At 42.7% G+C, this 45,647-nt stretch carries 44 protein-coding genes, 1 tRNA gene and 2 pseudogenes; 32 read left to right on the forward strand and 15 right to left on the reverse strand.

Annotated elements, in window-relative coordinates; translation table 11 throughout:
- Positions 1-534: 534 nt before the first annotated feature.
- A complete protein-coding gene (gene secA / locus O9324_RS22615; protein WP_288141368.1) occupies positions 535-3,351 on the reverse strand; it encodes a preprotein translocase subunit SecA in 2,817 nt (938 codons plus the stop codon).
- A gap of 222 nt (positions 3,352-3,573) precedes the next feature.
- Between secA and O9324_RS22620 the strand changes: the two genes are divergently transcribed.
- Together O9324_RS22620 and O9324_RS22625 are read left to right on the forward strand one after the other, a co-directional pair.
- Complete coding sequence (locus O9324_RS22620) at positions 3,574-4,563, forward strand: ImmA/IrrE family metallo-endopeptidase (RefSeq protein WP_288141369.1); 990 nt, start codon at positions 3,574-3,576, stop codon at positions 4,561-4,563.
- A gap of 2 nt (positions 4,564-4,565) precedes the next feature.
- On the forward strand, positions 4,566-4,802 hold the full coding sequence (locus tag O9324_RS22625) for a hypothetical protein (RefSeq protein WP_288141370.1): 237 nt from the start codon (positions 4,566-4,568) through the stop codon (positions 4,800-4,802).
- A gap of 235 nt (positions 4,803-5,037) precedes the next feature.
- Here the strand turns inward: O9324_RS22625 and O9324_RS22630 are convergent, their stop codons facing one another.
- Positions 5,038-8,226, reverse strand: a complete 3,189-nt coding sequence (locus O9324_RS22630) for a type ISP restriction/modification enzyme (protein ID WP_288141371.1) — start codon at positions 8,224-8,226, stop codon at positions 5,038-5,040.
- Between the two features lie 178 nt (positions 8,227-8,404).
- Here O9324_RS22630 and O9324_RS22635 point away from each other — a divergent pair, with 178 nt between their 5' ends.
- The 5 genes from O9324_RS22635 (at position 8,405) to O9324_RS22655 (ending at position 11,655) form a co-directional block, all read left to right on the forward strand.
- Complete coding sequence (locus O9324_RS22635; protein ID WP_002767472.1) at positions 8,405-9,121, forward strand: DUF433 domain-containing protein; 717 nt, start codon at positions 8,405-8,407, stop codon at positions 9,119-9,121.
- On the forward strand, positions 9,118-9,540 hold the full coding sequence (locus O9324_RS22640) for a PIN-like domain-containing protein (RefSeq protein ID WP_002767473.1): 423 nt from the start codon (positions 9,118-9,120) through the stop codon (positions 9,538-9,540). Before O9324_RS22635 ends, O9324_RS22640 begins: the two co-directional genes overlap by 4 nt.
- Before the next feature lie 253 nt (positions 9,541-9,793).
- Entirely contained in the window at positions 9,794-10,030 is a 237-nt protein-coding gene (gene rpmB / locus O9324_RS22645; protein ID WP_002767474.1) for a 50S ribosomal protein L28, read from the forward strand.
- Positions 10,031-10,174: 144 nt separating this feature from the next.
- On the forward strand, positions 10,175-10,441 hold the full coding sequence (psaK, locus tag O9324_RS22650; protein ID WP_002767475.1) for a photosystem I reaction center subunit PsaK: 267 nt from the start codon (positions 10,175-10,177) through the stop codon (positions 10,439-10,441).
- 77 nt (positions 10,442-10,518) lie between these two features.
- Entirely contained in the window at positions 10,519-11,655 is a 1,137-nt protein-coding gene (locus tag O9324_RS22655) for an amino acid ABC transporter permease (protein WP_288141372.1), read from the forward strand.
- 77 nt (positions 11,656-11,732) lie between these two features.
- On the opposite strand, the gene O9324_RS22660 is transcribed toward O9324_RS22655, so the two are convergent.
- Both O9324_RS22660 and O9324_RS22665 read right to left on the reverse strand, forming a co-directional pair.
- Positions 11,733-11,978 (reverse strand): ssr2422 family thylakoid membrane protein, encoded by a 246-nt coding sequence (locus O9324_RS22660; protein ID WP_002749050.1) that lies wholly within the window; start codon positions 11,976-11,978, stop codon positions 11,733-11,735.
- Between the two features lie 58 nt (positions 11,979-12,036).
- A complete protein-coding gene (locus O9324_RS22665) occupies positions 12,037-13,212 on the reverse strand; it encodes a DUF4336 domain-containing protein (RefSeq protein ID WP_002767479.1) in 1,176 nt (391 codons plus the stop codon).
- Between the two features lie 58 nt (positions 13,213-13,270).
- Between O9324_RS22665 and O9324_RS22670 the strand changes: the two genes are divergently transcribed.
- The 6 genes from O9324_RS22670 (at position 13,271) to O9324_RS22695 (ending at position 17,639) form a co-directional block, all read left to right on the forward strand.
- A complete protein-coding gene (locus O9324_RS22670) occupies positions 13,271-14,533 on the forward strand; it encodes a YcjF family protein (RefSeq protein WP_288141373.1) in 1,263 nt (420 codons plus the stop codon).
- Positions 14,534-14,790: 257 nt separating this feature from the next.
- Positions 14,791-16,122 carry an FRG domain-containing protein gene (locus O9324_RS22675; RefSeq protein WP_288141374.1) on the forward strand — a complete coding sequence of 444 codons (1,332 nt, stop codon included), beginning with the start codon at positions 14,791-14,793 and terminating at the stop codon, positions 16,120-16,122.
- A 275-nt stretch (positions 16,123-16,397) separates the two neighbouring features.
- Entirely contained in the window at positions 16,398-16,712 is a 315-nt protein-coding gene (locus O9324_RS22680; protein WP_052276055.1) for a DUF433 domain-containing protein, read from the forward strand.
- The gene (locus O9324_RS22685; protein WP_052276054.1) at positions 16,713-17,063 is read left to right on the forward strand and encodes a DUF5615 family PIN-like protein; all 351 of its coding nucleotides are present in this window, start codon (positions 16,713-16,715) and stop codon (positions 17,061-17,063) included.
- A gap of 59 nt (positions 17,064-17,122) precedes the next feature.
- Complete coding sequence (locus O9324_RS22690) at positions 17,123-17,395, forward strand: BrnT family toxin (protein ID WP_288141375.1); 273 nt, start codon at positions 17,123-17,125, stop codon at positions 17,393-17,395.
- Positions 17,382-17,639, forward strand: a complete 258-nt coding sequence (locus tag O9324_RS22695) for a hypothetical protein (protein ID WP_002767488.1) — start codon at positions 17,382-17,384, stop codon at positions 17,637-17,639. The genes O9324_RS22690 and O9324_RS22695 overlap by 14 nt, the downstream gene beginning before the upstream one ends.
- Before the next feature lie 75 nt (positions 17,640-17,714).
- On the opposite strand, the gene cdd is transcribed toward O9324_RS22695, so the two are convergent.
- Positions 17,715-18,116: a cytidine deaminase gene (gene cdd / locus O9324_RS22700; protein ID WP_287628146.1), complete on the reverse strand. Its 402-nt coding sequence runs from the start codon at positions 18,114-18,116 to the stop codon at positions 17,715-17,717.
- Positions 18,115-18,316, reverse strand: a pseudogene (locus O9324_RS22705) (helix-turn-helix domain-containing protein); the annotation flags it as partial. The pseudogene O9324_RS22705 and the gene cdd, both read right to left, overlap by 2 nt.
- A gap of 219 nt (positions 18,317-18,535) precedes the next feature.
- Between O9324_RS22705 and O9324_RS22710 the strand changes: the two are divergent.
- Both O9324_RS22710 and O9324_RS22715 read left to right on the forward strand, forming a co-directional pair.
- On the forward strand, positions 18,536-18,907 hold the full coding sequence (locus O9324_RS22710) for an AlbA family DNA-binding domain-containing protein (RefSeq protein ID WP_288141376.1): 372 nt from the start codon (positions 18,536-18,538) through the stop codon (positions 18,905-18,907).
- Positions 18,908-19,039: 132 nt separating this feature from the next.
- A complete protein-coding gene (locus tag O9324_RS22715; protein ID WP_288141377.1) occupies positions 19,040-20,497 on the forward strand; it encodes a DUF8451 domain-containing protein in 1,458 nt (485 codons plus the stop codon).
- 55 nt (positions 20,498-20,552) lie between these two features.
- On the opposite strand, the gene O9324_RS22720 is transcribed toward O9324_RS22715, so the two are convergent.
- From O9324_RS22720 to pheS, 3 genes are all read right to left on the reverse strand, one after another.
- On the reverse strand, positions 20,553-21,671 hold the full coding sequence (locus O9324_RS22720; protein WP_288141378.1) for an NAD(P)/FAD-dependent oxidoreductase: 1,119 nt from the start codon (positions 21,669-21,671) through the stop codon (positions 20,553-20,555).
- A gap of 364 nt (positions 21,672-22,035) precedes the next feature.
- A complete protein-coding gene (locus O9324_RS22725) occupies positions 22,036-22,380 on the reverse strand; it encodes a DUF4870 domain-containing protein (RefSeq protein ID WP_002762429.1) in 345 nt (114 codons plus the stop codon).
- A 13-nt stretch (positions 22,381-22,393) separates the two neighbouring features.
- On the reverse strand, positions 22,394-23,398 hold the full coding sequence (pheS, locus tag O9324_RS22730; protein WP_002767493.1) for a phenylalanine--tRNA ligase subunit alpha: 1,005 nt from the start codon (positions 23,396-23,398) through the stop codon (positions 22,394-22,396).
- A 241-nt stretch (positions 23,399-23,639) separates the two neighbouring features.
- On the opposite strand from pheS, the gene O9324_RS22735 reads away from it, so the two are divergent.
- Complete coding sequence (locus tag O9324_RS22735) at positions 23,640-23,933, forward strand: RNA recognition motif domain-containing protein (RefSeq protein WP_288141379.1); 294 nt, start codon at positions 23,640-23,642, stop codon at positions 23,931-23,933.
- A gap of 437 nt (positions 23,934-24,370) precedes the next feature.
- Complete coding sequence (locus O9324_RS22740; RefSeq protein WP_002733784.1) at positions 24,371-24,535, forward strand: Asl3888 family RNA-binding protein; 165 nt, start codon at positions 24,371-24,373, stop codon at positions 24,533-24,535.
- Here the strand turns inward: O9324_RS22740 and O9324_RS22745 are convergent.
- Positions 24,532-27,231 (reverse strand): CBS domain-containing protein, encoded by a 2,700-nt coding sequence (locus O9324_RS22745; RefSeq protein ID WP_288141380.1) that lies wholly within the window; start codon positions 27,229-27,231, stop codon positions 24,532-24,534. The genes O9324_RS22740 and O9324_RS22745 overlap by 4 nt on opposite strands.
- 523 nt (positions 27,232-27,754) lie before the next feature.
- Here O9324_RS22745 and psbZ point away from each other — a divergent pair.
- From psbZ to O9324_RS22775, 6 genes and pseudogenes are all read left to right on the forward strand, one after another.
- A complete protein-coding gene (psbZ, locus tag O9324_RS22750) occupies positions 27,755-27,943 on the forward strand; it encodes a photosystem II reaction center protein PsbZ (RefSeq protein WP_002732865.1) in 189 nt (62 codons plus the stop codon).
- A gap of 168 nt (positions 27,944-28,111) precedes the next feature.
- Entirely contained in the window at positions 28,112-28,657 is a 546-nt protein-coding gene (gene ribH, locus O9324_RS22755; protein WP_002767497.1) for a 6,7-dimethyl-8-ribityllumazine synthase, read from the forward strand.
- Between the two features lie 55 nt (positions 28,658-28,712).
- A pseudogene (locus O9324_RS22760) lies at positions 28,713-29,009 on the forward strand (hypothetical protein); the annotation flags it as partial.
- 74 nt (positions 29,010-29,083) lie between these two features.
- Positions 29,084-29,155, forward strand: a tRNA-Gly gene (locus O9324_RS22765).
- A 171-nt stretch (positions 29,156-29,326) separates the two neighbouring features.
- Positions 29,327-29,734: a hypothetical protein gene (locus O9324_RS22770; protein WP_002767499.1), complete on the forward strand. Its 408-nt coding sequence runs from the start codon at positions 29,327-29,329 to the stop codon at positions 29,732-29,734.
- Between the two features lie 10 nt (positions 29,735-29,744).
- A complete protein-coding gene (locus O9324_RS22775) occupies positions 29,745-30,992 on the forward strand; it encodes a glutamate-5-semialdehyde dehydrogenase (RefSeq protein ID WP_002767500.1) in 1,248 nt (415 codons plus the stop codon).
- Between the two features lie 234 nt (positions 30,993-31,226).
- Here O9324_RS22775 and O9324_RS22780 read toward each other — a convergent pair whose 3' ends face one another.
- Positions 31,227-32,033 (reverse strand): MlaE family lipid ABC transporter permease subunit, encoded by an 807-nt coding sequence (locus O9324_RS22780; protein WP_043996589.1) that lies wholly within the window; start codon positions 32,031-32,033, stop codon positions 31,227-31,229.
- A gap of 501 nt (positions 32,034-32,534) precedes the next feature.
- Positions 32,535-34,586 carry an NAD(P)H-quinone oxidoreductase subunit 5 gene (locus O9324_RS22785; RefSeq protein ID WP_288141381.1) on the reverse strand — a complete coding sequence of 684 codons (2,052 nt, stop codon included), beginning with the start codon at positions 34,584-34,586 and terminating at the stop codon, positions 32,535-32,537.
- 366 nt (positions 34,587-34,952) lie between these two features.
- Here O9324_RS22785 and O9324_RS22790 point away from each other — a divergent pair, with 366 nt between their 5' ends.
- The 3 genes from O9324_RS22790 to O9324_RS22800 all read left to right on the forward strand — a co-directional run bounded on the left by O9324_RS22790 (position 34,953) and on the right by O9324_RS22800 (position 38,977).
- A complete protein-coding gene (locus tag O9324_RS22790; protein WP_287629743.1) occupies positions 34,953-35,939 on the forward strand; it encodes an AAA family ATPase in 987 nt (328 codons plus the stop codon).
- Positions 35,940-35,983: 44 nt separating this feature from the next.
- Entirely contained in the window at positions 35,984-38,446 is a 2,463-nt protein-coding gene (locus O9324_RS22795) for a S8 family peptidase (protein WP_288141382.1), read from the forward strand.
- Between the two features lie 321 nt (positions 38,447-38,767).
- Positions 38,768-38,977, forward strand: a complete 210-nt coding sequence (locus tag O9324_RS22800) for a hypothetical protein (protein WP_002761322.1) — start codon at positions 38,768-38,770, stop codon at positions 38,975-38,977.
- A gap of 518 nt (positions 38,978-39,495) precedes the next feature.
- On the opposite strand, the gene O9324_RS22805 is transcribed toward O9324_RS22800, so the two are convergent.
- From O9324_RS22805 to gpmI, 3 genes are all read right to left on the reverse strand, one after another.
- Positions 39,496-40,212: a peptidase gene (locus O9324_RS22805; RefSeq protein ID WP_288141383.1), complete on the reverse strand. Its 717-nt coding sequence runs from the start codon at positions 40,210-40,212 to the stop codon at positions 39,496-39,498.
- On the reverse strand, positions 40,213-40,446 hold the full coding sequence (gene secG / locus O9324_RS22810) for a preprotein translocase subunit SecG (RefSeq protein WP_002736485.1): 234 nt from the start codon (positions 40,444-40,446) through the stop codon (positions 40,213-40,215).
- A gap of 505 nt (positions 40,447-40,951) precedes the next feature.
- Positions 40,952-42,550: a 2,3-bisphosphoglycerate-independent phosphoglycerate mutase gene (gene gpmI / locus O9324_RS22815; protein WP_288141384.1), complete on the reverse strand. Its 1,599-nt coding sequence runs from the start codon at positions 42,548-42,550 to the stop codon at positions 40,952-40,954.
- A gap of 265 nt (positions 42,551-42,815) precedes the next feature.
- Between gpmI and O9324_RS22820 the strand changes: the two genes are divergently transcribed.
- From O9324_RS22820 to O9324_RS27355, 6 genes are all read left to right on the forward strand, one after another.
- Positions 42,816-43,784, forward strand: a complete 969-nt coding sequence (locus O9324_RS22820) for a phosphate ABC transporter substrate-binding protein (protein WP_288141385.1) — start codon at positions 42,816-42,818, stop codon at positions 43,782-43,784.
- Positions 43,785-43,842: 58 nt separating this feature from the next.
- Entirely contained in the window at positions 43,843-44,361 is a 519-nt protein-coding gene (locus O9324_RS22825; protein WP_288141386.1) for a GUN4 domain-containing protein, read from the forward strand.
- 185 nt (positions 44,362-44,546) lie between these two features.
- Entirely contained in the window at positions 44,547-44,738 is a 192-nt protein-coding gene (locus O9324_RS22830) for a hypothetical protein (RefSeq protein WP_002745416.1), read from the forward strand.
- Between the two features lie 3 nt (positions 44,739-44,741).
- Complete coding sequence (locus O9324_RS22835) at positions 44,742-44,990, forward strand: hypothetical protein (protein ID WP_288141387.1); 249 nt, start codon at positions 44,742-44,744, stop codon at positions 44,988-44,990.
- A 172-nt stretch (positions 44,991-45,162) separates the two neighbouring features.
- On the forward strand, positions 45,163-45,375 hold the full coding sequence (locus tag O9324_RS22840) for a type II toxin-antitoxin system HicB family antitoxin (RefSeq protein WP_288141388.1): 213 nt from the start codon (positions 45,163-45,165) through the stop codon (positions 45,373-45,375).
- 228 nt (positions 45,376-45,603) lie between these two features.
- A partial coding sequence (locus tag O9324_RS27355; protein ID WP_353737494.1) for a helix-turn-helix domain-containing protein occupies positions 45,604-45,647 on the forward strand: 44 nt, incomplete at its 3' end.

Raw genomic sequence — 45,647 nt, forward strand, 5'->3', positions numbered from 1 at the left:
TTTTTACATTCACGTCTCTCTTCCTATTTACGCACCACCTATAAAGATAAAATACTGTAAAACGTCGGGTGCGTTAGACGGCAGAAATTGCTGCTTTGACTTGAAGGTAACAATCCGTCGTAACGCACCACCTATCATCAACTAAATAGCCGGTTATAATTAAAGATTTATTATAACTCGATCGCTGTTAAAATTGCGGTAGAATCGGGAGAGTGACTCGGAGTTTTTTCTTGGGGTGCCGATTCCCGCAAAGGATAGCCATTTATTCTATCAGATTGAGAAGATATTACTTATGATAACACTTGTGACTATATTTTTCACTGCCTTGCTCGCAGTTACGGATTTTACTTACCAAGTTTTGATTCATTTTCCCATACAAATCCTCAATTCTTTCGGGTCGTTGCTGTCCTATGGAGTAATCGGACTGATAATTTTAGTCCTAGTGTGGATTGTGGGTGACTGATTTCTCAGGGGAAAAAAAATGAGAGAATCAGCCTTAGCTAATTCTCCCCAATTTAAACCAACTTTTAGTTTTTACTGTTCACTAGCCACTGCTTGGGGTTGTCCTTGCGGTTGGAATTGGAACAGGGAATAAACCACGTTACGACGGATATCAATCATCATTTCTAAAAACATCTCGTAGCCTTCCTGTTTATACTCAATTAGGGGGTCTTTTTGACCGTAACCGCGTAAACCAATCGACTCGCGTAAAGCTTCCATAGCTTGCAGGTGTTCGCGCCATAACATATCGATTTGTTGCAGGATAAAATAACGTTCGGCATCGCGCATTAAACCGGCGCGAATATTATCCACTTGACGTTCTTTAATTTCGTAAGCTTTGCGAACTTCTTCGTGTAGAAACATCTTGATATCATTGACACTCATCTCCTCGATATCTTTAGCGGTAATATCTGCCAACAGATAGACGAATTCCTGGGATTTACTAATCAGTTTTTCTAAATCCCATTCTTCTGCCGGCAGTTCGGGATTAATATAAGCCATGACGATTTCATCCATGGTTTTTTCGGCGTATTGCAGCACCTGTTCTTTTAGGTCCATCCCCTCCAAAACCCGACGACGTTCGGCATAAATAGCACGCCGTTGATTATTCATCACCTCGTCGTATTCAAACACCTGTTTCCGGGCATCATAATAGAAGGTTTCCACTTTTCTTTGCGCTCCTTCCAGGGAACGAGTTAACATTCCCGATTCAATGGGCATATCTTCTTCCACCCGGAAGGCATCCATTAAACCCGCCACGCGGTCGCCCCCAAAAATCCGCAATAAATTGTCTTCTAGGCTTAAAAAGAAGCGTGTGGAACCGGGGTCGCCCTGTCTGCCCGCCCGGCCTCGCAATTGGTTGTCAATACGGCGGGATTCGTGGCGTTCCGTCCCGATAACGTGCAGTCCGCCCCTTTCTACTACCTCATCGTGTTCTTTACCTGTGTAATCTTCATAACTTTTGCGAATTAATTTATAGACTTCGCGTAACTTTTGAATAACCGGGTCATCCGTGGGGGCTTTTTCGGCCGCGATGGCGATTTTTTCTTCCACTTCTAATTCTGGTAAACTTTGAGTTCCGTGGGTATCAACGGCAAATTTAACCGCTTCTTTCAGGGCATTTTCTACCTCTTTCGGTAACTCGGTGGGAAAAATTTCCGCCGAGGCACGCCAGTTTTTTTTCTTTTTATCCGGAGCGAATCCTTGCGGGCGATTGCGTTCTCCTAAACTGGGTAAACTAAAGGCCAGATTGTCATCCTCGGGCATAACTAATTTGGGCATTAAATACTCGCGAATTTTCAATCGGGCCATATAGTCGGAGTTACCACCGAGGATGATATCGGTTCCCCGTCCTGCCATGTTTGTAGCAATAGTTACGGCTCCGGCCCGGCCTGCTTGGGCGACGATTTCCGATTCCCTTTCCACGTTTTCCGGACGAGCATTAAGTAAGTTATGGGGAATCTTTCTTCCCTGTAATAAAAGCGAAAGCACTTCCGATTTTTCCACACTGGTGGTACCGACTAAAACCGGGCGACCCTGTTCGTGCATTTGTTGACATTCTTCGGCGACGGCGTTCCATTTTGCCTGTTCATTTTTATAGACCACATCGGCTAAATCTTGCCGACGAGAAACGCGGTTAGTGGGAATAATTGTTACTTGCAGGTTATAGACTTTTTCTAGTTCCGTTTCTTCGGTTTTGGCCGTCCCGGTCATGCCAGATAATTTCGGATAGAGTAGAAAAAAGTTTTGATAGGTAATCGTGGCTAAGGTTTGGGTTTCCTGTTGAATTTCTACCCCTTCCTTAGCTTCCACTGCCTGATGTAAACCATCACCCCAACGTCGCCCCGGTAATACCCGTCCGGTGAACTCATCAACAATAACAATTTCACCACTGCGGACGATATAGTTAACGTCTTTTTTCTGGAGTTCTTTGGCACGAATAGCGTTAGAAATATAGTGCGCCCAGGGATTTTCTTGGTCGTATAAATCGGTGACTTCTAATAGTTCTTCCGCTTTTTTAAAGCCTTCATCGGTCATTAAAACGTTACGGTCTTTTTCGTTAACTTCGTAGTCTCCCGGTCCGTCTTCTACTTCTTGGCGCACTAATTTATTGGCGATTTCGGCGGCGAGAATATATTTTTCTGTGGGCCGATCGATCGCTCCTGATATAATTAATGGAGTTCTGGCCTCATCGATAAGAATGGAGTCCACTTCGTCGATAACGCAGTAGTTAAACGGTCTTTGGACAACTTCCCCCATCACTGTAGCCATGTTATCGCGCAGATAATCAAAGCCGAGTTCGCTGTTAGTGGTGTAGGTGATGTCACAGGCATAATTTTTCTTTCTTTCTTCTGGACTCATGCCGGCTTGAATTAGTCCCACACTTAACCCTAAAAAGCGATGTACCTGCCCCATCCATTCCGCGTCACGACGGGCGAGATAATCGTTAACGGTGACGACGTGAACCCCTTTTCCGGTCAATCCATTCAAATAAGCGGGGAGAGTGGCAACCAGGGTTTTTCCTTCCCCGGTTTTCATCTCGGCGATTTGTCCTTTGTTCAGTACCATTCCCCCCAATAACTGCACGTCAAAGTGACGCATCCCTAAGACTCGGATTCCCGCTTCCCGGACAATGGCGAAAGCTTCGGGGAGGATTTCCTCGAGAATCTCTTCTCTTTCGTCATAATTTCTGGCTTTGTCCAATCTTTCCTTAAATTCGCTGGTTTTGCCCCTTAATTCCTCATCGGACAGGTTTTTAATATCCTCTTCCAGCAGGTTGATTTCGGTGACGAGGGGCTGAAATTTTTTAATTTTGCGGGCGTTGGGGTCTCCGAGTAGGGCTTTTAACATAGCAGTTTTTATTCTCTCGCTTCGATTGGCTCTTGGTCTGTGGTGTTAACAATTGTATCACTCTGGTTGGGAGTGGAGAATCATTTATCGGTGAACAGGGACTCTTGCCAGTGGGCAAAAATTAAGTTAGAGATGGTATCTTAGAGATAAGAATATACTGATATACTTTGATTCCCTAAAACCTTAAAAAACTTAGTATTGCCGACAAAGGAGGGTGAAACCATGACAGAAAGCCTTACCATGGCAGCCCTCTACGGGAAACTCTCAGAAATCGGACTTAAAAAAAATTATGTCCGAAAAAATGGCTTGCCCAGTTGGTGGGATGATGAACTCAATGATAAACCCGTTGCAGTCCTAGAAGGAGCAGGTTATATCGCCAAAAACCTCAATCTTGACCTCTCATCCTTATTAACCCCTCAAGAAAAGGTCAAATTTAATCGACCTCCCCATACTAAATTTAAACAGCACAATAGCCAGAATAACCAACATCCCTATCTAGCGCAAGCTTTAGCGAGTCGGTTTGCTGAGTTAATTTCCTTCGGGGTTGAAGTTAATTATAACCCTTTATCTAAGGATGCCAAAACCATCAGGAAAGACATCTTAAGTCAACAGCCAAAGGTTGACTTGACCTCTCTTTTAGACTATTGTTGGTCTCAGGGAATAGCGGTGGGATACTTTGATCATTTTCCTAAAAATACTAAGAAATTTGCTGGGTTAATTCAATGGCATTCTACTTGTCCTGTAATTATTCTTAGTTCAAAATATCAACAGTCGGCAAGACTCGCTTTTGACTTAGCGCACGAATTAGGACATTTAGCATTAGCACATCTAAAAGATGGGGTATTAGTTGATGAAGACATTACATTTGATAATGATAGCGAAGAAAAAGAAGCTAATCAATTTGCTACTGAATTACTCTTAGGTGATTGTGATAACTGCCTTGGGGATAGGGAATTCCAAAATGCTGAAAAATTCAGTAAATATGTTCAAGAACATTTTATCTCTCATCATCCGGATATTGATATAGATGCAATTATTCTGAACTATGGATGGCATAACAACTACTTTGCTTTAGCCATGGCTACTTTAAAATTATTAGAACCCAACCCAAATGGCAATAAGATTATTAATGAATATTTGGCTAATAAGTTAGACTGGGATAAATTTGATGACGAAACCTACGAGTATCTAGAAAAGGTGTTAGGAGTTTAACCTTGATAGGTTCTGTTTATTGTTTGGATAATGACATTATCCTAAAATTGTCCACCTATGGCTTATTTGAGAAAACCCTCAATACCTTTGGAGTTGAGATTAATCAAGTTAAAATTCTTGAGACATTTCAATATAAATTTAAAAGGCAAGCGCAACAAAAAAGGAAGAAAAACCCTGTTAAATATAACCTAGAATACGCTTTATCTGTCGCTGAAACCTGCGATAAAATATCAATCTAGGGTTTGCTGAAAAAGTACGGGCGAAGCATTCGGATAGAAAATCTCCGGTTTCACCGATAGGTTATTGCCCGAATGCTTCGCCCCTACAGGACGCGGGCCGATGAAAACGCAAGGTTTTGAAGCACGATTCTCTCAAAATCTTGCACCTGTACTGATTATTTATTCTCCCTTTTGCCTCTCCCAATATGTAGCCTATACTCAACGGATTTAGTATTAATCTTCTCTCACCGGTAGCTTAACTAAAGGGAAAACCACCATATTTATTGATAATTATATCTATAGTTTCCATAATTGCGATCGATTCTGCCAAAATGGAGATAATTTGTTGATAATGTTCTAGGTCATCGTAGCTAAGGTGGCGACCTTTGCGGTCTTTTAGCCACTTCTGACACACTTGATAACCGCCGATATAAAAGTTCCAAATTTGGGGCGGAATCCCCGCAAAATACTGGTCATAATTAATCGAAATTTGCTGTTTACTTTCGTTATATTTCACCTGTTCGACTAGATTAGAACCCGCCACAGGATAGCTACTAATTTCTTTTCCCGTTGCTTTCATCAGGTGTAACTGCACTAATCTGTCACCTTTTTTGACTAATTCCCAGAATAATTCTTGATTACTGGTGAGAGGAACACGAGGAAAGTCTATCTTTAAAAATTCGGCGTAACGTTGGCGATATTGGGGAGAGTGAAAGACGGCATAGATATAGTTAAAAATGTCTTCCGGACCAAAGGTTTTCTTTTTGTCTCCTTTGCCATCACTGATAAATTCTAATTCAAGTTTCGCCGAAAGTTCCTTAATAAATTCTGGCGCTAGATTGGGACGGCGACCATTTGGCGAGTTGGTTGGTTCTGTGTCAAATAAGGTTGGGGTATTGGTTGGGTAAAGATAAAGGGGGAAGTTATGGTTAGATTCTTTCGTGATATTTGAAATCAAACAATCATTAGGAACTAAGTCAGTTATCCAAAAATGTCTATATTCATTATTTGCTATTTGACGAGAACAAACTAAACACAAATTTTCTTTGTTAAATATATGGTTTCTTAAATCAGGTCTTGTTCTATCCATAACATAATCAGAATAAAACATAAACCTATTGTCGAAGGGTCTATAAGCGCATAAGTCAAGGAATCTCCACAAGTCTATCTCTTGTTTCAAAGCTGTAGATGCTTTCTTCCAGTCCCACTTTCCTAAATCATATTTATCAGAAAAAGAATTGTCTAATTTATCTTGATTAACTAATTCAGTAATTCGTTTAACTATCTGCTCTTTATCGAAATCTATAGCAAAGTGATCACGATGACTCTTGAAACCATAGATATGAGTAATATATATTTCATCAATTCTATGATATTTATTATATTCACCCAACAATTCTTCTGATTGACTTCTTAACAAATAAAATGGTTTTTTAGGCTCTATATCTAACCATTCAGTTGAACTAATATCATTTTCATCTAACCAATGATACTTACCCCCAACTAACTCCTTATTCTCTTTAACCTCTCTAACACCCCATAAATCAGCATGATAAACCTTGGCTAAATCTTGCTGACTATCTTGATACTTAATAAAAAACGCAATCGCTACACCTTGCTGAATATCAAACACATTTTGATCCGGTGAACCATCGGGACAAACTTCTTTTTTCTTACTATTCCCATGCAAATCTAAAACATAAATCTCATCAAAAGTCTGCATCAAATTTTGACGCATTCCCCGAAAAGTTGGGTTATCTAAATAACCATGATTTGTAATTAACGCCACAACTCCATAACCAGTTTCCGCTACCCGATACTGAGCAAAGCGAATAAACTTCACATAATCATCTAATAAACCTTTGGGGTTTCTCTCTCCCAATGGTTTTCCATCTAATTGATAATAATCCCTAACCAAATTCACAATCCAAGGGTCAGTATTCATCGACTGATAGGAATAGGGAGGATTGCCTAAAATAACCATGACTGGCATTTCTTGCTTAACATCTTTTGCCGCAGCTGCTTCATCGCGAATACGATTTAAAAAACCATCAGCAGGGGGAATTTGAAAAGCTTCCTGTAGGGTGTTAGTGAGATAGATTCCCAAGCGTTCATCGGCACTAAAATCATAGCCTAATTCCTGAAGTTGTAAACCTAATTTCATGTGTGCCACGGTGTAGGGAGCCATCAGTAACTCAAACCCAAAGAGACGGGGTAATAAATGTTTACTAACATAACTAGACCACATCCCTTTCTGTTGACGAAAACTATCATAGATATGGTCGATAACGGAGTGTAAAAAAGTGCCTGTTCCCACAGCAGGATCGAGGATTAAAACTTGGTGTACTTCCTGAGTTTCTTGGCTATTATTAGGATGCTTAATTGTAATTTTTTTGGCATCGGCCAAACCTTTAGGAATCTGAAACTTATTTTTTAGAATATAGTCCACACTGCGAACCATGTAAGAAACCACGGGTTCAGGGGTATAATAAACCCCCCTAGACTCACGCATTTTACTATCGTATTCTGCTAAAAAAGTCTCATAAAAGTGAACCACAGGATCCTGTTTGCGCGTGCGTTTTCCAAAGCTGCCCAGAATCCCCTCCATGTCCGTTTGTTGTAAAATAGTGGCTAGAGTATCCACGGCCCAAGTAATCCGCTCATCTAATTCTGTACCAGCAATTTGATGAAAAATTCCCCGCAAAAAAGGGTTAGTTTTCGGTAGTCGAAATGCTGCCGTTTCCCTAGAAAAAGAACTTATTTGATCCGTATTACAGCGTGCTGCGAATAAACCATAACAAATTGTTTGTGCATACATATCCGCAAACTGCGCTTCGTTGAGATCACTAATTAAAACTCGTTGAAAAGATTGCAATTGTTGCCGCAACATTCCCCCGCAATCTTGATCTTTTAAAGCTTGGCCGATTGCATCTCGAATTAACTGCGCTAAAGCGGCCATTTTTTTCGCCAATTCTCGCGGTGTTGTTATCTGAATAACTTTTGAGAGGAAAAATTGACAGAACAGTTGTTCTACTTGTAAAATACCCTGGGAATCAGGTTTAATTTGCTTTTTTTGATTAAGAGTTGCCACAGACGCTGATAGACGCAATTCTCCCGATACATACCAACGAAATTCTAAATGATCGGTGATAATTAAATTACCCAAAGCCTGTAAATAACGTTTGATTTGGGGAGTATTTTCAATCTTTTTGAGAGAAGTGCCGATATCTTTTGCTTCCAGATGGCCAATTTCTACCATACCCTGATTAATCACAAAATCCGGAGCGCCACAAGCAATCCTTTTCGGTTCATTGAGAGCTTGTAGGTTATTATTTAGGGATTCAATTAATTTTTTTAAAGCAGGACGATAACTGTGTTCTGTGGCGTTACCCTGTTGATAAATTCCCGTGATTTCCTCTAGATATTTTGGCAGTGAGTTACTCATTATCGTTGCGACATACAAACGTTCTCCTATAGATAAAATATAACCTCATTTGGTCCCAATGTCCACTGAGATGCTCTCATCCTACCTTATCCCTATCCTCAAGGATACCAAAATCAGCTAAAATGAGATAATCGATAGGCGATAATCTCATCCCAAAAACTTCACCAAAATATTAACGATGGTCAAAGTATCATCTCCCTTATCTCTAGAGCATCTCTACCATGTTCCCACCTACAGTATAGCCGATACTGCGCGCTATCTCCATATTCCTTTACCCACTCTGAGAACGTGGGTACGAGGACGCACCTACCCGACAAAAAAAGGACAAAAAGAGTTTTTACCCCTCATTCAACGGCCTAATCCGAATATTCCGCAACTTTCCTTTACTAACTTAGTGGAAGCGCACGTTTTAAGAGTTATTCGCACCGTTCATAACATCCCTCTCGATAAAGTTAGACTTGCCCTAGACTATATTAGTGAACAATTTAACACCGATCATCCTCTGGTTAAAAAACAATTTAGTACCGATGGAATTGACCTTTTTATTGAACAATTTGAACATTTAATTAATGCCTCCCGTTCGGGACAATTGACAATGAAACAAGTCTTAAATAATCTCTTAACTCGTATTGAATGGGATGAACAAGATATCGCCACACGGCTTTTTCCCACTATCGACATAAATGGGCAAGACTTCAGCGATAAAGTCCTAAAGATAGACCCGAATATTTCCTTCGGAAAACCCGTGATCACAGGAACAGGAATTCCCACTAAAATTGTCACAGAACTTTATGACGTAGGGGACTCTATAGAAGATATTGCCAATGATTATAATTGTCAACCTTGGCAAATTGAAAAAGCGATTTTATTCGAGTCCAATTGGCAAGCGGCATGACCTATAAATACACCTATTTTATCGACCGCGCTTTAGGAAAATCTATCGGTGAAGCTTTGCAAGAAATAGGGGTTAAAATTGAATTTCATCATGCCCATTTTGCTCCAGATGCACCGGATACGGAGTGGCTACCTATTGTGAGTCAAAGAGGATGGATAGTATTAACTAAAGATGTAAACATTGGTAGAAATATTTTAGAAGTTCAACAGATAGCCCGTTATCAGGCTCAAGTATTTGTTCTAGTTTCTGGTAACTTACCTCGTCAAACCATGATTAATATTTTTGTCGCAACAATCGATAAAATTGAAAAAATAACCCAAGGTAATCAAGCTCCTTTTATCGCCAAAATATACCAAGATTTTCAAGTAAAATTGTGGAAAAATAAAAATGAATTAACTAGAATACTAGAAACTATTTAAAACCTATTAAAATAGTTTCTATCCAGTAACAAATTACAACTAAATTTGTTGACAATATTCTCACTATTACCTTTGATGCAATTGTCGAAATTGTCTGAGCAGTGAACCGGTTTAATCAACTTCTTAATCCCTCCACTTGCTGTTAAATTTATTTCCGTTCACTTCACCCAGGGGAAGGGGGGACTTCTGGCGGGATTTGAGTTAAACTAGAAAGGTTGACTATTGACAAACATCGATCGCACAGGAGTAAATTATGTCTAGAGTCTGTACTATGACGGGGAAAAAGGCCAATAACGCCTATGCGGTGTCCCACTCCCACCGTCGCACCAAAAAATTACAAGAAGCTAACCTACAATGGAAAAGAGTTTGGTGGTCGGAAGGCAACCGTTGGGTAAAACTACGCGTCTCCACCAAAGCTATCAAAACCATTGAAAAGAAAGGATTAGCCGTCTTCGCTAGAGAAGTAGGCTTAAACTTGAATTTGTACTAAATGAGTAGTTCAGAAGTGGAGACGAATCGGCCCTATGGTTGACTCCTCTGCTTTTGATTATTAAGTATTGCAACAGGCCGTGATGTGGGGTGAAAACTACCTTTAAGATTAAAAACTTAAAACGACCTGTTCAGGAGAATTTCAATGTACTCAACCCTATTAATGGCCGCCACCGCCGTACAAGGTTCCAGCGAATGGAGTCCCAAAGTGGCGATTGTCATGATTATCTGCAATATTCTCGCTATTGCTTTCGGTAAAGCGACTATTAAACAACAAAATGTCGGTCCTGGTTTACCTTCCCCCGCTTTATTCGGTGGTATGGGATTAGGCGCTTTACTGGGTACTACCAGTTTTGGTCATGTCCTCGGCGCCGGTGTCATCCTCGGTCTCTCCCGTCTCGGAGTTATCTAAGTCTGTTTTGATTTTCTCAATCGGTGGCCAAAAGTCACCGATTTCTTTTGTGAAAAATTCTGGAGTATATAATAAATATGACCTTACCTCAAAAAAATTCTTTTTGGTACGATGAGCGATTTCAGAAGATTTTTCTACAGGTAATTATCCTGCTAATTGTCTGCCTAATTTTCTGGTTTTTTGGTCGCAATTTAGTGATTAATTTCCAACGCTTACGCTTAAGTTTTGGCTTTGGCTTTCTCTTTGATTCCGACCGACCAGCCTCTTTTGCTATTGGTGACTCTCCTATTTCCTACAGTCCCACCGATACCTATTTTCGCGCTCTTTTGGTGGGATTAGTTAATTCCCTCCGTATTATGATTAGTGGCATATTTTTGGCAATTAGTCTGGGAATAGTCATCGGGTTAGGTCGCTTGTCGGATAATTGGTTAATTCGTCAGTTAGCAACAATTTATGTGGAAACTATTCGCAATACTCCTTTATTATTACAATTATTTTTCTGGTATTTCGCTGTATTTCTGAAACTGCCGAAGATTGAGGAATCTTTAGAGTTTTTTGGCAGGGTATTTTTAAATAACTCAGGAGTCTATTTGCCTTTTCCCGCCAATAGTTTCAGGACATGGTTAGCCTTAGCTATAATGATTTTAGGAATAATTATCTCAGTATTTTTATACCTAAAAAATAAACTTGGTTTATGTCTAACTAGCCTACTACTCCTAGTTATAATTCCTCTAATCTGGGGTTTACAATGGCAAAGTCCCCAAGTTAATCCTCTTAATCAAAATATTGACTTCGGTTTACATCTTTCTTCCGAGTTTGCTACTCTCCTAATCGGTTTAACTGTTTATACAGCTGCCTTTATTGCGGAAACGGTACGGGGGGGGATTCAATCGGTTAATCGGGGACAATGGGAAGCAGCTAAAGCTTTGGGATTAAAACCTTTATTAGTGATGAGATTAGTGATTTTTCCCCAAGCTTTGCCGGTGATTATTCCTCCTTTAACTAATGAATGTTTAAACCTTGTTAAAAACTCTAGTTTAGCGATCGCTATTGGTTATAATGATATTTATGCTATCTCTAGTACCATCGCTAATCAGACAGGAAAAGCTGTAGAAATGTTAATAGTAGTTATGGCCACCTATTTATTCTTTAATCTGGTGATTTCCTTGACTATGAATCAATTAAACCAACGGGTAAAAATTCAGGAAAGGTAGGGTGTGTTAGCGAGCGCGTAACGCACCGAATCGCACCAAAAGGTAGCCTAACGCACCAGAATTTAGCGATAAATTAATTAATGAGCATTACCAGAATATAAAGCGGTGATAATTGCTGTCACCGCAGGACTAAGACTAGATAAAACCACCACGGAAGCGGTGGCAATGATGATAGTAGTAGCCATTCTCACCATACCATCTGTACCTTTTTGATAGGCATCAAATTTATATTCTAATCGGTCAACTTTTTGACCAAGTTCTTCTCGCAATTGAATCAACGCTTCTCTGATGTCATCATTACTGGGATTTTCGGGAATTTGCATAACCTTAATTAGCAATCAACTAACAACCGCCTATATTATAGCAGTTCTTAGCCATAAATTACAATTTTTTATCAGGAGGAGGAGTCAATCGCCAACGCACTAAAAAACTATCAATACTTTCTAAACATTCCAAGTCATCTTTAGGTAAATAAGAATCTTTTGACAAGAAAGAAAAAGCCTGCTGAAACTCTTGACTATCAGCTTGAATCGGACTAGCAAAATGACAAGGAATAACCTGTTTAATCGGCCATTGGGAAATTCTATCAACCCATTGAATAACCTCGTCAGTAGTGCGATTAAGAATCAAAGTTTGCAAAATTGGGGCTACTATTAACCTCCCCTCGCGACGCAAATTTAAAAAAGTCTTTTGCCAATCATCCCCCCATTGAAAAGGGAATAAACCAAAATAGGCTTTTTTACTCTTTTCCTTAGCAGTAAAAGCATCTCGAAAGACCTTAATCCAATTGGGAACAGCTAAAACAGGAGGTTGAAAATAAAGAGCAAAAAGACAAATTCTCTGCCAACCCCGACGGCGATTTTCTGGGGTATCCTCCACCAGATCCTTAGCCGTATTTTTAGCGTGAAACAGCAGCGGATAGGGGTCTAATTCTAAAATAGCGGGAGGATCTTCTGGGATAGAAATAATGCCATCAGTCAGCAGTAGAGTTTGAGAGTAGTGATGAAAAAAAGCCACCTCCGAGAAGTATCCCACATTCAGATCAATTGCGGGTAAAATTTCATAACTAAAATCTTTTCCTAAAGGAGTGGTTGCCGAGTCAGCAGGTAAAATCTCCGTTCGTTTTGCCGGTAAACCCAACCAACTCAAAGGTAAATTAAGAGGAAAACTCCATTGATTAGGAGCAACATAAACTATAGCCTTAGGAAAATAACGAGCAAAAGGACCCACAAAAACCTTATGTTCAATCCCAGAAATCGTCGGCAAAATAATATATTTAACTTCCCCGTGTTCACTTTCCAACTCACGCATTAAGCGAATACATTCAGGAGTCGGGGCCACAGGTGCATAAACAAATAAACCCCCAGATGCTAACTTAATTACTGTCATGCGAATCGGCACAACCACATAAAAAATACCCTGCAATTGCTCAAATGTCCAGAGCGTATCTTTCACCACTTCTTGGCGAATTGTCCGTCTTTGACCGTAGGGATAAAGTGGTACAATTGGCCAAAAAGGCCATGATAAATCTTGCGGACTAATTGCGGCTTTTGTCATCGTCTGATTCTATGGCTGAAAATCTCTATTTTAGTTATCATAAACCCTTCTAATCCCCATGACTAATAAACTGCCCATTGATTCTTTGGTCAATACTTGGAATAGTCTCACGGGGGAAGTGATGAAAAGACTCCCCATCGACCAGTTGACTAATACTGTCCTCCAGTGGTTTAGTGTCAGTGATAGTCAAGTAGCGGAAATTTTAGAAAAAGTCCGTCAAGAATTACCCACCACCGAGGCGCTATTAATCGGTAAACCGCAAACGGGAAAAAGTTCGATTATTCGGGGAATAACGGGAGTTTCGTCGGAAATAGTCGGGCAAGGTTTCCGTCCCCACACCCAAAACACCCAGCGCTACACCTACCCCGCAGAAGATTTACCCCTGTTGATTTTTACCGATACGGTGGGGTTAGGAGATGCCTATCAACACACAGACACGGTAATCGCGGAATTATTGGCAGATTTAGCCGAAAACACGGGACGCGCCCAAGTTTTTATCCTGACGGTAAAAATTGATGATTTTGCCACCGATAGCCTTCTGGAAATTACCAAACAACTGCGGCAAAAATATCCTAAAATCCCCTGTTTACTGGCTGTAACCTGCCTTCATCAGCTTTATCCTCCTAATACCGCCGATCATCCCCCTTATCCTCCCGATTTCGAGGATATCAATCGCGCCTATCAAGAAATTAAAGAAACTTTTAAGGATTTATACGACAATTCTGTGCTAATAGACTTTACCTTAGAGGAAGACGGTTACAACCCCGTTTTTTACGGTTTAGAGGCATTTAGAGACAATTTAGCCGATTTATTGCCAAAAGCCGAGGCTAACACCATCCACCAACTTTTAGATCGGGAAACCAGCGATAAATTAGGCCATCTCTATCGGGACGTGGCCCGACGCTATATGTTAGCCTTTTCCGTCATAGCGGCGACCTTGGCGGCGATTCCCTTACCCTTAGCGACTATGCCCGTGTTAACCGCCCTACAAGTGTCAATGGTGGGGGTTTTAGGTAAATTATACGGTCAAGTCTTAACCCCATCCCAAGCCGGTGGAATTGTCAGTGCGATCGCTGGCGGCTTTTTGGCCCAGGCCATCGGTCGGGAATTAGTGAAATTTATCCCCGGTTTTGGCAGTGTCATCGCCGCTTCTTGGTCTGCTGCCTATACCTGGGCCCTAGGAGAGGGCGCTTGTGTCTATTTTGGCGATTTAATGGGGGGTAAAAAACCCGATCCTAAGAGGATTCAAAGGGTGATGAAAGAGGCTTTTTCCGCTGCCCAAGAAAGATTTAAAAATGTCGCCACGGGGGGAGATAATTAAGCGGTATTCAAAGATTACATAGCGACGAGAGGAGAAACACCTGAAATTCTGGTTACTTTTGTGAAATAAATCAAAAATAGCTTAAAAAGAGTTAAGTTTTTGTCTGGTAGAGATTTCCTATACAGGAGATTTGGCTATAATGACGAGCTAAGAGGTCAGTAAGTAGTCAGATATAATTGCTGTAGGTTATGAATATATCGTCGGTCTTATCACTCTAGCGGTGTGAGAGTTTTGTTCCTTGTGCTTAGATCAAATTAGTGTCTTACTACTTAGATAAAGAAGAAAATATTATGACTCAAGCAAACGACAACGGACTATTAAGAGAAATTCGCACGGTGAATAACGCCCTTGAGTGGGTAAAAGAAGTATCAGAGAAATTATGGAAAATTAACTCGGACCACCAATATCCTGTACATTTATGGTTTAGGGGGAATCGCTCACAAGGTCATCAATTGGTTCCTTCGATTTTTAGATTACAGGAAGAAGAGCAATGTCCAATAAAGAAGATTTCCAGTTATTACGTTGATATACAACCAGAGGAATCGTCAAAAATGTATGAGGAAGGTGGATTGTATATACATCTGATCAACCGACTTCCTGAGATTCGTAGCGAATTTCCTTCGGTACTCGATATACTATCACTATTCAGACACTACGAACTACCTTGCCGATTACTTGATTGGACTGAGAACGTACTTATTGCTCTGTGGATGGCATCGGAGGATAATAATAAGGATGGAGAACTTTTTGCTTTAAATGCTAGAAAGCTTGCCGAGACGGTAGATCTACCTCATCAAAAAAGGATACCACCAAATACAACAGTCTATACAACAGAATCACTTCATGTCTTATTACGCACTGGTATGGTTAGAACTTCATACCTCGATGAACTTTTTGCTCTACCTTTTGTCAGGGAGGGGTTTCTAGGTAATGGGTTCTCAGAGAGATTCTGGGAGCACCTTTTGAAAGCGGTAAGTTTGATGAAGGAGAACGATATTGGGATAATAGAGGGAACAGAAAACATGGAGCAAACAGAAAACATTATTGACAAAATTATCAAATATATCAACAATCCATCTAATAGCCTAAGCCATGAAGATGCAAAACTGTACAAATTATTGTACAAAGAGATGCCGCCTCTAATGAAACAACAACTGCATCTCTATTTTGATAATTCAGTTCCGAAAGAAGATATTGAAAATCTAAAAAAAGCTCAAAAAGCCAGGCTTTGGCTATTCAAGTTTCTATTTGATCTTAGAAAGCCAGTAACTGTTTTTCCAGAACGGAGAAATATTCGGTTGATGGCACAATCTGGAATGTTTACGATTGGTGGAGGAGACTTTTTAGTTAAAAAGATTAAGCGAGAAGGTATTGAGTGCAGGATTCCTCGTCCACTTCATCTAAATCGAGAAAATAAAGACATTATTTGTGTAGCCAGTATTCCGCAAGAATGTAAACAATCTTTGCGTGTAGAATTAGAGAGAATTGGCATTCATGCAGCCAATGTTTATCCAGAACTAGAATCACAGGGAAAATATCTTAAGAATTTGTGGTATGTAGATATAGATTCGTCCAGTGTCCCAGGGTGAACCGACTAATAACAGTTATCAGTTAGACGTTTTCAGTGTAATACCGAAGGGACTGCCTAATACTGTGTCGAGCTTGTAGTATATTAACCAAGTGTAATGCGTCTCTTGAACGGGAAACGGCTTTGCTGGTTTTAAGTATGAATTGTCCCCTAGACAATTTTTCAAACCTAGTCCTCAGCGTTGGTTGTGGATAGGATGCACAATTAGCATTCATATCTTGATTCAGCAACGCCTAAAACTGTTAGAATAGGTCAAGTCAATTAACTAGAGGCCCTATGTTAGCTCTAACCTATCCACACATAGAAAAAAGTGACGACCAACCCGCACATTTACAAAGATTACCGCGTATCCGCGTTGCTCAAATTGTCATGGACTACATCGCCTATGGTTGGTCCGTAGAAGAAATCTGTCGTCAACACCTTTATTTAACCCTAGCCGAAGCTCATGCAGCCATGGGTTACTATTTTGACCATCAAGAAGAAATTGACCAAGAAATCACCCTGGAATGGCAACAAGTACAAGAAAATATGACTCATCAAGCTGCCAAGTCGCCTTTTTATATTCGTATGAAAGCAAAAGGGCTACTGTAAATGACTATTGCCTTGTACATGGATGTTCATGTTCCCCAAGCAATTACCGAACAGTTGCGTCGCCGAGGCATAGATGTATTAACAGCATTTGAAGACGGAACCGAACAACTACCTGATGATCAACTTTTGCTAAGAGTAACTGAGCTTAAGCGCATTCTCTTTACCCAAGACATTCGCTTTAGAGTTTTAGCGGAAACTTGGCAACTAACAGGCAAACCGTTTTCAGGTTTAATTTTTGGTCATCAACTTGGAGGCACTATCGGTCAATTTGTCAAGGATTTAGAATTGATTGCTAAGGCTTCTGAACCTGACGAATGGCTCAATACAGTTGAATATATCCCGTTCAAGTAATAGACAAAACATATCAAAAATGTGCCATCAGTTTCAGTGAGTAGCAGTATAATGGCTTTATGCAGTTTGACTGGGATAAAAATAAGGCAGAACGCAATCTATCAAAGCACGAAGTCTCATTTGAGGAGGCAAAAACTGTTTTTGATGATCCTCTCTATGTTGACTTCTACGATCTAGATCATTCTGAAGATGAGGATCGTTATCTTCTCGTTGGACAGTCAAACCGAGGACGATTGTTGATTGTATCCTATACCGAAAGGGGTAACTTAATACGCCTCATTAGCGCAAGAGAAGTGACAAAAACCGAGCGAGAAACCTATGAACAGGGATAAGTCAGGAATGGAAGATGATTTACGCGCAGAGTATGACTTCAAGAGCCTTCGAGTCAGAAAGTTAGGCCCTGGAAGAAAAAGTTTTGCTGGAGTTACTGTACGGTTAGAACCTGATGTCGCAGAAATGTTTCCTAGTGCTGATGCAGTTAATGAGGCACTACGATTCTTAATTAGAGTGATGCGAGATAATCAGGCTCTTGCTCCAACGGCAGCGGCTAAAAATTCAGAGGTAGCCGAAGATTAAAACGATTGCTAAATAGTCAAAAGTGCCTCAAGGCGATAGCGTTGTAGCACCTTAAACCCTATACTTTACCCACAGTTAAAAACCAAAGGAAAAAGGCAGTAAATCCGAGAGATTAAAACAATAATTTTGCTGAGTTCCACAGATAATAATCTCCGCTTGCGGTGCTAATTCGGCTATCCATTGACGACAGGCTCCGCAGGGAGTTAACTGACTAATATCATCCTTCCCATCGATACAGGCTATAGCGATCGCCCGTATTTCTCGATCGCCCGCTGCGATTATTTGCGCTAAAGTTGCCCTTTCCGCGCACAAACTCAAGCCATAACTCGCGTTCTCTACATTAGTACCAGCATAAATCTTTTTATTTGTCAAAACCGCTGCCCCCACCCGAAAACGGGAATAGGGAGAATAGGAAAGTTTCGCCACTTCCCGAGCAGTGTCACAGAGTTGTTGTCTTTCTTGTTCAGATAGGGTCATCGGCTAGATAACATCCGAGGGAACTTTGATTACTTCTTAATTATCGGTTTGGTCGTGCTTTGATGACATCCGAGCAAGACGGCCATTTGCCGTTGAGATAAATTTCCCTCTTGACTAGGTTGGTAGAGTAAGTTTCTTTGTTCTATGTTAAGATGTTGGTAGCTTAGTTTTTGGGATTTGTTGTTGCATTGATCCGACAATACCTCATGAGCCTTTCTCTGTCAACTCTTAAGGAGTCGTGCGTTTCATTTTTGAATTGGCGATTTAAGATCAGTTTTGTTTAAGTATCTTTTACCATGACTTCTACATCGAACTTTCAGCCGAAGATAGTCTCAGAGTTTTAGCCGACCTCGAACTCAGGCTAGTTGCTCATTTTCACAGCAAAAACTGCATCCATAAATTTATCGCCGAATTTTAGCATGGAAATTGACACACTACTGCAGCAAATTGATATTGGAGAAGACCAAGAATATGAGTTTAAATCAGCCGAGGGAGGCTTGCCAAAAGACATTTGGGAAACTCTTTCAGCTTTCGCTAATACCGATGGCGGTTACATTATTTTGGGTGTTAGCGAAAAAAAACCTAGATTAGAAATTACAGGAGTGCGTAACCCTAAAAATCTTCAACAAGAGTTTTGGGATAACCACAACAACCGACAAAAACTGAATATATCTATCTGTTCTAATTCAGACGTAGAAGTTAAAAAGATTAATGAATATCAGCTTCTCATTATTCATATTCCTAGAGCTACCCGAACGAACTGGGAGCATCTCATTTATGCAAGTGAGTAATTATACTTATTTCTAAAACTGGTTTCTAGCAAGGCTTTCAAAATAGCTTGACATAAAAACCTGATTTAGGGGTTACAAAGGTGAGATGCTCCCACCCGAACTCAGCGTCCTGTATATATTAACAATAACCCAATGACTGGTACATATAAGCGAAATTATGAGGGAGATTATCGCTGTCATAAGGAGGAAATAGAGCAAATGTTTCGCGATGCCAGCAATGAACCTCAAGATTTTCAAGTTTTAGATAATTTTAATCTCAACGATATTGATCCTGAGACTCTGAAAGTATTTCGCCAACGGTTCAGCAATCGCGAACCCGATCATCCTTGGTTAGCATACAATGATCAACAATTACTCCATCAGTTAGGAGGATGGCGACGAGATAGAAATTCTAGCCAAGAAGGATTAACTGTAGCGGGTTTACTCATGTTTGGACGAGAACGCAGTATTTTAGATGCTTTCCCCCATTATAGTCTCGACTATCAGGAAAAATTCTCTGACGATCCTGAAAAAAGATGGACATATCGCTTAACTCTTGATGGTAAATGGGAAGCTAATTTACTTAACTCTTATTATCGTGTTTATGGCAGATTAATTAATAATTTAGATGTTCCTTTTCAATTAGACAAAGATGCCGTTCGTAAAGATGAAACCCATGTTCATGAAGCTTTAAGAGAGGCTTTAGTTAATACTTTAATCCACGCCGATCACCAGTCTTCACGGCCTATAAAGGTGGTAAAATCTATCGATGGCTATCTGTTTTCTAATCCCGGTCGTCTGAGAATTCCCCTACAGCGTCTCTATGAAGGCGGCACTAGCGATCCTCGTAATCCTCATCTACAAAAAATGTTTCAAATGCTCGGATTAGGTGAAAAAGCTGGCTCTGGATTTGGAAAAATTCTTCGTGCTTGGAAAGAACAACAATGGTTGAGTCCCCTAGTTTCGGAAAAACTTGACCTAGAAGTTACATCCGTTAATTTACCGATGACAAGTTTTATTCCCGAGGCAGTTGAAGTGGAATTAAAAAGGATTATCGGGGATGCTTACCGTCAGTTAGGTGATCTTGATAGGATAATATTAGTATTAGCGCATCAATTTGAGGAAATTAGTAATACTGACATTCAGCGTTATCGATCAGAACATCCCAGAGATATTAGCGAACACCTTCGTAATTTAGTTCAAAATGGCTGGTTACACCAGTCAGGTAAGTGTCGGGGAACACGCTACACCCTATCTAACCAGAATTCTTTAGCGCAACTTTCTCTATTACCAAGCTCCGAACATTACCCACCAAGCTCCGAACATTACCAACAGTTAGAGGCAATTGCTGAACCCATACGCAGAAAAGGCCGCTCTAGTAAAGATTCGGTACGAAAAGTGATTCTTGAACTATGCTCCCAACAATATCTACCCCTCCGAACATTAGCTCAACTGCTCGGAAGAGAACCTGATACTATTCGTAATCACTATGTTAACCCGATGATAGATGAGGGATTGCTGACGCTTAAGCATCCCGAACAAAGGAACCATCCTCAACAAGCTTATCGAACAGTATCTCGCTCGCATTTCCTATCAGCGCAAGATGAGTAAACACCCGCTCCTCAAATCCGAGAGATTAAGCAGACTACATCGGCAAGCCACTAATTTAGCGATCGATACCTAACTTACCACTTAACATTTCCCTGACCATTTGAGCGGTAGCAGGGGCCAATAAAACCCCGTTGCGGTAGTGTCCCGAGGCCAGAATAACGTTATCGTATCCGGGCAAATATTCGATGATGGGAGCGGATTTTTTCTCCGGTCGCGGTCGCTTACCAGACCAAGTACGCACGATCGCACCCGCAGCCAAAGAGGGACAAAAAGCGATCGCTTTTTGATACACTTGCTCTAACAGAGCAGTATCGGGGATAATTTCGCCCTTTTCGTCCATAAATTCCACCGTTGCTCCAATCCAGTATTCCGCTCCGGCCAAAGGCAGAATATGCAGGTCATTTCCCGTTAAAATCGGCTTAAAATCGGAACTTTCTAAGGGTTGCGTCAATTTTATCTGCAAAGCTTGCCCTAAAACCGGTCGGATCTCCACTGGATGGCTAAGAGTTTCGGTTAAAGCAGTGGAACCGATTCCCGCAGAAAGAATCAAAAAGTCGCTTTCCTCTATACCATTGGAACTATAAACCTGGGTACATTGCCTCAAATTAGAGCCATGAAGCTCTGTCTTCCCGAAATTTTCAACTTTTACCCCAAATTGACATTTAACCCCCCTTCTTGCCGCAGCAGCGACGAGAGCCTCCGTGAGCAGGACCGGATTAATTTGACGATCGCTGGGAGAATAGATAGCACCCTGGAGATGATCGCTGGCCACTTGGGGACATTTTTGGTTTAAAGTCTCTTTATCCCAGATTTCTAGACAATATCCCTGTTCTTGGCGGATTTGGGCTAACTTGCGCCAATTTTCTTCGTCTTCGGCACTCGATCGCAGGAGGACAATGCCATCACGGTAACAGGGAATAGTCAGTCCGGTGAGGGATTCTAGCTCAGGAAGGAGGGTTTCGTAACGTTTTAAACTTTCTTGCCGCAGTTTCCAGGCTCTACCTTTAGTTTTATGGCTGATAATCCCCATTAAAATCCCTAAAGCTGCCCCGGTTGCTCCTTGTCCCGGTTTTTTTTCATCGATGAGGGTAATTTCTAATCCTTCGATGGCGCTTAATTCGTAGGCAATGGTGGCCCCCACTATCCCCGCACCGATGATGACAATTTTAGTCATAAACTCCAGAGGCTATTTTTCTAGCAGCAACAGGACTAAAAAAGGGTTGAGGCTGCATCTCACATTTGCAGAAATACGGACAATCAGCAATTATCAGTGATTTTTAAATTATCACAGATATATCAGCAGCTGCGTGTAAGCATCCCACCGAAAGACTAATGCGCTCCGGGGTTTGGGGGCGGCGCCACGCCCCCAACGGGGGGTTTGGGGGGTTCTACCCCCCAAAGACTTGGATTGAGTGATAAAATCGGAAGTAATTACCAATTTTAGAAGACAGTTTACATTTAAATAAAAATCCCAACTCAACAGATTTACAAAAATGAGATGCACCCAGGGTTGAAATCTGTTCAACCCCGATAATTAATTACAGAACCCGGAAAATAAAAGGATAACGGAAAACCTTATAAGCATCGTTCCAGACTTGCAGAATAGCAAGAATGGGGAGAACAATATTCACCACAGCAAGAATCGGTAAGAGCAAATAACCGATTAAAACCCAAACTAGAATCCCAGCAATTAGGTAGTATAACCACATATTCAGGTGAAAGTTTAAAGCTTCTTTGGCGTTTTCCTTCACCGTTTCATCATCAGAAATGAAATAAATAGCTAAAGGAATCCCCACCGATACCAGCGTAGCACTCAAAAAGATCGAAGCGTGACAAGCCACGGATAGGAGTCTTTTTTTGGTTAAATCTTCACTCATGACCATCGGGTTTATCCCCCTAAAATTGGCGGAGAAAGCGGATATCGCTATTATAACAACGGCGAATATCGTCTATCTCATGTAATACCATAGCAAATCTTTCCACGCCAAAACCAGCAGCAAAACCCGTATAGAGTTGGGGGTCATAACCGACTGCTTTTAAGACATTGGGATCCACCATACCACAGCCCATCACCTCCAACCATTTGCCTTTCCACTGTACATCTACCTCGGCCGAGGGTTCGGTAAAAGGGAAGTAGGAAGCGCGGAATTTAACTGGTAAATCGGCCCCAAACATTTGCTTAAGAAATTCTTTAATTGTTCCTTTCAAATCCGTAAAAGTTAATCCCTTATCCACCGCTAATAATTCCACTTGATGGAAAACCGCGGAATGGGTTGCATCCACGGTATCCCGACGATAAACCCGGCCCGGGGCCACAATCCGAATCGGGGGTTCGTGACTTTCCATGTAGCGAATCTGCACCGGGGAGGTATGAGTCCGCAATAAACGACCATCCCTCAAGAAAAAAGTATCCTGCATATCCCGGGCCGGATGGTCAGCAGGGATATTTAAAGCCTCAAAATTATAATAATCGCTTTCTACCTGCGGCCCAGTGGCGATGCTGTAACCCAGACCGACGAAAATATCGATCATGCGATCAACTGTGCTATTTAAGGGGTGAATTCGCCCTAAAGGACGGCTAAGAGCAGGTAGGGTGACATCGAGGGTTTCCGCCGCTAATTTCGCTTGAATTTGGGCATTATTTAGACTTTCTCGCCGGGATTCCAGCAGCGATTGTACTGATTCTTTGACCTCATTAGCGATCGCACCGAGGCGCGGTCTCTCTTCGGGGCTTAATTTGCCCATTTCGCGTAAAATCTGCGATAATTCTCCTTTCTTACCCAGATAATTCACCCTTAGCTGTTCCAAGTCTTCTAGGGTTGTTGTTTCTTCGATGGAATTTTCCGCTTTCCCTGCTAAGGTTTTTAGGGCAGTTTCGATCGGATGGGGGGATAAACTCATAATTAGGGCATTTTCTAGGGCAGCATTCTAGTCTAGTTTATCTGCTCGGGTGGCGGGAGAGGCAGAATCAATCAAAGCTAATAGCTATGTGCTACGATGGAAGTCGAGAATAAAAGTCGGCACTGCGGCTCGTTGTCAGTATTAATGGTCAAAGCGTTTCTGTTTAGTATTGGTTCAGCTAGTTCCCGAAATCTTGGTTCTCTACAAATCTGTTGTTTTTATCTGTGCAAGGATAGTTTTTATGTCAATTTATGTTGGTAATCTCCCCTTCGAGGTTGACCAAGGCGACGTAGTCGAAGTTTTTACCGAATATGATACAATTAAGCGCGTTCACCTCCCCATGGAGCGGGAAACGGGAAGAAAACGCGGGTTCGCTTTCGTGGAAATGGAAACCCCAGAGCAAGAATCGGCCGCTATTGCCGCTCTTGACGGTGCTCAATGGATGGGACGAGAATTAAAAGTCAATCAAGCTCGTGAAAAAGAACCCAGATCTTCCTTCGCTGGTGGCAATCGCAATCGGGAGCGTCGCTACTAATCCCCGATCGTAACCATTCTAGGTTATCGGAAATTTGGGTTGAAAACCCCGTCCTAAAAGGACGGCTTTGTGCGAGAATGTTTGTCGGTGGTTCCGAGCGTGAGAACGTGAGGAAACAGGTTAAACGTCCTACTCCGTGATCTCAAAATTTCTAACAGTCAATGGTGTTCAATTAAGTCCAAACTGTAAGAACGCAAAACAATTAAATACTGTGGGACACACAGAAATTTACGCTTGGGGAGTAGTCCATAAGAGTGCTTGCCTTATCGGTGTAGTCGGACTAGACATGAAACCGTAAGACCAAAATTAGCGTTGCTAGTGGAGGCAGGATTCAGCCCAAGAATCTCCGCACTTTTAGGGCGGAGAGTGTCAATGTCAATAGGGGGAGCGATCGCTCGTTTCCCCGCTTGTCTATCTAATATCCCAAGGAGATTCTTGTGGCCAAACGTCGTAATTTGAAAAAAGAAAAAGCTGAACGCAATCGCGCCTACGCTCGTCAATTCCGGGCTGCCTCTAATCGTACCACCACCAGAGGAGGTAGAGGCGGTTATTCCAGCGATCAAAGACAATCTTCGGAAAATGAAGGGGCAGCCGATACCTAATCTGCTGACTTAGTTAAACTAGCAATAAAAGCCATAGCCTCGCTTTTATTGCTGACTATTCCATCTAAAGTCGCCCCCAACACCGCCGCAAGTAATAGTTTAAACTGGGGACCGGGTTGATAACCCAAAGCTTTAAGGTCATTGCCGTCGATAGGAGCCTCAATCTGCGACCATTTAGTTAAATATTGCCAGATTAAACCCCGAATCCTAGTCTGACTCCTCACCGCCACCAGTAACAAACTAGGAACCTGATAACCATTGAAAAAGCTGACAATGTGACTGACGGGTCGATCATAAGCAAAATTATTGCTAATCTCCTTTTCCATAACTTCTAGTTTTTGTAAACGCTCCACAGTATCTTTGGGCAATTGTAAATTATTAGCGATCGCTATTCTTGCCCCCACAGCCAGAGAAGCGATTAATAACTCCAACCGCATTAACCAAACATTCACCGGCAATTCCAGACTTAAACAATCTAACCAACGACTGAGACAGCGCAATTGTCGCCATAAAGCCTGATTTAAACTTAAATCCCCGTGTAAACAGTGCAAAGCCCCCAAATCAGCCAACTTTTCTAAGGCACTTTCCCAGTAATCCGCCTCTAAAATATAATTCAACTCCGCTTTTAAACGGGACTGTAAAGCGGGTGCATTCTGATTTTGTTGCCGTGAGCGATCATAAACCCCACTTTCGATCGCATACCTAATATAGTTTTCTGTCAAGGGTTCAATAACAAATCTTAAGCGAGTGGCAAAACGCACCGCTCGATAGATGCGCGTCGGATCCTCGATAAAACTATTAGCGTGGAGAACCCGGATGTGTTGGGCGCGTAAATCCAACATACCGCCAAAAAAGTCGAGTAATTCCCCCTCTTTCGGCGAAGTTAGGCGAATTGCCAGAGCATTAATCGTAAAATCCCTTCTATACAAATCCTGTCGAATCGAACTAGCCTCCACTTGGGGATTACTGGCAGGATAGGGATAGAATTCCGTGCGTGCCGTGGCGATATCCACCCATAACGAGCCAAAACGCTCATCTTTGTGCCATAACAAAGCCGCCGTCTGAAATTCCCCGTGAATCGATAACCGGGCCCCCGGATAAATTTCCTGTAAACAATTAGCCAATTCCACCCCCGCACCCACACCGGCGGCGCGATGGCAGCCATCCACCACTAAATCGATATCCTGTAACAGTAAAGTATCCCTTTCTGTGGCTAACAATAAATCCCGCACCGCACCCCCAACCAGATAGAGATGCCAACCGCGTTTTTGAGCGGCAGCGGCGGCAGCTTGCAGGAATGACCATAAAATCGGCTCTAAACGCTCTTTAATCGCCGGTAAAAGACAGGAAACCAAAGCAACCCCTTCAAAACGCACCCGCTCATTTTGATGAATCTGTCTTAATACATCTGTACGAGTGACGATACCGACTAACTGCCCATTTTCTAGTACAGGTAAACGCCCTAAATCATACGTTACCATCAGCGACTCGATTTCCTGAAGAGAAGTGTCCGGGGTAATAGTTTTCGGATTACAAGTCATGTATCCCTTCACAGGAGAGCGAGAAAAGCCGTGATGGAGAGCTAAATCGAGGTCACGACGAGAAATCACTCCAACTAAGCGATCCTGCTCATCTACCACCGATAACCCCGAATGGCCGTAACGGAAAAGGATGCGCTCGGCTTGAGATATGGAAGTATCGGGACGAATTGTTCGCACCGGAGAAGACATTAAATCCCTAGCGGTGGGAGAAGGAGGAATTTGAGCAATTAAGTCCCCCAGCAGTTGGTTTAACTGTTGAACTGGCTGAACATCGCGAAAACTCACCGAAGCGGCCTGAGCATGACCACCGCCGTTATAGGGGGAAAAAAGCTGATATAGATTCACCCCATCGATTCTAGAGCGACCAATCACAGTTAAACGCTGTCGGGAATTATCTTCCTCGTCTTTACTATAACTATGGCCAAAAAGTAGCGCATCACTATCGGATAATTCCAGTAGGCGCTCGGCCACACTAGACAAACCCGGGATAAAATCGGCAGTATGGAGAAGAACGTGGGCGATTTTACGGTCATAAATCGTTTTAATCTCTAGATTTTCCCATGCAAGGCTAAATAACTCCTGTAAGCGCGGGGAAAAACTCGGTTGACAGTATTGGGCGATCGTTTTAATGTTAGCAGCACAGGTCATTAACCAAGCCAAAGCATAGGCATCCCTGGGGGTACTACCGGCAAAAGTCAGGGAACCGGTGTCAACGTGAATACCGAGCGCCATTACCGTCGCTGCCATCGAGTTTGGTTTAATCTGGGCTTTTTGTAAAGCTTCGACAATTAAAGTCGTGGTGGCTCCCACCGCTTCTAAATGGACGCTAGAGGCATGGATATCGCTTTCACTATCCAAATGATGATCATACAATTCGATCGCCTGTAAATGCCCTAAATCGAGCCACTGGGAGGCTTTTCCCAGACGCTCTCGCCACTGATTATCAACGATAATTAAAGAGCGAATCAGGTCCGGATTGACACTACGCATTTCAATCAAAGCGAATTCATCCCGATGCAGGGCTAAAAATTCCCTCACCGTCGGGTGCGCGCCTCCCGTTAACACAATGCGACTACCCGCTTTCAGCAACGATAAACCCACCGCTGCCCCCAAAGCGTCAAAATCCGCCGTTTGATGACATAAAATTAAATCCATAGTTTTTTTTGGGGTTTTAGGGGTTGGGGTTTAGGGGTTGGGGGTTTTGGGGTTTTAGGGTTTTGGGGCATTAGTTGAATTTCCCCATTTCCCCACCACCTATCCCCTAATCCCTATCTCTTATTTCCATTAAGTAACAAAACTTGGTAGGGTTGAAAACTGCGAGAGTAAGTTGCGCCAAAAGAGGTAAAATCAGGATACATCCGAGAGCCGATGACCTTGAAGATGGGCGCAAGCAACCCGTAAATCCATAACCTAAATGGTTCAAAAATATGGTAGTAGCGAAGATGTTGATCTTTCAAGCGAGGTAGTCAATTAGGATATGTGCAAAAGTAAGTTCAAATGCCTTGTGGCTATGAACTAAAGGTCTTGCCGTTTAGACCTTGGATGTCCTTATTCTTTGAGCGGAAGTAAACCACTCATTTAACAAGTCCTTCCAAAACTTCAGTTGTCTATAACTCTGGAGAACGGTAGTATATCAGGGAGAATTATCTAATATCAAGTGTTTTAGGAGAACCCAATCATGTCTATTGTCTTTCAATTTTTTCTCATTGCCCTAGTTTTATTTTCCTTGCTGATGGTGATTGGTGTCCCCGTTGCCTATGCTTCCCCCCAAAACTGGGACCAATCGAAACCCCTTCTCTATGTAGGTTCGGCAATTTGGGCGATTTTAGTTGTTGCCGTCGCTATTTTAAACTTTTTAGTGATTTAGTTTCGATCAGGGGAACGGGAGTCAGGAGGAGGTAGGGTGATAGGGTTTTGGGGTGATAGAGTGATGAGACAGCTTCCCCCACTTCCCCACTTCCCCACTTCCCCACTTCCCCACTTCCCCACTCCCCAATTCATAATTCATAATTCCCACTCCTATCCCCTTCTACCTATGACTGTTTTTGAGGGAAATTTTACCGAGGATATATCCTCTTGGCGCTTTGCGATCGTGATTGGTCGTTTTAATGATCTGGTCACTGATAAACTGTTATCAGGCTGTCAAGACTGTCTCAAGCGTCACGGGGTTGATGTTAATCCCGACGGTACGCAAGTGGATTATATCTGGGTACCCGGTAGCTTTGAAGTGCCAATGGTAGCCCGTCAAGTCGCCCTTTCCCACCGTTACGATGCCGTTATTTGTCTAGGGGCAATTATTCGCGGCCAAACGCCCCATTTTGACTACGTTGCTGCCGAGGCTGCTAAAGGCATCGCTGCGGCTGCTTTTCAGACAGGTGTTCCCGTTGTCTTCGGTATTCTCACCACTGATACTCTACAACAGGCCCTCGAACGGGCCGGTATTAAAAGTAATTTGGGCTGGAATTATGGCCTATCTGCCCTAGAAATGGCTAGTCTCATGCGTCAATTGCGCCCCCGGGATGAAGATAAACCCCTAGAATTATTGCAAAATAATCCCCAACAGGCACTGATGGAAGGCTAAGAAAATTCCCCCAGCATTTAGGATTTTAGTTGTCCCCACTCCCGGAGTTCCACTGATGAGCGAAGCTGAACAGAACAAATATATTAACCAACTCAGACGGCAATTAGTCAACGCTGTCGAGAGAATCAAGACTCTGGAATTAGATTTAGAACCAGAGGGGCGGATTACGGCAGCTTTTGACGCTATGGAACGGCATATAGATGAAAAATTCGCCGCAGTGGATGAAAAATTCGCCGCCATTGACAAGCGCTTTGATCGTTTGGAACATCAGTTCAACCGACTACAGGCTAAGATAGAAGTGGTTCTCGAAGCTATTACCGGTTTGGGGGATTTGCCAGAAGATGAATCATTGTCAAAAAATGCTCCAAACCACTTGACAAATGCTCTGAGATTTGGCATACTTAGGGAAGTGTAAAAAAACGGCTTGCGGGCATAGCTCAGTGGTAGAGCGTCACCTTGCCAAGGTGAATGTCGCGCGTTCGAATCGCGTTGCCCGCTTAGAAAAATCTTGAAATATACCTTAAGGTCAGGATGAATAATTTAGGGATATACCTTAAGATGGGAATTATCCGTGAGCAATAGGGTTGAGGATTTGGGGCAACCATTGAATCCCTTAGCTATTGACCACGAGCAACTAAAAACAAACGTTGATAAACAAAAATTTAGCTTGTGCGACCGCATAAATATACCAAAATCGACCAACACCAAGACTATCCTTGTCCCTGTCGTCGGAAAGGGACATTATGCCCGATTTTATTGACCGATGCCTTTGGCTGCGATCGCTGTCAACAGATATTTGTGCTACAGGAAAACGGTCAAATTATCGAACAATTAGCCCCCCACTATCCCTATAAACGCAGTTGGCGCTGGACGGGATTTCGTTGGGTGAGTACCAATCAGCGCCTTGGACAAGAGGTATTACCCCTGATGGTGGGGATAATTCTGTTATTATCGGTCGTTTGGCTACCCTTAATTTTAAAATCACCGCCGGGGGTAAGCGTGATTTTTGGGGCAATTCTAGTTATGCTATTAGTTATTTTGCCCGCATTCATCTTTTGGTTAGCCTATCGACGCTAGACAAGAATCTATGATCGAAAGTTCCCCCAAAACCCCCCCGACGATCTTTAAGCAAGCATACAATGCTTTTCTGTATCTAGGTCAATTCAATGGCAACGAAAGAAATCGCGGGGTAATCGCGATCGCTAATGCCATTAAAACTGGCTTTGATCGCATTTTAGAAGCCAATACCCTCGATTTAGAAGTCAGTCGAGAGATGGCCGTCTCAGAACAAATGATTCGCTGGTTACGGTTAACTCCCGAACGTTTAGAGACGACGGTGGAGGTATTGCAACAACTAGCGGAAGCATCGGATCCGCTGCAACAGGTAATTAACGCGGCCTATCAACTTAATCCGTCCCAAACCTATTGCCAAAGAATGCCTTTAGGAGTGATTGCCTTAGTCTATGAAGGTTTTCCCGAATTAGCGATGGTAGCGGCGGGATTTTCCCTAAAAAGTGGCAATAGTTTGATTATTCGCGGTTCCAATGCCTCTAGTCATTCCGATGGAGTGATTACGGAAATTATCCAAGAAGCATTGGAAGATGTGGGTTTACCGGTGGATTGTGTGAGTGGTTTACCCTGTGATTGTAGTCCCTCCCTAGAGGAGTTAGTGACCCAGGAAAATTATGTTAATTTGATTATTCCCTACGGTCGCCCTAGTTTAATCGGTCAGGTGAGTCAATTGGCCACGGTTCCCGTTTTGCGTGCGGCCATGGGAAACTGTTATTTGTATTGGTCTCCTAGTGGCGATTTGGAGTTAGCTCGTCAGGTAATTATCGATAGTCATGGCAGCATACCCGATCCGGTTAATGCGATCGAAAAAGTTTTAATTAGTCCCCATCACAATTCTTCAACTTTAAGTCGTTTGTTTAAAAGTTTGCAGGAAAAAGGCTTTAAATTGCGGGGAGATACCCGATTAGCGGCGGATTTTCCCGAACATTTAACCATTGCTACCGATAATGATTGGCAAAGACCCTATTTAGAAAAAACGGTGGCCTTTAGGTTAGTGGATACCCTCACTGATGCGATCGCTTGGATTAATAAGTATAGTAGCGGTCACGCGGATTGTATTGTCACCGAATCCTATCGAGAAAGTCGTCAATTCGCCATGGAGTCCGATAGTGCTTTAGTTTATATCAATTCTTCACCCCGATTCGATCGCAATCCCAAACAGGGAGAATCGGTGTTTTTGGGCATTTCCAACCAAAAAGGCCAGCGCCGGGGGTTAATCAACCTAGAAACCTTTACCACCCTTAAACAGGTGGTGCAGGGGTAGTTTTGGTGAACTGGGTATTGTTAAGTTAGCTAGGGTTTGCGGCAAAAAGTTTTTCGTGGGGGTAGGGGTAGGGTTGATTCATGAATCAACCCTACGACATCGGGGGGGCGGGGGGCAAGAGGCAACCCCCCCTGCCCCCCGACATCGGGGGGGTAGGAGGAATAAATAATCAGTCTTTAATAACTGGATTTAGTATTAGAACAATGGCGAGAAAATGACAGTTTTTAACTGAAATTACTGTCCAAACAAAACCGAACTATTGCCAGATCCTTGGAACAAGATCCAAGTCATCAGCAGATTAGATACAAAAATCGCTAAGAGCATAGTGACTACGGCCGCGGTCGTAGCTTGGCCGACTCCCTTAGCACCGCCATCGGTCGTTAAACCCCAATTACAGCCGATAATCGCGATTAAAGCCCCAAAAACCAACCCTTTAACCGGTCCACTCAGCACATCTCCCACGCGCAGGAAACCGCGAACCGAGTCGAGAAAAACTGAATTAGCAATCCCGTATAAACTTTGGCCGACCAGCAAACCGCTACCTAAACCGATCAGCAACGCCATAATACTCAAAGCGGGAACCATAAGACAACAAGCAATTAAACGGGGCAGCACCAGATATTCCACGGGATCGGTTTTGAGCATATAGAGTGCGTCGATCTGCTCTGTCACCTTCATGGTACCGATTTCCGCCGCAAAAGCTGATCCTACCCGACCGGCTACCACGATCGCCATCATAATCGGACAGAGTTCCCGACCGAGAGCAAGGGCCAAAATTCCCCCCACCATACTGCCAGCACCCAAGGCTTGGAACTCCCGGGCCACTTGGATAGTAAAGATCATCCCGATCACCGCGGCCGTGATCATGGCAATAATCAGGGAAGCAGGCCCGGCTGCCACCATTTGTTCTTGGGTGACGCGCCAATCGGGTTGGCGCGTGAATAGGAAGTAAAAAACCCTGCCGGTTAATAGTACCGCTAACCAACAGCGCCGAAACCAAGAGCTTAATTCCTTGCTAAAAATCGCCAATAAATTCTTCATTGTCCCCAAAATCGATCGGACTAGAGAAAAGTCTATCCTGTTTTGTCTTCTAATACCAAATCCTGTTATAGCAATTTCCCTAGTTGTGAGGTACAGAGTCTTAGGTTTTGAGGAGTCAGGAGTTAAGATTTTTGTGTACCTCATGAGATTGGGAAACGCTATATAATAAAACGAGTAAAGACAAGGAGATAAAATGCTCAAGAAAGCTTACTTAGCCGAACATCTAAGTTCAGAGGAACTGATACTAAATCTGGTTATTAAAAACTGATTATTTATTCCCCCTACCCCCCGATGTCGGGGGGTAGGGGGGGTTGCCTCTTGCCTGTTGCATGAGTGCCTCTCCTCTATAATTAGCCTATACTCAACGGATTTAGTATAAGCGGTTTAAATAGGGTTGGCTGAAAAAGTTTGCTCCCCCTAAATTCTCCTTAAAAAGGGGGACTTAAAGCTAAAAAAAGGGGCTTTGCGCCCCTAAAAATCTTTAGTCAACCGATTAAAAATCTACACCAGACTATAGACAATTACTAAACCCAAAACTGCGGCAAAGACAATTAAAGCGTAGAATTGGGCGCGACCATTTTCGAGGTATTTAAGACCTTCACCACTGACAAGAGTAGCTAAACCGGTTAAATTCACCGCCCCATCGATAACGCGATAATCCACCTCCATAATTTGCCGTGCGAGACGACGACAACCCTGGACAAAAACCCGATCATAGAGATTATCAATGTACCACTTGTTCAGGGAAAAACGATACAAAACGGGGAATTTTTCGGCAATAGTTGCAGGGTCAATTTTCTTCTGGAGATACATCAAAGAAGCGACAGTAATCCCGATTAAAGCAATCCCCACCGAATTACCCGCCATAATCAGAAACTCTGTCCAATCAAAAGCATGAACTTCTTCCACTACTTCGTTAGGAAGATGAATAAAACCCTCGAAGAAATTCTGCCAAGGTTTACCCACCAAACCAATTAACAAAGAAGGAACCGCCAAAATCATGAGAGGTAAAGTCATAGTAATTGGCGATTCGTGGGGTTCATGGGCATGATGGCCGTGGTTGTCTTCTTCTTGTGCTTCCGAGTCCAATTGCTTAACATTCATTGCCCCCGGTCCAAAAGCCGGAATCGCACCCGCATTGGCTAACAGTCGGCGTTTAATCTCCTTATTAGTGCCTCTAAACTCCCCTTCAAAGGTATTAAAGTACATCCGGAACATATAAAAAGCTGTTAAACCCGCAGTCCCCCAACCGATTAACCATAAAGCTGGGTTCGCCTCAAAAGCTAAACCGAGAATTTCATCCTTCGACCAGAAACCAGCGAAAGGAGGAATCCCACAGATAGCCAGAGTTCCCACCAGAAAAGTTAGGGCAGTAATGGGCATATACTTGCGTAAACCGCCCATCATCCGCATATCTTGGGCTAAAACCGGCTCATGACCGACCACATCCTCCATACCGTGGATGACCGAACCAGAACCGAGGAACAACATCGCTTTAAAATAAGCGTGGGTCATCAGGTGGAATAACCCCGCACTATAAGCACCAATACCCATAGCCATAACCATATAACCCAATTGGGAGATGGTGGAATAGGCTAAACCCTTTTTGATATCATTCTGGGTGAGGGCGATACTTGCCCCTAGGAAGGCAGTAAACGCCCCCGTCCAAGCAATTACCGTCATCGCCGTGGGAATTGGCTCAAAAACGGGATACATCCGGGCAATCAGGAAAACTCCGGCGGCCACCATGGTGGCGGCGTGAATCAGGGCCGAAATCGGGGTCGGACCTTCCATGGCATCCGGTAGCCAGACATGAAGGGGAAATTGGGCTGATTTGGCCACGGGTCCAAGGAAGACTAAAACGGCGAATAATGCCGCTAAACTGCCGGCAATGGCTCCAGAAGAGACTAATTCCTCTAGACGTTCACCCATGATATCAAACTCGAAGCTGCCGGTGGCCCAGAAAAGACCCAGCATTCCCAGTAATAAGCCAAAATCGCCGACGCGGTTGGTAACAAAGGCTTTTTGACAGGCATCGGCGGCCGCCGGACGAGTGAACCAGAAACCTACTAGCAGATAGGAACACATCCCCACCAATTCCCAGAAAATGTAGATCTGGACAAGGTTGGGACTGATGACCAAACCGAGCATAGAACTGCTAAAAATGCTCAGATAGGCGTAAAAACGCACATAACCGGGGTCGTGGGCCATGTAACCATCGGTATAAATCATCACCAAAAAGGCCACGGTGGTGACGATAACCGACATTAAAGCGCTGAGATGATCGATCGTATAACCCATTTTCAGGTGAAAGTTACCCGCCGATGCCCAATCGATCATTTGGGTATAGGGAGCGTGTCCATTGATTTGACTCCACAGCAGCGCAAAAGACAGCACCATCGACGCACCGAGGGTAGAAATGATTAATACAGCATTCACCTGTCGCAGACGATTGGTGACTTCATTAAAGGAAATTAAGCCCGCACCGACTAGGGTAGCGCCTACCAAGGGTAGGACGGGAACTAGCCACGCGTACTGATAAAGCGGTTCCATTCAGTAATACCTAGTTTACAATTTCACACTATTTGGTTTATCCTCATCTATTGTGACATAGGTTAATTCTTAAGAAAGTGTTTATACCTAGTTTTGCTCAACAGGGCGGCGAAAGGTCAAAGGAGCTTATCGATTTGGCAGTTTAGCGAGCGGGACGTTAATTTTTAGGGAGAAGCGGGAAAATTATCAAATAACCACGAAAGCAAGAGAAAGACCAAATACGGGTTTCCCCTAGCTAATACGACAATTTATTTAGTACAATTTAACTATACCGATCAAAATTAGTCCAAAAGGGAAATCATTATATAGCGCCTGTCACAGTTAAAATCATTGAGTATGATGGGGAGTCTAACTTAACGAGGTATCATGTCCACCGCCCGCCATATCCTAGCACTTCTAAAAAGTCATGTAGAGGGAGAAGAGCAGCAATTTTATTCTGCTGCCCTACAGATGGCTGCACACGAAGCAAGACAAGGACATGGTAAGTTAGCCCAAGAAATTCGCGAATTAATTGACCAAGCAAAGGCTAGTAAATCGGTTATTGAAAAAAAATCTGATCCAATTCCTTTAGTACAACCAAAAGGAGATTTAGCCAATCTGGTTTCGGTCAGATATCCCGATACTCGATTATCGGATATGATTTTAACCTCTGACCTTGAATTTAGACTTAAACGAGTATTAACTGAACAAAGACAAGGAAAAAGACTCAGAGAACATAATCTTATGCCTCGTCGAAAGCTGTTGTTAGTAGGTCCACCGGGTTCTGGTAAAACAATGACGGCTGAAGCCTTAGCAGGAGAGCTTAAATTACCTTTGTTTACGACTTTATACGATAGTCTAATGGGCAAGTATATGGGAGAAACTGCTAGTCGTTTAAAAGTGATTTTTGAGGCGATGACAATAACAAAAGGGGTCTATTTTTTTGATGAATTTGATGCGATTGGGACTCAACGTCACAATTCTAACGACGTGGGAGAAATTCGTCGCATTCTCAATTCTTTTTTGATGTTTTTAGAACAAGAGCAAGGGGATAGTTTGATTTTGGCAGCAACTAATCATCCTCAGTTACTAGACAAAGCTCTTTTTAGGCGTTTTGATGATGTAATTGAATATCAGCTTCCTGATGCCGCAATTATTCGTGAATTGATTGAATCTCGTCTTATTTCTTTTGAAATTGACTGGAAAGATTGGTCAAACATTCTTAATCAAGCCAATGGACTCGCTCAAGCTGAAATTGTCAGAGCGACAGATGACGCAGCCAAGCAAGCTGTTTTGTCAAATAGTCAGAAGGTAAGCGAAGATTCTCTGATTTCAGCTATTATGGAACGTAAGGATCTGAACTTCAATGAATAAAACCTAATCCCATAATGTCGCAACGTTCTCGCCGTCTTCCTCACTTGTATCTACGGAATAACGATAAATTTCGTGAAAGCGTCAATTATACTTCACCGCTCTCAGTTAATGCTCCACCACCACCCGATCGGAACAGAATAGAACACGCTGCAAAATTAGAACTTGCTATTGGTGAAGCGATTACGAAAGCTCGTCAACAATTAGAATCCCGTTTATCGGAAATTGCCGTCGGACAACCCGGATTCTATTTAGAATTTCAGGTAACAAAAGATCAAGCGAATGCTTTTGAAAATTTAGGAGATAAACGCAAAAAAATTGAATTAGTTGCTGTTAAGCCTTCTCCTGACCAAGAAAATATAGTTAAGGCTACTGTTTTTGTACCAGAGTCAGCGACAGAATTTTTTGAGAACAAAGTAGAAGAATATCGTGATGAAGAAACAACAAAAGGAAACCCAAAAAATGCAGCCCTAATAACACGACTAGAAAACGTTGAAATTGGTACAGTTCAATCATTATTTACTGATGATCCTGCTTTATTTCCTCAGAATGGACAATCAATATGGTGGGAAGTATGGTTACGTCGTGGACAACTTGAAGACTTCCAAACCATTGCTCAAAGACTCGATATTATGACTAAATCTCATATACATTTTCCCGAAAGAACTGTTACTTTAGCTATGGCTAATGTAGAAAAAATACAGCAAGTTCTTCAAAATTCTGATACGGTTGCAGAATTAAGAATTGCTAAAGATACGCCTTCCTTTTTTCTTGATATGAAATTAATTGAAAAGGAGGAATGGGTCGAGGATTTATGGAATCGAACTTTACCTCCTAGAGATAATGCTGTTGCTGTCTGTCTTCTTGATTATGGAGTTAATAGACGACATAAACTGATTGAAAAAGGTCTTGATAGTAGTGATTTATATACTTGTGATCCTAATTGGGGAACTCATGATCCTCATAATACACATGGTACAGAAATGGCGGGTTTAATTCTTTATGATGATTTATTTAATGCTTTACAAACACAAGGATATATAACGCTTATTCACCGTTTAGAATCAGTTAAAATTCTCCCTCCTGTCGGACAAAATGATCCTGAACTTTATGGCGCAATTACAGAGCAAGCAGTCTCTCGTCCAGAAATACAAAATCCCAAGCGAAAACGTATTTTCTGTATGGCTGTAACTAGCGAGCAGCCATCACCAAATTATGGAACTCCCTCCTCATGGTCAGCAGCAATAGATCAACTATCTTTTGGTGAAGATAATTTTAAGCGATTAATCATTATTTCAGCAGGAAATATCAGAGAAGAAATATCTTTATCTGATTATTTAACCCGCAATGATGTGGCAACAATTGAAAACCCAGCACAAGCTTGGAATGCTCTTGTTGTGGGAGCTTACACTGAAAAAGTTAATATCAGTCATCCCGACTTTCAAGGTTGGCAACCTGTAGCTCCTTGGGGTGATTTATCTCCTAAAAGTTGTACTTCTGTTTCTTGGGAAAATCAATGGCCAATTCGTCCGGATATTGTTTGTGAAGGAGGAAATTATGCCTCAGATGGGGAAAATTATGCACAAATGATTGACGATTTATGCTTATTAACAACTGCTCATAGTCATAACTATAAATTGTTTACTTATATGTGTGATACCAGTTGTGCAACTGCACTCGCTAGTTATATGGCTGCTCGAATTCTTTCAGAAAATCCCAAATATTGGCCAGAAACAATACGCACTTTAATTGTTCATTCAGCCGAATGGACTGTTAGGATGAGAGCTAATTTTCCAAAGAAATTGAAGCAGCAAGATAAAAAAAATTTGATTCGTCGCTATGGATATGGTGTTCCTGATTTAGACAGAGCTTTAAAAAGTTCAAATAGTGACTTAACACTGGTTATTGAAGATCAACTGACACCTTTTAAAAAAGATGGTAGTGACATTAAAACAGACAAAATGAATTTTCATAGCTTACCCTGGCCAAAAGAAAAGCTAGAACAATTAGGAGAAGCCAAGGTAGAACTGAGAGTAACTTTATCGTATTTTATAGAACCTAATCCAGGGGAGCGAGGTTATAAAAGAAAACACCATTATGCCTCTTATGGACTCAGATTTCAAGTAAAAAAACCTTTAGAGACCAATCAACAATTTCAAAATAGAATTAATAAAGCTACCAGAGAAGAAGAAAAAAATATTTCTGGCAGTAAAGAGGAAGATAACTGGTTTTTGGGTCCTCATTTAAGGAGTCAAGGTTCACTTCATTCTGATATATGGACAGGAACGGCCGTCGATTTAGCAAGTAGAGGAATCATAGGCGTTTATCCTGTTGGTGGATGGTGGAAAGAACAAACACAAGAGGAACGCCATGATCAACCTGTTCGCTATACATTAATTGTAACGATTCGAGTACCAGAAATTGAGTGTGATATTTACACCCCTGTATCTAATTTAATTTTAATCAGTCAAGATACACCCACTAACATACCAATAGAAACAGAGATTTAATCTTTACATCGAACTTCATCCATTAAATATATCTCAGGAATTGAGAAAATTGGTAACGATTCTCTGTCAGTTTCCCTAAGTAGTCGTGCAAAATTAATTTCCTAGTAAAGATAGGCAAAAGGCAAGAGGCAAAAGGCAAGAGGGGGTTAGATATGTGTAATTAATTTTGCTTAGGTACTTACCAACCTTTTCACCTTCCCTCCCCAACAATCCAACTTAATCAGCGTGATTTAGACATGGCTAGAGGAAATAGAGGTGTAGAGGAAATAAAAAGTTAGTCAATAGTGGGTAAAATGTTTGTGTATAGGACATTTTTTCCCCATGACTAAACCCTTAGACTCCCTGAAACAGCCCAATCCCTCGGAAAAAACAGCCCCTAGAGATGATTGGTTAGATAGCGAACTATCTCGTTTAGAAGATTATGAACCTTACGATTGGGGAGAAATAGATCCCTTAATGTTAGGCAAACCCGTACAATATGTTTCTAGTATTGGCTTAGTTGTCGAGGGTGGCAAAGATTGGGGTTGCTGATTGGCAATAGGAATCTTCTTGTGTGGGTTTTTTAAAACCTAGAGCCAAACTAACTTTTGGATAGGATGCACAGTTGGCATTCATAGCTTGAGTCAGCAACACCCCTCCCCAACAACCCAAGTTAATCAGTGCGATTAAAACATGGCTAGAGGAAATAGAGGTTTAAGCGATGGTTAACCTTCTGGATCTTAGTCAGTTATACTAAGGGACTTGCGCTTTGATAATGTACCTTTTGGGCGAACGCAGTTCGCCCCTACGTTGTGGACAAAATCCGTTACTGTAGGGGCGCAAAGCTTGCGCCCTCCGATCGATCAAGTTTGCTGATCACCCTAAGTAGGGGGAGAGCCTTCGAGAGCCTCCGCAGCTAAGGGACTTGCGCTTTGATAATATGCCATCTGGCTGGTCTGATTCTTCTACAGAGCGATTTTCTGGCTGGGATATTATTCCCACGCAAGTCCCTAAGTATATCCATAACTTAGACTCCTTAATAGCAGAACCGACAGAAGAGCAATATTTACCTATTCAGGTATTAGATACCCTAGCTGATCCATCTGCCAACCTAACTGAGTTGGCTGCTGATAAACCTTTTTTAAAGTGTTAATATCCCGGCTAGAAATCGGTGGAATATCCCTAGTTTGAGCGAAATACATCACGTCCGTCTCTAGGGGACTATGACCCCAAATTCCCAAAGCATGACCTAATTCGTGCCGCGCTGCGGCTAAGGCCGACCGATCAGCTAAATTAGGACTAATCTGGATACTCATCCGATGAGTTAAGCGATTTTCCTTGACAAAAATCTCGTATTGTGTTATGGCAGAACGCACCCGGGGCAGTTCTAACTTACCGGTTTCGGCATTAAAACGGACTCCCGATGGCGGTAACTCCCGTTTAATGAGGATATCGGCTAATTCTGCCCGATTTACCAACTCGATCGGCAAATACTGCCCCCATTCAGCGATCGCCTCCTGTACCAAACTCAGCCAAGAACTGCGATCGCTCTGAAGATAAATCTTCACAGGAAATTGCGACCAAATCAACGCTCCCACGGGACTGATTTCCACAGCATCAAAATAATCCCCGGGTTGGTTTTGCTCTTGCCATTGGGCTAAATTAGCGGGTAAAGGATGGGTTTTTAACTCCGGTAGCGCTCGACTGTCGGCAATCAGAGAATAGGAAAACAGCAAAAGACTCGCCAAGGCTGCGAGTCCTAGAAAAGAGAACCGACCTCTTAGCATTTAGCGATTTAACCAGCCGGCGCTCAGTACAATGGTTAGGGTGATAAATACCGTCCCCAAGGCCCAAGTCACCTGATTTAAGGTTTTTTCCGCCGTTTTTGCGCTGGTAAAAATCTGTGATTGACCGCCAATACCGCCAATACCATCCCCTTTGGGACTGTGTAATAACACCAAAATCGCCAGAAAGGCCGCCGCCAGCGCCCAAATAATCTGTACTACCAGCACCACTGTCATGATCATTACTCTCTATTTTCCATTACAAAGTATAGCAGTTATCATCAGTTATCAGTTATCAGTTATCAGTTATCAGATGTAAGTTTTAAATTTTTATGGCTCTCTCGGAAATTGGGTGAAAAATGTTCATTATCTTACATTCAAAGATGCCCTACACCCTTTCTTCAATAAGATTTGCTGATCAGCATAACTACAAGAGAGCGGTTTTTATTGGTCATTTTTCTGCTAATTAGGGCTTGCTGAATAATGGTGAAATATAGACGAGGTAAGGGTTTTAGTGTCTTGTTTCGCGAAACAGGTGCAAGATTTTGAGAGAATCGTGCTTCCAAACCTTGCGTCTTCATCGGCCCGCGTCCTGTAGGGGCGAAGCATTCGGGCAATAACCTATCGGTGAAACCGGAGATTTTCTATCCGAATGCTTCGCCCGTACTTTTTGCCGCAAACCCTAATTAGCCAATTTTTTAATTATTTCCACTGATTACTGATTACTGATTACTGATCACTGTTAAAGCGAGATGCGGACGGGAGTGCGACTGGCTTTAATTGCCACTTCGGCCGGTTTAATCAGCGATCGCCCGGTCATTTCCACCGGGACGGGAATTTGGAGAATTTCGAGGATAGTGGGGGCAATATCGGCTAAACGACCATCATCCCGCAACTGCACATCGCCACCGTGGCCCGGTATTTTTCTCCCTTCCCCTTCAATTAAAATTAAAGGAACGGGATTAGTCGTGTGGGCAGTCCAAGGATTACCCGACTCATCCACCATCGTTTCCGCGTTACCGTGGTCGGCAGTGATTAACACTGTTCCCCCCAATTTATTGATGCTACTTAACAACTTAGCCAAGCATAGATCCACCGTTTCCACTGCTTTCATGGCCGCGTCTAAAATGCCCGTATGACCCACCATATCGGGGTTAGCGTAATTAACCACCACAAGACTATAGATCCCCTGTTCGATCGCCCCACAGACCGCTGCTGTCACCGTGGCTGCCGACATAGCCGGCGCTTGGTCATAGGTGGCGACTTTCGGACTAGGAATTAATTCGCGCACTTCTCCCTCAAAGGGTTTTTCTAATCCCCCATTAAAAAAGTAGGTGACGTGGGGATATTTTTCGGTTTCTGCACAACGAAACTGTTTTAATCCCTGTTGAGCGATCACCTGTCCTAAAATATTATTTAAATTCTGGGGAGCAAAGGCCACATCTACCGGTAATTTCGGATCGTATTGGGTAAAAGTGACAAAACTAAGGGGAGAAATTAAATCTCGATCGAAATCTTCAAAATCGGGCATAGTCAGGGCATAACACAACTGTCTAGCTCGATCGGGACGGAAATTATAGAATATCACCCCATCGCCCGCTTCGATCGCCCCTGGTGCAATTCTGGTGGGGGGAATAAATTCATCGGTAATATTTTGATCATAAAATGCCTGTAATACTTCTGTGATCGATCGCCCGTCGATACCTTGATCACTGGTCATCACGTTATAGGCTTTTTCCACCCGATCCCATCGGCGATCCCGATCCATGGCATAATAACGGCCACTGAGAGTCACCATGCGACCGAGATTGATTTTATTAATATGTTCTTGAATCCTTTTAATAGCGAGCATTCCGTCGGTGACGTTGGTATCGCGACCATCGGTGATGACATGAATGCAGACATCGCTAATCCCTTGCACTTTCGCTAAGTCTAATAATCCCAGTAGGTGATCGAGATGGGAATGGACTCCACCCTCGGAACATAAACCAATCAGGTGTAATTTGCTTTTTTTAGGGCGAATCTCAGCGCAGAGTTTTAATAAAGCCTGATTTTGTTGAATCGAACCATCTTCGATCGCATCGGAAATCCGTACTAGCTCCTGTGGTACAACTCGCCCCGCTCCGATATTGAGGTGGCCAACTTCCGAGTTACCCATCTGTCCTTCTGGTAGTCCCACATCCTTAGCGGAGGTGCGGATTAAGGTGTGGGGATAAACTTCCCAGAGACTATCCATAATCGGGGTTTTCGCCATTGCGATCGCATTATCCGACCTTTGCGGGCGATAACCCCAACCATCAAGGATAACCAGTACGACTGGGGATATAGGTGCGTGGGTCATGATATACAGTCCTAAATTAAGAGTGGATTTCCATGCACTAAGATAATATCATCGAAACTTCCATTGATCACCGGTGTCTGGGCGATCGACCCCCTAATGTCAGCAAATGATGGGGTAGTGAGGTAGTGGGGTGTTAGGTGTTAGGTGTTGGGGTAGTGGGGGGGGTGGGGAATTTAGCTGAAAGCTCCCCATCTCCCCAAATCCCCATCTCCCCAAATCCCCATCTCCCCAAATCCCCTAACTGATCACCGCTCACTGAATAATTATGTCTCAAAAAAACGAAACAACTGCTTTAATAATCGCTCTTTTAGCCACTGCGGGCATTTTAGGTGGGGGTTACTTCTGGCTACAAAGTCAATGTGCCGCAGGTCAAGAATTTTTTCTCTGTGGCAGCAGTAAAAGTCCGCAAAAATCCCCCACATCGGAAAGTGCCTCCTCTCCCCTACCCCCTCCCCCCTCACCCCAGGGAGTGGTTAGTTTTGCCCCACCGACTTCTATCCCCAGTGGCACGACAATTCGCATTAACGGCTCTACCAGTATGGTACAGATTAATCAAGCCTTAAAAGCCGCTTTAACTGCCAAATTTCAGGGGGTAGAGGTCTTGACAAATGCTCAAGGATCTGATAGGGGATTAGAGGAAGTGGCCCGGGGGGCGATCGATATTGCGGCGGTGTCACGACCTTTAACCGAGTCGGAACGCTCTCAGGGATTGGCTTCTAGTCCGATTGTTCGAGATGCGATCGCTGTTGTGGTGGGAGTAAAAAACCCCTTTGCGGGGGGGTTAACCACTACCCAGGTTAAAGATATTTTTACCGGAAAAATCACCTCTTGGTCCGAGGTGGGCGGTTCTGCTGCTACTATTCAAGTGATTAATCGTCCCCCTATTAGTGGCACTTATCAAAGTTTTCGTGAGGAAGTGCTGCAAGGGGGGGAATTTGGTACAGGAACTAATTTTAAAATGATGGACAGGGATGCCACCACCCCAATTTTGCGAGTTTTGGGACTGAATGGCATTAGTTACGCCACCTATAGCCAAATTGTCAACCAAAAAACCGTCAGAGCGCTCGCTATTGAGGGAATTTTACCCAGTGAACCTAATTATCCTTGGCAGCGTACCCTTTACTACGTTTACAAAGAACCTGCTAGTGAAGCGGTTAAAGCTTTTATGGGTTTTGTGTCCTCTAGTGATGGTCAAGAAGCGATTTTTCGGGCCAATGAAGACCTACAAAAGTAGTTAGCGAGAATATCCGAAAATCTGGGAAATTTTACGCCTTGTATGACTAGGGTGAGTATTGCCTATTTTACCGTGGAGACGGGGAGGCATTGAAGCTTTGCAAGCTTTGGGACTGAATGGCATTAGTTACGCAACCTATAGCCAAATTGCCAATCAAAAAACCTGGGATTTAATGCTGGCGGCCGCTAAACGAGAAAAAGAAGGATGGATAGACAGCAAATCCGCCGAGAAGTTTTCCTGTGAGGATTTGCGGATGATTGATCGAGAATGGTTAGCGGCTTCCGGTGGCCAGTTCGGCTTTTCTGTCCAACTGGCGATCTACAAGCAGACAGGCAACCCGATCGGCGACTATAATCGTAAAACGTGGGAACGTTTTGGGGACGCAGTCGGCTGGCGAGTCAACGGAAACTGGGGAAAGAAAAATTACTCAGATTTCATGATATGGAGTACAACCGCACCATCGACAGCACCCAAGGGACACCTCCCGTTGGGGGGTGTTGTTTGGAAATTGGGGGATTGGGCGATGTTATGGTGGGGGGTTGTGTTCTCTCCTCGCGCTGCGGCTTGTGAATTGTAGCATATAAAGGGTTTCGCAGTTTTTTCAAACTCCGATCCTACAGGGGTTCAACACGAGGTTATCAGGGGTTCCGCGATTCGATACCTGTCACCGTCACCCCAGGAGGGTAAATGCCATTTTCCCCTACATAATCTATGGTTTATAATTACGATAGATATTAACCACCGCAAGTTAGGAGTCAATACTTGTCAAAAAAGAAATTTCGTAAATCTGTTGAAAGCATTCGTTATCAAATTCTGAACCATCATCAAAAAATTGCCAATGAGGAACAAAAAGAATCCCCCGATGAAAACTTAATTAATTACTGGAAAAGAGAAATTAAAGGTTTAGAAAAAAGTTTATCTAGAGCAGAAAAGCGATTAAACAGAGGAAAATAAGCAATGATTTCAAACACTGAAAAACCCTTGAAAGTCAACTCTACCTTGGCCACTCTATTATCTGAATTAGGTGAAGAATGCGAGACGGTTTTATTCTTACTAAGTCAGCTTAAATTACCAAGCCTAACTGATGACCAAAAAGGGGATATTTTGGCAGAATTAATAGGCTCAATTACTCACTTGCACGTTCATACCGAAAATTTACCTGATTTAATTGGGGATGAAATTTTAGCTTTGCCAGATGATCAATAATGTTATGATGATTCTTTGTTCTCTGGTTCAGTAGTAGTAGGTTGGGTTGAGGCACGAAACCCAACACAAAGCCTATAATTGTTGGGTTTCACTCTGTTCAACCCAACCTACATAACTTATCAAATCAAACAAATTCGTAATCTCATTTTAAAATATAAATTAGGAGGGAAAGATGAAAATTCGCTATCAATTAATTATTTATTGGAGTGAGGAAGATCGAGCTTTTATTGTTGAAGTTCCAGAATTAGCAGGATGTATGGCAGATGGAGAAACCTATCAAGAAGCCGTACAAAATGCTGAACTTGTTATTCAAGAATGGATTGAAACTGCCAAACAACTAGAACGAATCATTCCTGAACCAAAAGGACGACTATTATTTACCTAATGATGAAGTTTCTCTCGCCCCGGCTTGTGAATTGTAGCATATAAAGCGTTTCGCAGTTTTTGCAAAATCCGACATTTAAAGAATGAACAGGAGTCGCCAGCTTAAATCTGAATTGACGATTGTGTAGGGGGGTTCATCGAAAATTTGGGTCTGAAACCCCGTCGTTCTACGACGGCTTTACTGTTAAATATGAGCATCGTTTACGAAATATATGCTAAAATGTGAGGTATGGAAAAAGCCTATTCGTTTCGATTTTACCCCACACCCGAACA

This window comes from Microcystis sp. LE19-84.1B (assembly GCF_027531875.1).
Lineage (GTDB): Bacteria > Cyanobacteriota > Cyanobacteriia > Cyanobacteriales > Microcystaceae > Microcystis > Microcystis panniformis.

Bases quoted from the DNA above. Each gene is read 5' to 3' on its own strand.
- secA (WP_288141368.1), bottom strand. From the start codon at position 3,351: ATGTTAAAAGCCCTACTCGGAGACCCCAACGCCCGCAAAATTAAAAAA.
- O9324_RS22620 (WP_288141369.1), top strand. From the start codon at position 3,574: ATGACAGAAAGCCTTACCATGGCAGCCCTCTACGGGAAACTCTCAGAA.
- O9324_RS22630 (WP_288141371.1), bottom strand. From the start codon at position 8,226: ATGAGTAACTCACTGCCAAAATATCTAGAGGAAATCACGGGAATTTAT.
- O9324_RS22635 (WP_002767472.1), top strand. From the start codon at position 8,405: ATGGTCAAAGTATCATCTCCCTTATCTCTAGAGCATCTCTACCATGTT.
- O9324_RS22640 (WP_002767473.1), top strand. From the start codon at position 9,118: ATGACCTATAAATACACCTATTTTATCGACCGCGCTTTAGGAAAATCT.
- rpmB (WP_002767474.1), top strand. From the start codon at position 9,794: ATGTCTAGAGTCTGTACTATGACGGGGAAAAAGGCCAATAACGCCTAT.
- psaK (WP_002767475.1), top strand. From the start codon at position 10,175: ATGTACTCAACCCTATTAATGGCCGCCACCGCCGTACAAGGTTCCAGC.
- O9324_RS22655 (WP_288141372.1), top strand. From the start codon at position 10,519: ATGACCTTACCTCAAAAAAATTCTTTTTGGTACGATGAGCGATTTCAG.
- O9324_RS22660 (WP_002749050.1), bottom strand. From the start codon at position 11,978: ATGCAAATTCCCGAAAATCCCAGTAATGATGACATCAGAGAAGCGTTG.
- O9324_RS22665 (WP_002767479.1), bottom strand. From the start codon at position 13,212: ATGACAAAAGCCGCAATTAGTCCGCAAGATTTATCATGGCCTTTTTGG.
- O9324_RS22670 (WP_288141373.1), top strand. From the start codon at position 13,271: ATGACTAATAAACTGCCCATTGATTCTTTGGTCAATACTTGGAATAGT.
- O9324_RS22680 (WP_052276055.1), top strand. From the start codon at position 16,398: ATGTTAGCTCTAACCTATCCACACATAGAAAAAAGTGACGACCAACCC.
- O9324_RS22685 (WP_052276054.1), top strand. From the start codon at position 16,713: ATGACTATTGCCTTGTACATGGATGTTCATGTTCCCCAAGCAATTACC.
- O9324_RS22690 (WP_288141375.1), top strand. From the start codon at position 17,123: ATGCAGTTTGACTGGGATAAAAATAAGGCAGAACGCAATCTATCAAAG.
- O9324_RS22695 (WP_002767488.1), top strand. From the start codon at position 17,382: ATGAACAGGGATAAGTCAGGAATGGAAGATGATTTACGCGCAGAGTAT.
- cdd (WP_287628146.1), bottom strand. From the start codon at position 18,116: ATGACCCTATCTGAACAAGAAAGACAACAACTCTGTGACACTGCTCGG.
- O9324_RS22710 (WP_288141376.1), top strand. From the start codon at position 18,536: ATGGAAATTGACACACTACTGCAGCAAATTGATATTGGAGAAGACCAA.
- O9324_RS22715 (WP_288141377.1), top strand. From the start codon at position 19,040: ATGACTGGTACATATAAGCGAAATTATGAGGGAGATTATCGCTGTCAT.
- O9324_RS22720 (WP_288141378.1), bottom strand. From the start codon at position 21,671: ATGACTAAAATTGTCATCATCGGTGCGGGGATAGTGGGGGCCACCATT.
- O9324_RS22725 (WP_002762429.1), bottom strand. From the start codon at position 22,380: ATGGTCATGAGTGAAGATTTAACCAAAAAAAGACTCCTATCCGTGGCT.
- pheS (WP_002767493.1), bottom strand. From the start codon at position 23,398: ATGAGTTTATCCCCCCATCCGATCGAAACTGCCCTAAAAACCTTAGCA.
- O9324_RS22735 (WP_288141379.1), top strand. From the start codon at position 23,640: ATGTCAATTTATGTTGGTAATCTCCCCTTCGAGGTTGACCAAGGCGAC.
- O9324_RS22745 (WP_288141380.1), bottom strand. From the start codon at position 27,231: ATGGATTTAATTTTATGTCATCAAACGGCGGATTTTGACGCTTTGGGG.
- psbZ (WP_002732865.1), top strand. From the start codon at position 27,755: ATGTCTATTGTCTTTCAATTTTTTCTCATTGCCCTAGTTTTATTTTCC.
- ribH (WP_002767497.1), top strand. From the start codon at position 28,112: ATGACTGTTTTTGAGGGAAATTTTACCGAGGATATATCCTCTTGGCGC.
- O9324_RS22775 (WP_002767500.1), top strand. From the start codon at position 29,745: ATGATCGAAAGTTCCCCCAAAACCCCCCCGACGATCTTTAAGCAAGCA.
- O9324_RS22780 (WP_043996589.1), bottom strand. From the start codon at position 32,033: ATGAAGAATTTATTGGCGATTTTTAGCAAGGAATTAAGCTCTTGGTTT.
- O9324_RS22785 (WP_288141381.1), bottom strand. From the start codon at position 34,586: ATGGAACCGCTTTATCAGTACGCGTGGCTAGTTCCCGTCCTACCCTTG.
- O9324_RS22790 (WP_287629743.1), top strand. From the start codon at position 34,953: ATGTCCACCGCCCGCCATATCCTAGCACTTCTAAAAAGTCATGTAGAG.
- O9324_RS22800 (WP_002761322.1), top strand. From the start codon at position 38,768: ATGACTAAACCCTTAGACTCCCTGAAACAGCCCAATCCCTCGGAAAAA.
- O9324_RS22805 (WP_288141383.1), bottom strand. From the start codon at position 40,212: ATGCTAAGAGGTCGGTTCTCTTTTCTAGGACTCGCAGCCTTGGCGAGT.
- secG (WP_002736485.1), bottom strand. From the start codon at position 40,446: ATGACAGTGGTGCTGGTAGTACAGATTATTTGGGCGCTGGCGGCGGCC.
- gpmI (WP_288141384.1), bottom strand. From the start codon at position 42,550: ATGACCCACGCACCTATATCCCCAGTCGTACTGGTTATCCTTGATGGT.
- O9324_RS22820 (WP_288141385.1), top strand. From the start codon at position 42,816: ATGTCTCAAAAAAACGAAACAACTGCTTTAATAATCGCTCTTTTAGCC.
- O9324_RS22835 (WP_288141387.1), top strand. From the start codon at position 44,742: ATGATTTCAAACACTGAAAAACCCTTGAAAGTCAACTCTACCTTGGCC.
- O9324_RS22840 (WP_288141388.1), top strand. From the start codon at position 45,163: ATGAAAATTCGCTATCAATTAATTATTTATTGGAGTGAGGAAGATCGA.